Here is a 54,782-nt window from a genome sequence, read left to right as displayed (position 1 = left end):
GCCAGGCGCAGTCTCATCCGCTCTGGCACGGTATTGCCGACCAGGATTATTTTTATTTCGTCCATAGCTATTACGCAGTGCCGGCCGATGCTGCGCATACCTTCGGCGAGACTGAGTACGGCGCGGCGTTCAGCTGCGCGGTCGGCCGTGATAATATTTTTGCCACGCAGTTTCATCCGGAGAAAAGCGCTAGCGCCGGTTTGCAGCTGTACAAGAATTTCGTGCAATGGAAGCCTTGAATATATTCCGGCATTCCCCCTGGTTTATGCGGATATTTATTCAAACTGGACTGAGCAAACTTAACTGAGCAAATTAGCTGCCTGGATTTCACTGGGCAGGTTTTTAACCGACTTCACCTCATACACAATTGTAGCCATGCTGCTGATACCTGCCATCGACCTCAAAGACGGTCACTGCGTACGCCTGAAACAGGGCGATATGGACCAAGCCACCGTATTTTCCGACGATCCGGGCGAGATGGCCCGCCATTGGCTGATGCAAGGCGCGCGCCGCCTGCACCTGGTTGACCTGAATGGCGCGTTCGCCGGCAAGCCGAAGAACGAACCCGCGGTCAAGGCCATCATCAAGGCGGTGCGCGAATTCGCCGTACTCAACGGCGTCGAGGAAATCCCGGTGCAGCTGGGTGGCGGCATCCGCGACCTGGACACTATCGAACGCTACCTGGACGACGGCCTGAGCTACATCATCATCGGCACCGCCGCGGTCAAGAATCCTGGTTTCCTGCACGATGCCTGCAGCGCTTTCCCGGGCCAGATCATCGTCGGCCTCGACGCCAAGGACGGCAAGGTCGCCACCGATGGCTGGAGCAAGCTGTCCGGCCACGAAGTGATCGACCTCGCCAAGAAATTCGAAGACTATGGCTGCGCCTCGATCGTGTATACCGACATCGGCCGCGACGGCATGATGGGCGGCGTCAATATCGAAGCGACCGTCAAGCTGGCGCAAAGCATGACCATCCCGGTGATCGCTTCCGGCGGCGTGCACAACGTCAAGGATGTGGAAGCGTTGTGCGCGGTGCAGGATGAAGGCATCGAGGCGGTGATTTGCGGCCGTTCGATTTATGAAGGAACGCTTGACTTGCGTTCGGCGCAAGAGCGCGCCGACGAGCTGAGCGACGAGTTCGTCGAAGACGAAGACTTATCCGAGCAGCCCGACGCTGACCAGCCATGACGCTTGCCAAACGCATCATTCCCTGTCTCGACGTGACCAATGGCCGCGTGGTCAAGGGCGTCAATTTCCTGGAGCTGCGCGATGCCGGCGATCCGGTCGAGATTGCCCGCCGCTACGACCAGCAGGGCGCTGACGAAATCACTTTCCTCGACATCACTGCTTCCTCCGACGGCCGCGACCTGATCCTGCCGATCATCGAAGCGGTTGCGTCGCAGGTATTCATCCCGCTGACGGTCGGCGGCGGCGTGCGGGCGGTGGAAGACGTACGGCGTTTGCTGAACGCAGGTGCGGACAAGGTCGGCATCAACACTTCCGCCGTCACCAATCCTCAGCTGGTGGCGGACGCCGCCGCCAAGTACGGTTCGCAATGCATCGTGGTGGCAATCGACGCCAAGCAGGTCGCACCCGGCAAATGGGAAGTCTTCACCCATGGCGGGCGCAAGGCCACCGGCCTCGATGCGATCGCATGGGCGCAAAAGATGGAGCGGCTGGGCGCGGGAGAAATCCTGCTCACCAGCATGGATCGCGATGGCACCAAGGTTGGTTTCGACCTGGCCTTGACCAGCAGCGTCTCCAATGCCGTGACGATTCCGGTGATTGCTTCCGGCGGCGTCGGCGGTTTGCAGGACCTGGCAGACGGCATCAAGATCGGCCGCGCCGATGCGGTGCTGGCGGCGAGCATTTTCCATTATGGTCAACATACTGTGCAAGAAGCCAAGCAGTTCATGGCGGCACAGCAGATTCCGATGAGGCTAGCATGAGCAGCGTGAGTTGGTTAAACAAGGTGAGGTGGGATGAGCACGGCCTGGTGCCGGTGATTGCCCAGGAACTCGGCTCGAACGATGTCTTGATGTTCGCCTGGATGAACCGCGACGCCCTGGCGAAGACGGTGGCGCTGGGCGAAGCGGTGTACTGGAGCCGCACGCGCAAGAAACTGTGGCACAAGGGCGAAGAGTCCGGCCATGTGCAGAAAGTGCACGAAATTCGTCTCGACTGCGACGAGGACGTGGTACTGCTGAAAGTAACCCAGGCCGGCGACATTGCCTGCCATACCGGCCGCCACTCCTGTTTCTTCCAGAAACTGGAGAGCGAGAGCAAGGGCTGGGAAACGGTCGAGCCGGTGCTGAAAGAACCGGACGAGATATACAACAAGTAAGCAGATCAACAAGCAGATAAGCGGATGCAATCATGAGTGAAACCCTAAAGCGCCTGGCTGCGGTCATCGAGTCGCGCAAACCGGCCAACGGCGGCGACCCGGAGACTTCGTACGTCGCCCGGCTGTTCGCCAAGGGCGACGATGCGATCCTGAAGAAAATCGGCGAGGAAGCGACGGAAACCGTGATGGCCGCCAAGGATGCGCGGGTGGATGGCGATTCTTCGCATGTCTTGTACGAATGCGCTGACCTGTGGTTCCATTCGATGATCATGCTGGCCCAGTTCAACCTGACGCCGCAAGACGTGCTGCAGGAACTGGCGCGGCGCGAGGGCCTGTCGGGCATCGAAGAAAAAGCCAGCCGCAAGCTGAGCGACCGTGAGCAGCAGGAAACCGGCCAAGACAAGATCTGAATCGTTTGAGAATCGTTCAAGAATCCTTCAAGCCCCGGAGATAATTTGGAAAATTGTATTTTTTGCAAAATTGCAGCCAAGCAGATTCCCTCGAAAGCGATCTATGAAGACGACGACCTGATCGCTTTCCATGACATCAATCCGGCCGCGCCCATCCATTTCCTGATCGTGCCCAAGCAGCACATCGCGACTTTGGCCGATTGTACTGAGGCGCATGCCGCTTTGTTGGGTAAAATGGCGCTGCTGGCGCCGCGCCTGGCGCAAGAACAGGGCTGCGGTTACCAGCTGGACGAGCAGGGCCAGGCTAGCGGCGGCTACAAGACTGTCTTCAACGTCGGGCCTGACGGCGGCCAAGAGGTGTACCATTTGCATATGCACGTCATCGGCGGACCTAAACCGTGGCGTGGGCAGCGCTGAACCGGTCGGATTTGTGTCCGGCGGCAGCGAAAGCTGCAAGTACGCTGCAGGTGGTTTACAGGGATTTAACGGTGTGTTGATTTAGCAGGATCGGACAGCTTGTCCGACAAGGAGAAAAAAATGGGTTCGTTCAGCATTTGGCACTGGTTGATCGTGCTGGTTATCGTGATGTTGGTGTTTGGCACCAAGAAAATCGGCAATATGGGTTCCGACCTGGGCAAGGCAGTCAAGGGCTTCAAGGATGGCGTCAAGGGCGAAGAAGAAAAACAAGCCGCCGATAAAGCGACGATTGACGTTGCAACCAAAGAAAAGGACAAGTCCGGCAACTGATCCGTGGCGGCCGGCGCCTGCTTCAAGCCGGCCGTGGATGATGTTTGCTGCTCCTTCCCATGATCGATATTGGTCTTACTAAACTCGCTTTGATTGGTGTCGTTGCACTGGTTGTCGTCGGGCCGGAAAAACTGCCGACCGTGGCTCGCATGGCGGGTTCCCTGTTCGGCCGCGCGCAACGCTACATCAATGAAGTCAAATCGGAAGTCAGTCGCGAGATTGAACTGGAAGAATTGCGCAAGATGCAGCAAGACGTGCAGGAAGCGGCCAGCGATATCGAGCAAAGCATTGCCCGCAGCGTCTCGGATACCAAGGATTCGCTGCACGCTGCCTGGAACGACAGCAGCGTGGGTGGTGCGGACAGTTTTAATGTCGAGCAGCTGGCGGTCAAGGCCAAGAGTTTTCGCAAGAAAAAGCTGGCGCGCACCAGCGCCATTCCTGCCTGGTACAAACAGCAAAGCGGCCAAAAGGCGCGCGTCCTGTCCGGCGCCGCGCGTGTCGCGAAATATCGCCCGGCCGGCCAAAACAAGGCTTCCGGTTCATTTTTTTCATGATTTCATGCGTCGCCTCAAGGCAATCGGGGCCAACGCTGATATCCGCAAATCCGCTTGTTTGCAAAACACCTTGCTCCCATGACTGAAGAACAGAAAACAAGCGGTTTCGAAAAAACCGGCGGCGTCGAAGAGACGTTCATTTCGCACCTGGTGGAATTGCGCAATCGCATCATGAAGGCGTCGATCGCAGTGATCGTGGTATTCCTGTGCCTGATGCCGTGGGCTGCGCATATCTACGATTTGCTCGCCGCGCCGATGCTCGCTGCCCTGCCGGTGGGCGCCAAGATGATCGCCACCGGCGTCATCACGCCGTTCCTGATCCCGGTCAAGGTGACCCTGCTGCTGGCCTTTGTCATTGCTCTGCCATGGGTGCTGTACCAGCTGTGGGCGTTTATCGCGCCAGGCCTGTATGCGCATGAAAAGAAGCTGATTGCGCCGCTGGTGATTTCATCCTCGGTATTGTTTATCGCCGGCGTCGCTTTTTGTTATTACCTGGTGTTTGGGGTGATCTTCCACTTCATTAACAATTTTGCGCCGAAGTCGGTTTCGGTGGCGCCGGACATCGATAGCTATTTCGATTTCGTGATGACCATGTTCATCGCCTTCGGCATGACGTTTGAAGTGCCCATCGTGGTGATCGTACTGGTGCGCATGGGCCTGGTTTCACTGGAAAAGCTGAAATCCATCCGTCCTTATGTCATCGTAGGCGCTTTCGTGGTGGCGGCGGTGGTGACGCCGCCGGACATCATGAGCCAGCTGCTGCTGGCCGTGCCGCTGTGCCTGCTGTACGAGGTCGGCCTGCTGGTGGCGCCGCTGTTCGTCAAGGCGACCCAGGCGCCTGCGGAAGAATCGGAAAAAACCATCTGAATCGAGCGGGCGGCTGCCAGGCCGCCCCGCGTTACTCGGCAATCGGGGTCTTGATCTGCCGCAGCCAGCTTACCAGCGGGTAAGCATCTTTAAAACCGGACACCAGTTCTTTCTCCAGCGCGTCCGACAACATCTTCTTCACCGGCTGTTCGTTCCAGACGATAAAGTTTTTCATCTTGACATATTCGATGTGCGGCGAGTCGGCGTCAAAACCTTTGGGCGGGCGGGTCAGCTTGCCTTCGGTCTGCAGGTCGCCGTAAGTCTCCACCAGTTTCTTGTTTTTCAGCAGCTTGCCAAAACCCTTGGCGTCGGCGACCACCTGCTGGCGGATCGCCCGCAGGCGGTCGGCCGGCGGCATGTATTCGCCGCCGGCGATGAGCAGGGTGCCGCTGGCGTCGATATGGAAATAATAGGCCGGACCGCCGCCCTGGCTCGGCTTCTTCAGTCCGCTGGCCGTGATGGACGCCGAGAAATAGGATTTGTACGGACTCTTGTCGTGTGAAAAGCGCATGTCGCGGTTGATCCGGAACAGCGCTTTCTTCGGATTGCAGCCGGCGATGGCCGGATCGAATTTGCTGACCTGGGCGATCAGGCGCACCACCAGTTCCAGGAACTCTGCCCGCAAGATATCGTAGCGCGGCTTGTTCATGACAAACCAGGCCCGGTTATTGTTTTCCGACAGTTCGGCCAGGTATTGGGTCAGGTCACGTACGTGCATTACCGGTTTCCTTTATGAGATTGAGCGCGGCGGCGCGCATTTATTCTGGTTCGCGTTTCATCGGCGGCCGCTTGCCGATAACGGCTTCCACCGTGGTTTCCTTGGTCTTGCGCAACACCGTCAGCTTGGCTTTGCTGCCAGGCTGCAGCTGGGCGATCAGGTTGGTCATGTCGGTGCTGTCGGTGATCGGTTTGCCTTCGATCGCCACCAGGATATCGCCCGGCTTCAGGCCGGCCTTGTCGGCCGGTCCATTCTTGATCACGCCGGCGATGATGGCGCCGGTGCTGCGGTTCAAGCCGAAGCTCTCGGCCAGTTCCGGCGTGATGTCCTGCGGTTCGACGCCGATGTAGCCGCGCACCATGTGGCCGGTGTTGATGATCGATTCCATCACGGTCTTGGCGGTAGTCATCGGCACGGCAAAACCGATTCCGAGCGAACCGCCGGTGCGCGAATAGATTGCAGTGTTGATGCCGATCAGGTTGCCGTTGGTGTCGATCAGCGCGCCGCCGGAATTGCCGGGGTTGATCGCGGCGTCGGTCTGGATGAAGTTTTCAAACTGGTTGATGCCGAGGTGGCTGCGGCCCAGCGCCGAAATGATCCCCATGGTCACCGTCTGGCCGACCCCGAACGGATTGCCGATGGCCAGCACGACGTCGCCGACGCTGGCCTGGTCGGCGCGGCCCAGCGTCACCGCAGGCAGGTTCGGCAGCTCGATCTTGATCACGGCCAGGTCGGTTTCAGGATCGGTCCCCACCACCTTGGCGGTAGTGGTGCGGCCGTCAGCCAGCGCCACTTCGATTTCATCGGCCGCTTCGACCACATGGTTGTTGGTCAGGATATAACCCTGCGCGCTGACGATGACGCCCGAGCCAAGGCTGGACTGTTTCTCGTCTTGGTCGTCGCCGCGGTCGCCGAAGAATTTCCTGAGCAGCGGATCTTCCGGCATGTCAGGCGCGACCGGCTTGGCGTCCTTGCTGGTGAAAACATTCACCACCGACGGCATCGCGCGCTGCGCAGCCTGGCGGTAGGAGCCCGGCGTCGGCGTTCCCGGGGCAACTTCCTGCAGCGGCACCTTCGACGCGGCGATATGCGTTGGCGAACTGGTCAAGGCGCCGTTTAGCCAATCCGGCTTCAAGGTCGTTACAATGAACCAGATCGCTAAACCGATGGTGATGGTTTGCGCAAATAACAGCCAGAAACGTCGCATAGTGAAGATCTTAGAAGGAGTAAGGAATCGTGGATCAAGAATCGGTAAAAGCGGTGGATCGCATTGAACTGGAGAAATATCTTGCCGAAGCATTAAATATTACACAGTTCCGTGATTATTGCCCAAATGGCTTGCAGGTGGAAGGACGCGCCGAAATTAAGCGCCTGGTGACAGGCGTCACCGCCAGCCTCGCTTTGCTGGAAGCGGCCGTAGACAGCGGTGCGGACGCCATCCTGGTGCACCACGGTTATTTTTGGCGCGGCGAGGACGCCCGCGTTATCGGCCCCAAGCACAAGCGCCTGAAATTGCTGCTGACGCACGATATCAACCTGTTTGCCTATCACCTGCCGCTCGATGCCCATGCGGATTTTGGCAACAATGTGCAGCTGGCGCAGCAATTGGGTTTGTCGCCCAATGGCCGTTTCGGCGAAGACAGCCTGGGCTGGCTAGGCAGCCTCAGCGATCCGCAGGTAAGCACCGTGGGCGATTTGGCGAACCTGATTGAACGCCGGCTGCAGCGCGCTCCGGTCCTGATCGGCGACCCGTCCCAGCGCCTGGGGCAAGTCGCCTGGTGTACCGGCGCCGCACAAAACCTGCTGGGCGATGCAATTGCCGCCGGCGCCGGCGTCTACATCAGCGGCGAGATTTCCGAGCCGACCGTGCACCTGGCGCGTGAAACCGGGGTGGCCTACCTGGCGGCCGGCCATCACGCCACCGAGCGCTACGGCGTGCAAGCCTTGGGCCGCCACCTGGCCGAGCATTTCGGCCTGCAGCATCAATTCATCGACATCGGCAACCCGGTGTAAGCGCGCGGTGCAGACTATGGATTCACAGCATGGGTAAGACGGTCGAAGCGGTACGTATTGACAAGTGGCTCTGGGCGGCACGGTTTTTCAAGACCCGCACGCTGGCCAGCGACGCGGTCGACCACGGCAAGGTCAGGCTGAACGATGAGCGCACCAAGCCGGCGCGCAACCTGAAAGCCGGCGATATCCTGGCGATCGATAACGGCGCCAGCGTGTGGGAGGTGACGGTCGTGCTGCTGGCAGACAACCGCAGTTCGGCGGCGATTGCGCAGACGCTATACCAGGAAACCGAACAAAGCATGGCCAGGCGCGCCACGCTTGCGGAAGACCGCAAGTTCTTCCACGAACCCACACAGCAGATCAAAGGGCGGCCGACCAAGCGCGACCGCCGCTTGCTGGATAAGGCACAATCCTAGATGGCGGTTTGACATCGCCCCGGCCCGGTTTTGGCGCTAGCGTAAAGCTGCCAGGACGTTTTCTCATCAAGCGCGGCTGCCATATCCAGGGCTCAGGAAGCGCAAATAGAACTTCCGCTGGATTTCGAAGGAATTCTCGGTAGAACGGCCCCTCTAAGTCGCTGTTTGACATTTCGATTCTGGTGCATAATAGTACGAGCGTTCGCATTCTTGCAGGCAGCCGTCTTCGAGCCAGGCAACGCCGATTGTATCCAGACCTAACCAGACAGAGACAGGACTATCGTGGCACATACTGACATGCCGCCGAAATTCATGCGTAAAGGCGAAATGACGCGGGCAGCGATTCTCGACGTTGCCATCACGCTGGCGAGCCGTGACGGCCTTGAGGGTCTGACCATCGGCTTGCTGGCCGAAAAAATGAACATGAGCAAATCCGGCGTGTTTGCCCATTTCGGCTCGCGCGAAGATCTGCAGATCGAAGTGGTGAAGCTGTACCACCGCCAGTTCGAGCAGGAAGTGTTCTATCCGAGCATCAAGGAAGCACGCGGCCTGCCGCGCCTGGAATGCATGTTTGCCCGCTGGATCCGTCAGGTGACGATTGAAATCGCCTCCGGTTGCATCTATATCAGCGGCGCCGTCGAGTACGATGACCGGCCGGGAGAAATCCGCGAACAGCTGGTGACCATGGTGCGCACCTGGCAGCAGGCCCTGCATCGCTGCGCACTGCAGGCAGTCGACGCCGGCCACCTGCGCGCCGACACCGACGCCGACCAGCTGGTCTACGAGATGTACGGCTTGATCCTGGGTCTGCATCACGACGCCCGTTTCCTGAAAAAAGCCGGCAGCGTAGAACGCGCTCAAAAAGGTTTCGACCGCCTGATTGACAGTTATCGTGATACGCAGGCGCTCCAGTCCACCAAGAAATCCTCGCAAACGAATCAAAAAATCGCTGCCAAGCCGGCAGCCAGATCAATCCAGTAAATACAAACAATCATCAGGAGAGCACCATGGGTCAATACGTCGCGCCACTGCGGGATATGCAATTCGTCATGCACGAGTTGCTGCATGTAGAAGATGAACTGAAACAATTGCCGAAGCATGCCGAGATCGATGCCGACATCATCAACCAAGTGCTGGAAGAGGGCGGCAAGTTCACCTCCGAAGTACTGTTCCCGCTGAACCACTCCGGCGACCGCGAAGGCTGCCACCACGACAAGGCCAGCCACACGGTGACCACGCCCAAGGGTTTCAAGGAAGCCTACAAGCAGTACGTGGAAGCCGGCTGGCCTGCGCTGTCCTGCGATCCGGAATTCGGCGGCCAGGGCCTGCCGCTGGTGATGAACAATTCTTTCTATGAAATGCTGAATTCGTCGAACCAGGCCTGGACCATGTACCCGGGCTTGTCGCACGGCGCCTACGAGTGCCTGCACGCCCACGGCACACCGGAGCAGCAAGCAATGTACCTGCCCAAGCTGGTTTCGGGCGAATGGACCGGCACCATGTGCCTGACCGAAGCGCATTGCGGCACCGACCTCGGCCTGCTGCGCTCGAAAGCCGAACCGCAAGCCGACGGTTCCTACAGCATCACCGGCAGCAAGATTTTCATCTCGGCCGGCGAGCACGACATGTCGGCCAACATCCTGCACCTGGTGCTGGCGCGTTTGCCGGGCGCGCCGGAAGGTTCCAAGGGCATCTCCCTGTTCCTGGTGCCGAAATTCCTGCCGAACGCTGACGGTTCTCTGGGCGCGCGCAATCCGATTACCTGCGGCGCGATCGAAGAAAAAATGGGCATCCACGGCAATTCGACCTGCCAGATGAACCTGGACGGCGCCACCGGCTGGATCATCGGCGGCGCGCATAAAGGCTTGAACGCGATGTTCGTGTTCATGAACGCAGCCCGCCTCGGCGTCGGCATGCAAGGCCTGGGCCTGACGGAAGTCGCTTACCAGAACGCATTGGTGTACGCCAAGGATCGGTTGCAGATGCGCAGCCTGTCAGGCATCAAGGCCAAAGACAAGCCAGCCGATCCGATCATCGTCCATCCAGACGTGCGCCGCATGCTGTTGACGGCAAAAGCGTATGCTGAAGGCGCCCGCGCATTCTGTTCCTACGTCGCGCTGCAGCTGGACAAGGAGCTGAACCATCCCGATGAAGCAGTGCGCAAGGACGCAGCTGATGAAGTTGCGTTGCTGACTCCTGTGGTCAAGGCCTTCATTACCGATAACGCCTGGACTGCGACATCAGAGTGCATGCAGGTGTACGGCGGCCACGGTTTCATCGCCGAATGGGGCATGGAGCAATATGTGCGCGATGCCCGCATCAACATGATCTACGAAGGCACCAACACCATCCAGTCGCTGGATCTGCTGGGCCGCAAGGTATTGATGGACAACGGCGCCAAGCTGAAGAAATTCGGCGCCAAGGTGCAGGCGTTCATCGAAGAGAATGGCGCTGACGAAGCCTTGTCGGAATTCATCACGCCGCTGGCCGACCTCGGCGACAAGGTCAGCAAGCTGACCATGGAAATCGGCATGAAGGCTTTCCAGAATCCTGACGAAGCAGGCGCCGCGGCAGTGCCTTACCTGCGCGTGGTCGGTCATCTGGTTTATGCCTACTTCTTTGCGCAAATGGCAAAGATCGCTTTGGCCAAGCAGGATTCAGGCGACAAGTTCTACGTTTCCAAGCTGGCTACCGCACGTTTCTATTTCGCCCGCCTGCTGCCGGAAACCGCAATGCTGATTCGCCAGGCACGTTCCGGTTCGGCCAGCCTGATGGCGCTGGATGCGGATTTGTTCTAACGGATTTGTTCTAAATGAGCCGTAGGGTGGACCTGCGCTGAAGCCAAGCATGTCCACGCCCCCAACAGACTGACCAAGGAGATACAAGTGTCCAATTTCATCGTTAAAAAAGTCGCCGTTCTCGGCGCCGGCGTGATGGGTGCGCAAATTGCCGCCCACTGCCTGAACGCCAAGGTGCCGGTAGTGCTGTTCGACCTGCCGGCCAAGGAAGGCCCGAAAAACGGGATCGTCCTGCGCGCCATTGAAAACCTGAAGAAGCTCAGCCCGGCGCCGCTCGGCAACAAGGATGACGCATCGCTGATCGAAGTCGCCAACTACGAAGACAACCTGGATGTGCTGGCCGGTTGCGACCTGATCATCGAAGCCATCGCCGAGCGCATGGACTGGAAGCATGACCTGTACAAGAAGGTTGCGCCGCACATTGCGCCGAACGCGATTTTCGCTTCCAACACTTCGGGACTGTCGATCACGGCCTTGTCGGAAGGTTTCGACGCTGAACTGAAAGCGCGCTTCTGCGGCGTGCACTTCTTCAACCCGCCGCGCTATATGCACCTGGTGGAACTGATTCCTACCGCGACCACCAAGCCGGAAATCCTCGACCAGCTGGAAGGCTTCCTCGCCACTACGCTGGGCAAGGGCGTGGTCCGCGCCAAAGATACGCCAAACTTCATCGCCAACCGCGTGGGCGTGTTCGGCATCCTGTCGACCGTGCACCAGGCTGAAAAATTCGGCCTGTCGGTCGACGTGGTGGATGACCTGACCGGCGCCAAGCTGGGCCGCGCCAAGTCCGGTACATTCCGTACCGCCGACGTGGTCGGCCTGGACACCATGGGGCATGTGATCAAGACCATGCAGGACAACCTGAAGGACGATCCTTTCTACGGCGTGTACGCAACGCCGCCGCTGCTGGCCAAGCTGGTCGAGCAGGGCGCGCTGGGCCAGAAGGCCGGCGCCGGTTTCTACAAGAAGGTCGGCAAGGACATACTGCGCATCGATGCGGCCAAAGGCGAATACGTTGCCGGCGGCGGCAAGGCCGACGAGCTGGTGGCGCGCATCCTGAAAGACAAGGATCCGGTCAAGCGCATGAAAACCCTGCGCGAATCGACCAATCCGCAAGCGCAGTTCCTGTGGGCGATTTTCCGCGACGGTTTCCATTACATCGCCGTCCACATGGAATCGATCGCCGACAATGCGCGCGACATCGATTTCGCCATGCGCTGGGGCTTCGGCTGGAGCGTAGGTCCGTTCGAGATCTGGCAAGCCGCCGACTGGCAGCAGATCGCCGGCTGGGTCAAGGAAGATATCGACGCCGGCAAGGCGCTGTGCAATGCGCCGCTGCCAGCCTGGGTATTCGACGGCCGCACCGGCGTGCACGCTGCTGACGGTTCTTATTCGCCGGCGAAGAAAGCCAACGTCGCCCGTTCCACCTTGCCGGTCTACGAGCGCCAGGTATTCCGCGCGCCGTTGCTGGGCGAAGGCGTAGCCGACGGCAAGACTGCCGGCACTACCGTATTCGAGGACGACTCGGTGCGCGCATGGCATCAGAACGACGAAGTGCTGGTCCTGTCGTTCAAGACCAAGATGCACGTGATCGGACCTGGCGTCATCGCTGGCCTGAACAAGGCGGTGGCCGAAGCTGAAAAGAATTACAAGGGCCTGGTGCTGTGGCATGCGGATGCAGCCGAAGGCGGCGCATTCTCGGCCGGCGCCGACCTGCAATCGATGCTGCCTTTGTTCATGTCGGGTGGCGCCAAGGCGATCGAACCGATGGTCGCCGAGCTGCAGCAGGCTTTCATGGGCCTCAAGTATGCGAGCGTGCCGGTGGTCGCCGCAGTGGCCGGCCTGGCGCTGGGCGGCGGCTGCGAGCTGGCCTTGCACACAGCCAAGCGCGTGGCGTCGATCGAGTCGTATATCGGCCTGGTTGAAGTCGGCGTCGGCCTGATCCCGGCCGGCGGCGGTTTGAAGGAAGCGGCAGTACGCGCTGCCAACGATGCCAAGGGCAACGACATCCTGCAATTCCTGAAGACTTCTTTCCTCAACGCGGCAACCGCCAACGTGTCGAAATCGGCCTTGCAAGCGAAGAGCATGGGCTACCTGAAGGCCGACGATGTCATCGTGTTCAATGCCTACGAGCTGCTGCATGTGGCCAAGGTCGAAGCACGCGCTATGTTCGACGCCGGCTATCGTCCGCCGCTGAAGGCGCAGATCCCGGTCATCGGCCGTTACGGCGTTGCGACCATCCTGGCGCAGCTGGTCAACATGCGCGACGGTGGTTTCATCTCCGCCCATGACTACAAGCTGGGCAGCATGATCGCCAACATCGTCTGCGGCGGCGAAGTGGAAGAGGGCAGCGTAGTGAATGAACAATGGTTGCTGGACCTGGAACGCAAAGCGTTCGTCGAACTGCTGAACAACCCTAAGACGCAAGAGCGGATCATGGGCATGATGCAGACCGGCAAACCAGTGCGCAACTAATCAAACAGGAGCAGGAAATGACTAAACAACTTCAAGATGCGTACATCGTCGCCGCTACCCGCACGCCAATCGGCAAGGCGCCGCGCGGCATGTTCAAGAACACGCGCCCGGACGACCTGCTGGTGCGCGTAATGCAATCGGCGCTGGCGCAAGTGCCGGGCCTGGATCCGAAACTGATCGAAGACGCGATCATCGGCTGTTCGTTCCCGGAAGGCGCGCAAGGCTTGAACATGGCGCGCAACGCCGTGTTGCTGGCTGGTCTGCCGAACACCATCGGCGGCGTCACCATCAACCGTTATTGCGCTTCCGGCATCACAGCAGTCGCGATGGCGGCTGACCGCATCCGCGTCGGCCAGGCCGATGTGATGTTCGCAGGCGGCGCCGAATCGATGTCGATGGTGCCGATGATGGGTTTCCATCCGTCGGTCAACATGGACGTGTTCAAGGATGAAAACATCGGCATGGCCTACGGCATGGGGCTGACCGGCGAAAGAGTGGCGCAGCAATGGAAAGTGTCGCGCGAAGCGCAGGATGCATTCGCGCTGGAATCGCACCGCCGTGCGCTGGCGGCGCAGGCGGCCGGCGAATTCAAGGATGAAATGACTTCGGTCGAGATCATCGAGCGTTTCCCTAACCTGGCGACCGGCCAGATCGATATCAAGACCCGTACCGTCGATCGCGACGAAGGCGCGCGCGAATCCACCATGGAAGGCCTGGCCAAGCTGAAGGCAGTGTTTGCCGCCAAGGGCACGGTCACTGCGGGCAACTCCTCGCAGACTTCGGACGGCGCCGGTGCGCTGATCCTGGTCAGCGAAAAGATCCTGAAGCAGTTCAACCTGACGCCGCTGGCGCGTTTCGCCTCGTTTGCAGTGCGCGGCGTACCGCCGGAAATCATGGGCATCGGTCCTAAAGAAGCGATACCGGCAGCGTTGCGCGCCGCCGGCATCACCCAGGACCAGCTGGACTGGATCGAACTGAACGAAGCGTTTGCAGCGCAATCGCTGGCCGTGATCCAGGACCTCGGCCTCGATCCGGCCAAGGTCAACCCGATGGGCGGCGCGATCGCCCTCGGCCATCCGTTGGGTGCAACCGGTGCGATCCGTTCGGCAACCACGATCCACGCCATGCGCCGCCACAACCTGAAGTACGGCATGGTCACCATGTGCGTCGGCACCGGTATGGGCGCCGCGGGTATTTTCGAGCGCATGTAATCGTTTGAATTAGCAGATTGTCATAAGCAATCGTAAAAACGAAAAAGCCGTGCTGCTATCCCCCGCACGGCTTTTTTGTCTTCTTTAATGTAATCATGCTGCCGCGTATCGCGTGCGCTGAACTGGAGCATCAGATGGATATTTTGACTAGCAAGGAAAACGGCATCCTGACGATCGAATTCAATCGACTGGAAAAGAAAAATGCGATTACCGCCGCCATGTACCAGACCATGGTCGACGCACTAAAAGATGCGGAGAGCGACAGCGCGGTAAGGGCGATCCTGTTTACCGGCAAGCCGCAAATTTTCAGCGCCGGCAACGACCTCGAAGATTTCATGAAGAACCGGCCGACCGGTTCCGACAGCCCGGTGTTCCAGTTCCTGTGGCAGATCAGCCATGCCAGCAAGCCGCTGGTGGCGGCGGTGGCGGGGGCAGCGGTTGGCATCGGCACTACCTTGCTGATGCATTGCGACCTGGTGTATGCCGCCGACAATGCGCGTTTCTCGATGCCGTTCACGCAGCTCGGCTTGTGCCCGGAGGCGGCTTCCAGCCTGATCCTGCCGCAAATCGCAGGCTACCAGCGCGCGGCCGAAAAACTCCTGCTGGGCGAGGCTTTTACGGCAGAGGAAGCTAATGCCATGGGCTTGGTCAACAAGGTGCTGCCAGCTGAAGAATTGCTGGCGTTCGCGCGAGCACAGGCGGCCAAGCTGGTTGCTTTGCCGGCGGCTTCGATCCGCGTCACCAAGCGCCTCATGAAAGGCGGCCAGACCGCGGCAGTGGAAGCGCAGATGAAGCAGGAGGTTGAACACTTCGGTGCGATGCTGGCTGCGCCGGAGGCGGCCGAGGCGTTCATGGCTTTCTTCGAAAAACGCAAGCCTGATTTCAGCAAGTTTGCCTGATGCACCGCGATGCTTGCATGACGTGAATAAAAAACCCGACGCCAGGTCGGGTTTTTTTATCTGCAAAGCATCGCAGGAAACTACATTTTCTTTTGCACGTCCTGAGCCGCGTCTTGTACTTTTTCACCACCGGTTTGCACGTCCTTGCCGACACCGGCCATCGTGTTGCACGCTGACAGCGCGCCCAGCATGCCAAACATCGCTGCAACTACCATCATCTTCTTCAGCATCGTGTGCTCCTAATGAGTTGGTGAGGCAATAATCTTATCACTAGAATTCCGCAAAATCAGAAAAAGTGATTTAGTGCGCTTGCCACAACAATAATAATCCGCTTACCCCGTCCCACAGGATCTGCACGCCGATGCACAGCAAGATGAATGAAGTCATGCGCTGCATGACGGTGGTGCCGGTCTCGCCCAGCAAGCGTATCAGCACGCCGGCAAAACGATTGCTGAGATAGACCGCCAATGCCGCCAGCGCCAGGCCGACGACGGCGGCGACCATGGACAGCGGCAGCGGCACGTTCGGTACGCGCACGCCGGCGCCCAGGGTGATGGCGACCGAGATCGAACCGGGGCCGACCGTGAGCGGAAACGCCAGCGGATAAAAAGCCTTCTTCGAGGCCAGCTGTTCGGTCCAGAGCGATGCAGGCACTGCTTCCGCCATCGGCGTTTCGTCGGAGTTCAGCATTTTCCAGGCGGTGGCCACCACCAGCAGGCCGCCGGCGACTTTCACTACCGGCAGCGACAGGCCGAAAAAAGCCAGCACGTGGGTGCCGATGAACATGCCGCCCACCAGCAGCAGGAAGGAATTGATGGCGACCCCGCGCGCCAGCGAGTTGCGGGTGGTGTCGGAAGCGGAGATGGTCAACGCATGGAAAATCGGCGCGCCGCCGGGCGGATTCATGATCGGCAACAGCGCCGCCAGCACAAACAGCACGGTCTTCAGGAAGCTCAGCAGGTGGAATTCCATGTGTGCATGTCGTCAATAGTCATCGGTGGCCCGATTCTAGACTGACGGCATGGCGGCGGCAAGCAATCCCGCTTGCAACAGGGCTTACCAGCCGAAACGTTCGCAGGCGCGGCGGTATACCAGGCCGGACAGGGCAATGTCCTCGAGGCCGACGCCGATCGCCTTGTAGATCACCAGGTCGTCCGGCTGGCGCCGGTAGGTGCTGCTGCCGTCGACAATCTGTCCCAGTTCCCACACCTGCTCCCAGGCAAAGGTTCCGGGCTGGCACAGCAGCAGGTCGCCGGCTTCCTGTTGCGCCTGCGGTTTCCATTCGACCACCAGGGCGTTGGCGCGGGCGATCGCGCGGTCGTCGAGTTCGCGCAGGTTGCCTTTGCTGGCGCCCACTGCCGCCACGAAGGCGCCGGCTTGCAGCAAGTCGCCGGAAAACAGCGGTATGGCCGAGCGCGTTACGGTAACTACCACATCGCCGGCCTGGGCTGCTTCGTCGATGCTGACGGCGCGCGCCGGGATGCCCGTCTGCTGCGTGACCTGCTCTGCAAACTGCTGCTGGCCGCTGCGGCCGGCAATCAGGATCTCCTTGAATTTTCGCACCGCCAGCAAAGCCGGCACGTGCGAGTGCGCCTGGACCCCGGTGCCGATCACCGCCAGCGTGGCTACGTCTTGCCTGGCCAGGTGGTCGGCGGCGACTGCGGTGGCGGCAGCGGTGCGCAAGCCGGTCATGGTGTCGGATTCAATCGCCGCCAGCGGCCGCCCGTCTTCGGTGGAAAACAGCACGGTGACGAAATGAAATTTGCCGTTGATCGTGGTGTAGAGCTTGTAACCGGCAATGCCGGCGGCCGGCAGCAACGCGCCCATGCTGGACATCATGACGGGGCCTGCGCTGGTGCGCATCCTGGCCTGCTGTGCGCCTTGTCCGATGCCGGCGAAAGCTTGGCGCATGGCGTCGATGGCGTCGCCGGTGTTGATCAGTTCCGCGACTTGCTGGTTGGTGATGAGTTTCATGATGTTCCTTTGCTTGCGCTAAATGAAAAAGGACTAGCGTCGATCGCAGTGGCGCCGCCCGCGATCAGCTGTGCCAGCAGGCTTGCGCTGCCGTGCGACAGGGTCCAGCCGAGACTGCCGTGGCCGACATTCAGGTACAGGTTCTTGACCGGGGAAGCGGAAATCAGCGGCACGCCGCTCGGCGTCGCCGGCCGGAATCCGGTCCAGGGCGACAGGCCGGCGCTGTCGGAAAGATCGCCGCAGCCGGGGAACAATTCGCTGACGCCGCGCTTCAGTTCATCGATGGCGGCAGCCGGTATGCTGCGGTCCATGCCGACCAGTTCCACTCGTCCTGCAACCCGCAGCCTGTTTCCCAGTCGGGCATAAACGATTTTCCGGGAGAGGTCGGTGATCGACACCTGCGGCGCCGCGGCCTGCGTGGCGGCGTCGTTCAACGGCACGGTGATGCTGTAGCCCTTGAGCGGATAGAGCGGCAGCGAGAAGCCGGCCTGGCGTGCAAAACCGGCGCTGGCGGCGCCCAATGCCAATACGAAGGCGTCGGCGGCTATTTGTTCCTGGCCGGTGTGCACCGCGGTCAAGGCGCCGTTGCGCATTTCCAGTTTATGGATGCGTTGCGAGTGAGCGAAGCGGAAGCCTGGCTGTTGCGACATGGCTCCGACCAGTTGCCGGCAGAACAGTGCGCAGTCGCCCGCTTCTTCGCTCGGGGTATACACGCCGCCGGCCCAGTCGCGCTTGGCGTTGGCCAGCGCCGGTTCGATCTGCATGCAGCGTGCGGCGTCGATGATTTCCTGCTGGCAGCCATGCCTGGCCTGGAACTCGATTTGCTTGCGGGCGCCTTCCAGTCCTTTGGCGTCGCCGTACATCACCAGCTTGCCGGCGCGGCGGTGCTGGAAATCCAGCGGCTGCGCCTGCGTCAGTTGCTGCAATTGGCCGCGGCTGAAGAATGCCAGCCGCAGCAGGTCGACGGTGGTTTGCCTGACCCGGCTGGCATTGCAGGCCGCCAGGAACTTGAACAGCCAGCGCCATTGCGCAGGATCCATTTTCGGCCGCAGCGTCAACGGCGAACCGGCGCTGAACAGGTATTCCGGCCAGTGGGTCCAGACCGAAGGATCGGCCAGCGGCGCGACATAGGAGAAACTCAGCTGGGCGCCGTTGCCCAGGCTGGTCTGGCTGCCCGGCAGCGCTTCGGCGTCGACCAGCGTGACTTGGTGGCCGGCTTCCAGCAGCCGGTAGGCGGAAGTGACGCCGATGACGCCGGCGCCCAATACGCAGATGTGCATTTGTCTTGTCCTGTCGGGGATGTGATATCGCTTGCCGTGCTCTTGCAGTGCACAAAGCCATGAATACTATACGTACGCCTCAATATTCTGTCTCATGCTGTTTTGGCATCGTCGGCAGGGTTTGATGGCGCGAGTGCAATGAAATAGCGCGGGCTGCGGCTGCCGTTGCGGTAAAATGCCGCCTGAAGTAAGCCAGACAGCCGCTGGCCGGCGCTGCAATGCGCCGGCGGGAGGAAGGTCCGGACTCCATAGAGCAGGGTGACGGTTAACGGCCGTCCGCCGTGAGGCGAGGAATAGGGCCACAGAGACGAGCGTATTAAGTTACGGTGAAACGCGGTAACCTCCACTCGGAGCAATTCCAAATAGGCACGCGTTGATGTTGCTCGCGGAGCGTGCGGGTAGGAAGCTTGAGCGCTGGAGTAATCCAGCGCCTAGAGGAATGGTTGTCATAACGCGAGGGCGCAAGCCTGGACGTCGTAACAGAATCCGGCCTATCGGCTTACTTCATTTTCTTTCGGCAGGTGCCATATCGGCATCGCCATCTTCTTGCATGATTTTTTTTTGGATCCGGCGAATCCGGTTTGGGGGCAGTTGCGTATATGACTGTGCAGGCTCCGAAAACTGACTTTCTTTCAAAGGAATCATCATGCGCAAACTTACCTATGCTTTGACTTTGTCCGCAACCCTGATTGCCGCCGGCGCGGCTCATGCAGAAGATACCGTGATGGTTGGCGGGCAAAGCATGTATCCCAGCAAGGACATCGTCGACAACGCTGTCAATTCGGCAGACCACACCACCCTGGTAGCCGCGGTAAAAGCTGCGGGCCTGGTGGAAACGCTGAAAGGCAAAGGGCCGTTCACTGTATTTGCCCCGACCAACGCTGCCTTCGCCAAGCTGCCGGCCGGGACGGTGGAGACCTTGGTCAAGCCGGAAAACAAGGCGACCCTGACCAAAATCCTGACTTATCACGTGGTGCCAGGCCGGTATGGCTATGCCAAGCTTGAAAGCGCCATCAAGCAAGGCAATGGCAAGGCTGAGTTGCCTACCGCCAGCGGCGGCAAGCTGGCCTTCACGCAAAATGGCCCGCACAATATTGCCGTCACTGACGAAGGCGGCCATAGCGCCAATATCAGCACCTATGACGTGAGTCAGTCGAACGGCGTGATCAACGTGATCGATACCGTATTGATGCCTAAATAGTCATAAGACAGGTAGGCGGTCTCAGGCGACGGCATTCTCGCCGTCGCTTTTTTTTCGTCCAAATGGGTTGGGTGACGTTTACGTTAACGTCAATTATTGCTATTCTGCTGGGATAGAAATTGCCGTCAGCAGCAATCACCCATACCCATCCTATTTGGAGGCAGACCACCATGGATTTCGAATTATCAGAGGAGCAACGCGCGTTCCAGCAGACCGCGCGTGATTTCGCAGCAGGAGAACTGGCGCCGCATGCCGCCAAGTGGGATGCCGAAGGCATCTTCCCGACCGACGTCATCGCCAAGGCGGGCGAACTGGGTTTCTGCGGCTTGTACACGCCCGAAGAAGCCGGCGGCCTGGGTTTGTCGCGGCTGGACGCCACCGTCGTGTTCGAAGAACTGGCGCGCGGCTGCACCTCGACCACGGCCTACCTGACGATCCATAACATGGTGAGCTGGATGATCGCCAACTGGGCCACGCCGGCAGTGCGCGCAGCCTGGTGCGGCAAGCTGGCAAGCGGCCAGAAGCTGGGTTCCTACTGCCTGACCGAACCGGGCTCAGGCTCGGACGCCGCGTCGTTGAAGACCAGCGCGCAGTTGGTTAGTGGGGAGCACGGCGGCGAATATGTGATCAACGGCTCCAAGGCCTTTATTTCCGGCGCCGGCGCTACCGATGTCCTGGTCTTGATGGCGCGTACCGGCGCCGGCGGCGCCCATGGCGTGTCGGCCTTCGTGGTGCCGGCCGATACGCCGGGCATCAGCTATGGCCGCAAGGAAGAAAAGATGGGCTGGAACAGCCAGCCGACGCGTACCATCAGCTTCGATAACGTGCGGATTCCCGCCGATCACCTGCTGGGACAAGAGGGCGAAGGTTTCCGCCTGGCGATGCGCGGCCTCGATGGCGGCCGCATCAATATCGCTACCTGCTCGGTCGGCACCGCCCAGGCGGCGCTGGATGCAGCGCATGCATACATGAGCGAGCGGCGGCAATTCAACCGGCCGCTGTCGGATTTCCAGGCACTGCAGTTCAAGCTGGCCGACATGCAGACCGAGCTGGTGGCCGCGCGCCAGATGGTGCGCCTGGCCGCCTGCAAGCTGGACGCCAAGGATCCGAATGCGACGACATACTGTGCGATGGCGAAACGCTTTGCCACCGACATCGGCTTCCAGATCTGCAACGAAGCGCTGCAGATCCACGGCGGTTACGGCTACATCCGGGAATACCCGCTGGAGCGCCATTTCCGCGATGTGCGCGTGCACCAGATCCTGGAAGGCACCAACGAAATCATGCGCGTGATCATTGCCCGCCAGTTGCTGAGCAGCGCATCCAACGAGGACATCCGATGAATAGCGACAACACTACCTACACCAACCTGCGGCTGGAAATCATCGGCCACACCGCCGTCGTCACGATGGCCAATCCACCGGCCAATACCTGGACCGGCGCCGCCCTGCGCGACCTGACGCGCCTGGTCCAGGACTTGAATGCGGACAAGGGTATCTACAGCCTGGTGCTCACCGGCGAAGGCGGGAAATTCTTTTGCGCCGGCGCCGACCTGAAACTGTTCGCCGATGGCGACAAGATCATGGCGCGCGAAATGGCGCGCCGCTTCGGCGAGGCATTCGAAACCCTGTCGGGCTTCCGCGGCGTCTCGATTGCCGCCATCAACGGCTACGCCATGGGCGGCGGTTTGGAGTGCGCGCTGGCCTGCGACTTGCGCATCGCCGAGGAGCAGGCGCAGATGGCTTTGCCCGAGGCTGCGGTCGGTTTGCTGCCTTGCGCCGGCGGCACCCAGAACCTGCCGTGGCTGGTTGGCGAAGGCTGGGCCAAACGCATGATCTTGTGCGGCGAGCGGGTCAATGCCGAAACGGCATTGCGCATCGGCCTGGTCGAAGAAGTGGTCAAGCAGGGCGAAGTCAGGCAGCGCGCGCTGGCGCTGGCCGAGCAGGTTGCCAAGCAGAGTCCGTCCAGCATCAGCGCCTGCAAGAAACTGATCCAGGGCGCGCGCAGCAATCCCCTGGCGAATTTGCTGCCGGTGGAGCGCGAATTATTCCTCGACCTGTTTGATACCCAGGATCAAAAGGAGGGCGTAAATGCCTTCCTGCAAAAGCGTCCGGCTGTGTGGAGCAATCAATGATGGCAGAAGTAAAGATGACGGCGGCGCCGGCCTTGTTTGAAGAGCTGGCGGCCGAAAATGGCAAACGCATCGGCGTCGCCACGCTGAATGTCGAAAAGACGCTGAATGCGATATCGCTGGAAATGGTGGATCTGCTGGACCAGCAATTGCGGGCGTGGGCGGCCGATCCGCAACTGGTGATGGTGGTGTTGCAGGCTGCCGGCGAAAAGGCTTTTTGCGCCGGCGGCGATCTGCAGGGTTTGTACCGCACCATGCTGGACCAGCATGCCGCCGGCAAGCCGGAAGATATCCGCAGCAATACTTACGCTTGCGATTTTTTCGAGCGCGAATACCGGCTGGACTACCTGATCCATACTTTTCCGAAACCGATCCTGGCCTGGGGCCATGGCATCGTGATGGGCGGCGGCATCGGCCTGATGGCGGGCGCCAGCCACCGCGTGGTGACCGAGAAGTCGCGGCTGGCGATGCCGGAGATCACGATCGGCCTGTATCCGGATGTGGGCGGCACCTGGTTCCTGAACCGCATGCCGGGCCAGGCCGGTTTGTTCCTGGCCTTGAGCGGGGCCTCCATCGGTGCGGCCGACGCCATTTTTGCGCGGCTGGCCGACTACCAGGTCAGCCATGCGCAAAAGCAGGCGGTGCTGGCTGCCTTGCTTAACCAGCCTTGGGATGGCAGGCAGGATGATGTGTTGCTGAGCCGGGTTCTGCTGGATGCCCAAGGTCAGGGCGCTGCGGCTTTCGAGGCAGCTCCGGTTCCACTGCAGCAGCATTTCGCATTGATCAACCGGCTGTGCGGCGCACCGACCCTGGCGGAGGTGGTGGACAATATCGTCACGCTGGAAACCGAAGACCAGTGGCTGCAAAGAGGCATCGCCACGCTGGTCGCCGGCAGCCCCGGTTCGGCCTGGCTGTCGCACGCCCTGCAGAAGCGGGCGCGGCACATGTCGCTGGCGGAAGTGTTCCGCCTCGAATATGTGGTTTCTCTCCACTGTGCCGCCCGCACCGATTTTGCCGAAGGCATCCGGGCCCTGATCATCGACAAGGACCGCCAGCCGAAATGGCAGCCGGCAACCTTGGCCGCAGTCGCAGACGATTGGGGCCAAGGTTTTTTCGCCAATCCATGGACAGAAAATAATCATCCGTTGGCGGATTTGATTTAACGTCGATGCACTTATAGACCTTCGATAAATCAGCGTTATCCTATTCGTTCGTTTTCCATTCGGGGGCACATATGCAACGACGCAACATACTATGGACAATGTTCTCATCAATCGGCGCGGCAGCTGTCCTTGCCGGCACCGCGTCGCGCGCCAATGCGGTAGGCGTTGCGGGCGTGGATAAAGCCAAGGTCGCCTATCACCTGAATGAACTTGATAAAGCCGGTTTCGTACTCGGCAATATCCAGAATCATTTCGACGGCATGGGAGGGCCGGACCGGGTCAAAATCAATCTGGTCATACATGGCGCGGCGCTCAAGGCGTTTTACTCAACGCAGGCAAGCCCGGAATTGAGCGCGCAGGTGGCCGGACTGGCAAAAATGGGACTCGGGTTGAGTGCCTGCATCAATACGATGAAGGCACAGAACGTATCGCTGAAGGATCTGCTGCCAGGTTTTACCGTTGCCGATAAAGGCGCAGTTGTGCTGCTCGCCGATCTGCAGTCGCAGGGGTACGCTTATTTGAAGCCATGACGGGACTGGAAATGATTGGCCGCATCGCGCAGAAAATCCGCATCTAGCTGGATTGGCGACAATAAATCGACTCTGACCCTAATTAATTCCAAGCCTTGTCGGGGGAGGTCGGGATGCGGTGCGGGTTGTCGATATGGCGTATATCTGCTGATCGGGTTCTCGTCGGTATAATAAATTTCTTATATGAAACATATCGATGGGGCGATAATTGGATGGCTTGCCGTGGAGGAAAGCGGCGGCGCACAGGGGTGAAAGCGCGGTTTTTAGGGCGTGCGCGCAGCGGGTATCAGGATTTGATTCTCCTTGATAACATCTTCGGTTACCCCTTATACTTCGAAGGTTTTAGCTTGTGCGTACAGGCGACTTGCTCGGTGTCGATAGTGCATCATGATTAAGCGAGAATGGGACTTGAGGCGTAACTGCGCAATCGCGCCGCGCCAACTTGGTTTTTTCTATGCAATCCTCTGTGCCACCTCGTTTGCCGTGGCAATCGGCTTTACCTTGCGCGGCGCCTGGTTTGTCCTGGTATTTGCGGTCCTGGAAATGTCGGCGGTTGCCGTCGCATTCCTGGTCTATGCAAGGCATGCCACGGACCGCGAGCACATAGCGATGCTGGACGATTACCTGCTTGTGGAAGTGATACACGCACAGGAAGTTCGACGATTCAAGCTGGATCTGCATTCGATCCGGATTGCGGTGCAAGAGACAAACAAGGGCCTGATAGACATCGAGGCGCTTGGCACCAGGGTTGAAGTGGGGCAGTTTTTGACGAAATGGAAGCGGCGCGAGTTTGTTCTGGAGCTGCGGCAGGAGCTACAGCGTACAAGTGTCTAGTGCCTAGTGTTGAACATCATAATTATAATTTTGGGCTTTTGAGGAAATCATGGAATATGCGAAGCGCCTTATATCGTTGATGCTCGGTGCCTCGCTCTTGTCGGCAGCTATGCCGTCATGGGCGGTGGTCGATAGTCCGGGTGGTCCAGCGGTACTGCAGATGAACTTTCAACCACCGGTGACGCAAATTGCTCAGCAAATCTATGACCTGCATCACTTGATGCTGATCATTTGCCTGGTGATCTTCCTGGCCGTTTTCGGGGTGATGTTCTACTCCATCCTCAAGCACCGCAAATCGCTCGGCCACAAATCGGCCAGTTTCCACGAAAGCACCGGCGTCGAAATCGCCTGGACCGTGGTTCCTTTCCTGATCGTCATCGGCATGGCCCTGCCTGCCACCAAGACCGTGGTGGCGATGAAGGACACATCCAATGCCGACCTCACGATCAAGGTCACCGGCATGCAATGGAAATGGGGTTATGACTACCTCAACGGCGAAGGTTCGGGTATTTCCTTCCTGTCCAACCTGTCGACGCCGCATGAGCAAGTGGTGGATTCGACCAAGGTCAAGAACGACAACTACCTGATCGAAGTCGACAATCCGATGGTGGTCCCGGTCAACAAGAAGGTCCGCATCATCACCACCGCCAACGACGTCATCCACTCCTGGGGCATTCCGGCATTCGGCGTCAAGCAGGATGCGATTCCCGGTTTCGTGCGCGACACCTGGTTCAAGGCTGAAAAGGTCGGCACCTACCGCGGCCAGTGCGTTGAACTGTGCGGCAAGGACCACGCCTTCATGCCTATCGTGGTCAACGTCCTGAGCGAAGCAGATTACAAGGCCTGGGTCGACGGCAAGAAAAAGGAAATGGCTGCGCAGGCAGACGATCCGACCAAGACCTGGACCATCGACGAACTGAAACAGCGCGGCGAAAAAGTCTACACGGCCAATTGCGCGGTCTGCCACCAGGCTACCGGCAAGGGCGTGCCCGGCGCGTTCCCGGCGCTGGACGGCGACCCGGTCGTCAACGGCCCGCGTGCTGAACAGATCAACGTCGTGCTGAACGGTAAAGTCACCGGCAGCATGCAGATGCCAGCCTGGAAAGCCGTGTTGTCGGATACCGAAATTGCTGCGGTGATTACCTACACCCGCAACAACTGGTCCAACAAGGCTCAGGAAAATATTGTCCAACCAGCTGAAGTGCTGGCTGCGCGTAAGTAAATTAGGAGATTGAGATGAGCACTACCGCAGTCGATCACGCACACGATCATTCTCACGATCACGACCACGCGCATGACCACCCGCACGGCTGGCGCCGCTGGCTGTTCGCCACCAACCACAAGGACATCGGCACCTTGTACCTGTGGTTCTCGTTCACCATGCTGCTCTCTGGCGGCGTGCTGGCTCTGCTGATCCGCGCCGAGCTGTTCCAGCCTGGCCTGCAGTTCTTCAAGCCGGAATTCTTCAACCAGCTGACCACCATGCACGGCCTGATCATGGTGTTCGGCGCGATCATGCCGGCTTTCGTCGGTTTCGCCAACTGGATGATCCCGCTGCAGATCGGCGCGTCCGACATGGCTTTTGCGCGCATGAACAATTTCTCGTTCTGGCTGATGCCTCCTGCAGCCCTGCTGCTGGCGACTTCGTTCCTGGTGCCGGGCGGCGCAACCGCTGCCGGCTGGACCCTGTACGCACCACTGTCGACCCAGATGGGACCTGGCATGGACATGGCGATTTTCGCCATCCATATCATGGGTGCTTCGTCGATCATGGGTTCGATCAACATCATCACCACCATCCTCAACATGCGCGCGCCTGGCATGACGCTGATGAAGATGCCGATGTTCTGCTGGACCTGGCTGATCACCGCCTACCTGCTGATCGCCGTGATGCCTGTCCTGGCCGGCGCGATCACCATGACCCTGACCGACCGTCATTTCGGCACATCTTTCTTTAACGCTGCCGGCGGCGGCGATCCTGTGATGTACCAGCACATCTTCTGGTTCTTCGGACACCCGGAGGTCTACATCATGATCCTGCCGGCGTTCGGCATCGTGTCGCAGATCATCCCGGCTTTTGCCCGCAAGCAGCTGTTCGGCTATGCATCGATGGTGTACGCCACGGCTTCGATCGCGATCCTGTCGTTCATCGTCTGGGCCCACCACATGTTCACCACCGGCATGCCGGTGACTGCGCAGCTGTTCTTCATGTACGCAACCATGCTGATCGCGGTGCCTACCGGCGTCAAGATCTTCAACTGGATCGCTACCATGTGGCGCGGTTCGATGACCTTCGAAACGCCGATGCTGTTCGCCATCGGCTTCATCTTCGTGTTCACCATGGGCGGTTTCACCGGCCTGATCCTGGCGGTGACTCCGATCGATATCCAGATGCAGGATACCTACTACGTGGTGGCGCACTTCCACTACGTGCTGGTGGCCGGTTCCCTGTTCGCACTGTTCGCCGGTTATTACTACTGGGGTCCGAAGTGGACCGGTTTCATGTACAACGAAACCCGCGGCAAGATCCACTTCTGGAACTCGCTGATCTGGTTCAACGTGACTTTCTTCCCTATGCATTTCCTGGGCCTGGCCGGCATGCCGCGTCGCTACGCCGATTATCCGGCGCAGTTCACCGATTTCAACATGCTGGCTTCGATCGGCGCCCTGGGTTTCGGCCTGAGCCAGGTCTACTTCCTGTTCTTCGTGATCATTCCATCGATCAAGGGCGGCAAGAAAGCAGCCGACAAGCCATGGGACGGCGCCGAAGGACTGGAATGGACTGTGCCTAGCCCAGCGCCTTTCCATACATTCGAAACGCCACCGACCTTTAAATAACGGCAGCGGCGGGCGGCAGCAAAGCCCGCCAACCCTGTGCGACTGAGCAAAATGAGCAACCCAAAGAAGCCGAATAACGTACGTACCGGATTGTTGGTAGGCCTGCTTGCATTGAGCTTCTTCATTGCGATCTTCGTCAAGATGTTGTGGTTCAAGTAAATGGCGGATCCTGCGGATAACGGCGCAAATGAAGGCGCCAAGGCTGAATCAAGGAAGCTGAACGGGCAAATGCTGGGCAAGCTGCTGGTGATTGCGGTCTTGATGTTCGGTTTCGGTTATGGCCTGGTGCCGGTGTATAAAAAGATCTGCGAGATTACCGGCGTCAATTACCTGACGCCGAAAGACGCCACGGTGGAAGCGCCGGCCAATACCCAGGTCGACAAGAGCCGCACGATTACCGTCGAATTCGACGGCAATTCGCAAGGCCCCTGGCGTTTCAGGCCGACGGTCAGCAGCTTGCAGGTGCACCCGGGCGAAATGACGCAGGTGGTGTATGAAGTGGTGAACAAGCAGTCGCGCAAGATGGATGCACAGGCGATTCCGAGTTATGCGCCACAGCAGGCGGCGGCTTTCTTCAAGAAGGTCGAATGTTTCTGTTTCACCCAGCAGACCCTGGGCCCGAACCAGGCCAAGGAAATGCCGGTGGTGTTTTACATAGATCCTGCTATACCTAAAGATGTAAAGCTGATCACGCTGTCCTATACGTTTTTTGAAATTGCGGGGCAGCCGGACAAACCGGGCTGATCCGGGCGATCCAGCAGCATGATTGGCAGGACAACCAGGGGTATCAAATGTCGGATCTGAAGCAAGCAAGCCGCCGTAAAGCCTCATTCGGCGCCACCATGAAAGCGGTATTCTGGTCGTTCTTCGGCGTGCGCAAGAGAAAAGATTATGAAAGCGATGCCGCCGGCCTGAACCCGGTGCATGTAGTGATAGCCGGGATACTCGGCGCCCTGATTTTTATTGCGATCCTGCTCACCATCGTGAAACTGGTTGTCGCTAAGTAAAACCGCAGCAAAGTAACTGACAGAAACTAATTAAATTTGTATCGGGAGATGGAAATGAGTTCTCAACAAGGTAGTGCGCCTTACTATTTCGTCCCTGGCCCATCCAGGTGGCCGGTGCTGGGCGGCGTCTCGCTGCTGGCGACGATGGCAGGCGCCGCGGCATGGGTCAACAGCGTCGTGTGGGGGCCGGAGCTGTGCGCTATCGGCATCCTGTCGTTCCTGGTGGTGCTGTTCAAATGGTTCGGCGATTCCATCCGCGAATCCGAAGGCGGCATGTACAGCGCGCGCATCGATACCTCGTACCGCTGGAGCATGAGCTGGTTCATCTTCTCCGAAGTCATGTTTTTCGCTGCGTTTTTCGGCGCCTTGTTCTACGCCCGCAGCATTGCCATGCCATGGCTGGGCGACCTCGACAACAAGCTGCTGTGGCCAGACTTTGCCGCGCACTGGGGCAATGCGGGCCCGGCCGGCACCATCGAATCCTTCAGCACCATGGGACCGTTCCCGATCCCGACCATCAATACGGCGTTGCTGCTGGCTTCCGGCGTCACCCTGACGATTTCCCACCATGCTTTGCGCGCCGGCCACCGCGGCAAGACGGCATTCTGGCTGTTCATCACGATCGCGCTGGGCGCAACCTTCATGGGCTTCCAGGCTGCCGAATACATCGAAGCGTACAGCGACTTCAACCTGAAGCTGACTTCCGGCGTCTACGGTTCGACCTTCTTCCTGCTGACCGGTTTCCACGGCTTCCACGTCACCATCGGCGCCATCATGCTGTCGGTGGTGCTGTTCCGTGTGCTGAAAGGACATTTCACCCCGGAACACCATTTCGCGTTTGAAGGCGCGGCCTGGTACTGGCACTTTGTGGACGTCGTCTGGCTCGGCTTGTACGTCGTGGTGTACTGGCTGTAACGGCAAGATCGGATCAAGCGCCTGAATCAGGCGCATAAAAGAAAGGCCACACTTCGGTGCGGCCTTTTTTACTGTGGATCCTGGTAGCGGTATGCTGCTCAGTGCAGCCCGGTCGGCTGGATGTAGCCGAGTTTGTACAGGACCAGCAGCAGGATGAAGAGGGCGACCGAAAAGCCGACGCGCATGGTCAGGGCCTGCACCGTGCGGTTGCTTTTGCCTTTGTCGCGCATCAGGAAAATCAGCGCCGAGGCAAGGCTGCCGATAATCAGGATGAAGGCGATGGCGACGACGATTTTCATTTTTGGGCCAGGGAAGTGTTGACTAAGGCGATATTGTAATGCCAATCGGATTCCGGTTTAGATTCAGATTTCGGCTGGTTCCCTTCGTGGCGACCGTATTGCTGGTGCTGCTGGGCATAACGTTGGCACAATGGCAAACCCGTCGCGGCGACCAGAAGCAGGCGATCGAAAACAGGCTGCTGCAGCGCGAAGCCGACGCCACCGTCAAGCTTGGCGGCGCCTTGCAAGACGTCGACCAGATCGAGTTCAGGCATATGGCGCTGCGCGGTGAATTTATTGCCGGATGGCCGGTCTATCTCGACAATCGTCCCTTGAACGGCGTGGCGGGATTTTATGTGCTGATGCCGTTCAAGCTGGCGGCGTCGGACACGGGTGTGGATAGTTATGTGCTGGTGGCGCGCGGCTGGCTGCCGCGCGATCCGGCCGATCGCAGCAAGCTGCCGTCTTATCCGACGCCAGCCGGCACAGTCGAGATAGAAGGGTTGGTCAGGCGCGATTTCGGCCATGTCCTGCAACTGGGAGATGCCGGTCCCTTGCGGCCCCAGGCGATTGTGCAAAACCTGGGAATCGATGAATTCGCCGCGGCCAGCAAATTCAGGCTGCAGCCGTTCGTGATTGAGCAAACCAGCAATGCAGACGATCATTTGCTGCGCGACTGGCCCAGGCCCTCGCTCGGTATCGAAAAACACCGCGGCTACGCGTTCCAGTGGTATGCGCTGGCCGTGATGGCCTTGATTTTTTTTGTTGTGACAGGATTTAGACGTGGATCAGAAAACACCAACAAGCCAGCCCAGTCCGGCTGACGACAAACAGCGCCGGAGCGGCCGCTGGAAACTGTTCGCGGTGATTGCGGTATGCGCAGCGCCGATGATTGCCTCCTATCTCACGTACTACGTGATCAAGCCGCAAAGCCGCAATAACTACGGCGAGCTGCTCGATCCGCGCAACTATCCCGTGCCCGATCTGGGCAGCACCGCGCTCGACGGCAAGCCGCTCACGCTGGACGCCTACCAAGGCAAGTGGCTGATGCTGCAGGCCGATGGCGGCGCTTGCCAGAAGGCTTGCCAGGACAAGCTGTTCGAAATGCGCCAGCTGCGCCTGATGCAGGGCAAGGAAATGGAAAGGATCGAGCGGGTCTGGCTGATTACCGACGACCAGCCTTTGCCAACCATGGTGATGCGCGAATACGACGGCACCAGGCTGCTGCGGGTCAAGCCGGACCTGCTGAAAGCCTGGCTGCCGACCGAGGCTGGCACCAGCGCCGCCGATCACATCTACCTGATCGATCCGCGCGGCCACCTGATGATGCGTTTCCCCAAGGACGCCGATCCGGGCAAGGTCAAAAAAGACTTGTCCAAGCTGCTGCGGGCTTCGGCGATAGGATGAGTTGCCGATGACAACGTCCATGTTAATCCAGCTCGGCAGCATGGGACTGCTGGTTGCCTTGCTGGCGTTCTGCGTGGTCTGGGTTTCCAGCGACACCAATAAATACCGCAAGCTGGTGTGGGTGACGCTGTTCCTGACCTTCGACCTGATCATGTTCGGGGCTTTCACCCGCCTCACCGATTCCGGCCTCGGCTGTCCCGACTGGCCCGGCTGCTACGGCCACTCCAATCCGCTGCAGGCGCACGCCCATATCAGCGCGGCGCAGGAAGCCATGCCGACCGGTCCGGTCACGGTCATGAAAGCCTGGATCGAGATGACCCATCGCTATTTCGCGATGGGAGTCGGCGTGCTGATCATCGCCTTGATGGTGATCGCCTGGATGCGCTGGTTCAAAACGCGCAAGCCGGCAGCAACGGCCCAGCGGGAGAGCAGGTTTTCACCTTGGTTTCCAACCTGGCTGTTTTTGTTCGTCTGCCTGCAAGGCGCGTTTGGCGCCTGGACCGTGACGCAAAAACTGCAGCCGGTGATCGTCACTACCCATCTGCTGCTTGGCCTGACCCTGCTGGCGATGCTGACCTGGCTGGCGGCGCGGCAAACCCGTCATTCGCCGGTAGCGGCCGGCGCCGGCGCCTTGGCCAAACCAGCCCTGGCCGGCCTGCTGCTGCTGGTTCTGCAGATTGCCCTGGGCGGCTGGGTAAGCACCAACTATGCTGCCCTGGCATGCACGGATTTTCCTGCGTGCCATGGCGCGCTGGTGCCGCAAATGGATTTCGCCAACGGCTTCACCCTGTGGCGCCACCTGGGCATGACCGCCGATGGCGAATTCCTGTCGTTCCAGGCCCTGACGGCAATCCACTGGACCCATCGCAGCTTCGCTTTCGTGGTGATCGCCTTCGTTGTCTGGCTGGCCTGCAAAGCCTTGCGCACCGAGGGTTTGCAAAACACCGGCCGCTGGCTGCTGATCGTTGTCGGCTTGCAATTGATTACCGGCTTGTCTACCATTTTCCTGAACTGGCCGCTGGCCATCGCCGTGGCGCACAACGGTGGTGCGGCGGCGCTGCTGCTGTTGCTGGTCATGTTAAACTATAAGACTAGACTTGCTCCTGGCGTATCCCCAATTTTGGGAGCCCGCCCAGTAATTGCTGACCGCCTCAACCCGCACCCATGACTGCTTTGACCGTACCACCTAATCGAATTGCCCAGTACTGGGCGCTGACCAAGCCGCGCGTTACGCAGCTGGCGGTGTTTTGCGCGGTGATCGGCATGTTCCTGTCGACACCCGGCTTGCCGGATTGGCAACGCTTGATCGCCGCCACCATTGGCATCTGGCTGCTGGCCGGCGCTGCTTTTGCCGTCAATTGCCTGGTCGAACGTGAAATCGATTCGCGCATGGCGCGCACCGCCCGCCGTCCCATGGCGCGCGGGGAAATCACCGTGCCGCAGACCCTGGTGTTTTCCGGCGTCATAGGTGGGCTCGGCATGTGGGTGCTGTACAACTTCGTCAATCCGCTCACCATGTGGCTGACCTTCGCCACGTTCGTCGGCTACGCCATCATCTACACCATCATCCTGAAACCGGCGACGCCGCAGAACATCGTCATCGGCGGCCTGGCCGGCGCCATGCCGCCGGCGCTGGGCTGGGCCGCGATCGCCAACGACGTGCCGATGCAAGCCTGGATCCTGGTGCTGATCATCTTTGTCTGGACGCCGCCGCATTTCTGGGCGCTGGCCATGTACCGGCGCGACGACTACGCGAAATCCGGCCTGCCGATGCTGCCGATCACGCACGGCATGAAGTTCACCCAGTTCCAGATCTGGCTCTACACGATCGCCCTGGTAGCCACCACCATGCTGCCGTTCGCGGTCGGCATGAGCGGCTTGATCTACCTGGCCAGCGCCGCGGTGCTGGGCTTGATCTTCCTCTGGTACGCATGGCAGATCTACCAGCACTACACTGACCTGATCGCACGCAAGACCTTCGCTTATTCGATCGTCTACCTGTCGCTGCTGTTCGCCGCCTTGCTGGTCGATCACTATCTCAAATTCTGAAAGCAAACATGAAGCGTGTTTTTACCGTGGCTGTCGCCGGCCTGCTGACGGCTTTGTCTTTAACCGCCTGCGGCGACAAATCTGCCGGCGGCGGCCAGGAAATGACACTGTCGCCTGCCAACAGCGCTTTCATCAACACCGACGTCACCGGCCTCGGCTACGCCCGCGATTTCGCGCTGACCGACCACACCGGCAAGCCGCGCACGCTGGCTGATTTCAAGGGCAAGGCGGTAGTCGTGTTTTTCGGCTACACCCAATGCCCGGACGTCTGCCCGACCACCATGGTGGAGATGGCCAATGTGATGAAGGAACTGGGGCCGTTGGCAGGCAAGGTGCAGGTCCTGTTCGTCACCGTGGATCCGGAGCGTGATACGCAGGAGCTGCTGTCCAAGTATGTGCCGGCGTTCGACCCGAGTTTTGTCGGCCTGTACGGCGACCAGGCGGCGACCGACAAGGTAGCCAAGGAATTCCGCGTGTTCTACCAGAAAGTACCCGGCAAGACCCCAGGCAGCTACACCATGGACCATACCGCCGGCAGCTACGTGTTCGATCCGGAAGGCCATATCCGCCTGTTCGTGCGCCACGGCCAGGGGCCGGATCCGATTGCCCATGATTTGAAACTGCTGTTGAAATAATCGATGTAGGCAGGCAATAAAAAAGGCAGCCACTGGCTGCCTTTTTCTATTTGCAATCGGTTCCTCAGGCAAACGCCGCCAGCGAACCCTTCATCTTCTTCAGCGCAACCGCCTCGATCTGCCGTATCCGTTCTGCCGATACGCCAAACTCGTCCGCCAGTTCATGCAAGGTGGCGCCGGAGCCGTCGTCGTTGGCCAGCCAGCGGGCTTCGACGATACGGCGCGAGCGGTCGTCCAGCTTGCTCAGTGCCGATTCCAGTCCTTCCGACTGCATGCGGTCGTAGCGTTGCGCTTCCAGCACTTTGCTTGGCTCTTGCGCTTCGGTCGACAGGTAGGCGATCGGTGCAAACTTGTCATCGTCGTCATCGGTCGGCGCTTCCAGCGCGATGTCGCGGCCGGTCAGGCGCGTTTCCATCTCGATCACTTCTTCGCGCTTGACGTTGAGGGTCTTGGCCAGCGCATCGACCTGGGTCGGCGTCATGGCGTCCAGGCCTTCCTTATGGCTGCGCAGGTTGAAAAACAGCTTGCGCTGCGCCTTGGTGGTGGCAACTTTCACCAGGCGCCAGTTTTTCAGGATGTATTCATGCATTTCGGCCTTGATCCAGTGCATGGCGTACGACACCAGCCGTACCCCTTGGTCCGGATCGAAACGCTTGACGGCTTTCATCAGGCCGATATTGCCTTCCTGGATCAGGTCGGCATGCGGCAAGCCGTAGCCGAGATAACCGCGGGCGATGGAAACCACCAGGCGCAAATGCGACAGCACCAGCTTTTGGGCGGCGCCGAGGTCGTTCTTGTCGCGCAATTGTTGCGCTAAAGAAATTTCTTCATCATGTGTCAACATCGGCAGGCGATTCACCGCCGATATATACGCGTCAATATTTCCCAGCGTACCGGAAAAGCCGAGCGCCAGGGCACTGGTGTCGGTGGGCATTAAAGCAGTGTTGACTGATGGATTCTTCATTCTTTCTCCTTGCTGTCCGGCCAGCTTAAGCTGCCGGTAGATCAACGATCAGACGTTTGACTTGAATATATTAGCACTCTCTATAGTCGAGTGCTAATAGGATTTGTTAAAGAGTGTACATAGGCTGGTGCTATCGATATTTTTCTTTTGATTGTTCGAAGCAAATACTTAGAGACGGGAATCCAGCGAAAGTTGCGTCCATATTAAAGCAAATGCTGCATAGCCGCACGACGCCTCCGAAAACAGCCGTCAGAGGACCAGGTCCGGGGTCAGTTCGAGAAAATCGTCGTAGGGAGGATGGCACAGGAAATCGCGCAGCCGCGGCAGGTGCGTGCTGTCGGCGATGCCGATGTAGATGCGCGCCGGGGGTTTGCGCAGCAGGCGGTTGAGGGTGACGCGCAGGGTCAGGTTGCCGATGCAGCAAAAGCAGCCGGGTGCGATCCGTTTGATGTCGAGATCTTGCGCGAGCCCTGGCGGCAGCGCCGCTGTTTTGCCGTCAGGCAGGCCTTCCAGTATGAGCGCGGTGCTGAGGTGGACGCCGCTGCGTTCTGACGTCACCCCGAGTTCTTGCTCCAGGGCGGAATAGATGGCGGCTTCGCGCATGCCGGCCGAGCCGCCGCTGACCAGGGTGGTGAGGGTCATCCGCCTTTTTTCGACAACTTTCCGGGGTCAACCCCGAGCTGCTTCAGTTTGCGGTACAGGTGGGTGCGTTCCAGCCCGGTTTTTTCCGCTACCCGGGTCATGCTGCCGCTTTCGCGGATCAGGTGGTATTCAAAGTAAGCGCGCTCGAAAGCATCGCGCGCCTCGCGCAGCGGCAGGCCGAACGAGGATGAGAACAGGCTCTCGGACGAGGCCGCGACCGATGGCAGGGCCGCGATGTGCGTTGCTTCCGACGAAGCCGGATTGTTAAAGACGCCGGCAGTAACCACCGTGTCGTTCAATTCATTGGAGGAGGCTGCCGGCTGCGGATACAGGGTTGGCGCGCGGGCGGTCTTGGGACCTTGCGACAAACCTTGCTGGACTGCTTTCAGCAGCTTTTGCAGGGCAATAGGTTTTTCCAGGAAGTTCAGGGCGCCGATGCGGGTCGCTTCTACCGCGGTATCAATAGTGGCGTGGCCGGACATCATGATGACAGGCATGGTCAGCAAGCCGTCGCGCTGCCATTCCTTCAAGAGCGTGACGCCGTCGGTATCCGGCATCCAGATATCGAGCAGCACCAGATCGGGTACGCCGCCCTGACGAAATTCGCGAGCCTGTTGTGCATTTTCCGCGGCGGTTACTACATGCCCCTCGTCACCTAAAATTTCCGAGAGCAATTCCCGAATTCCCATTTCGTCGTCAACGACTAGGATGTTAGCCATGCGGTAGCCTTCCCATTTCCTGTTGCATCAAATCCCACTGTATGGACTGTTCGGACAGCCCAGTTAAGTTATCAATGTCTATTTGTTTTATTTCCGCGTCCGGATACATATGCTATATCAGCAATTCGCCAATTTGCAGCTGTTCTTGATCAAATTATGGCTGAATCATCACTCGTGGCTAACTTTAACAGCAAAATCAGGATTTTTGCGCCCTTTGTGTCGCTTCGGTTCTGCAGATCGATGCGGCCGCCGTGTTCGTCGATGATTTTTTTCACCATCGGCAAACCCAGGCCGGTGCCGCGCGGCTTCGACGTGACGTAGGGTTCGAATGCCCTGGCCAGTATCTTGGGCGAGAATCCCGAGCCGTTGTCGGTAATCGACAGCCGCACAGCGGTGCGCGACAGGCCATCCGAGCTCTGGTAGCTGACCCGCTCGGTGACCAGGTCGATGCGCGGCGGCGTGGCGTTGTCGCTGCGGTCGAGGACAGCGTCCTGGGCGTTTTGCAAAAGATTATGGATCACTTGCCGCAGCTGGGTGGCGTCGCCCATGATCAGCGGCAGGTCCGGCGCCAAGGATGCATGGATCATATCGCGTTCGTCGCCGGCCAAGTAGAGATGCAGGATTTCCGCCACCAGCACGTTCAGGTCGAGCTCGCCCAACACCGCCGGCGGCGTCTTGGCGTAGTCGCGGAAATCGTCCACCATGCGTTTCATCGCAGCCACCTGGTTAACAATGGTGTCGGTGCTTTTCTTCAGGATCGCGGCGTCCTGGGTCATCAGCTTGTCTTCCAGTTTCATCTGCAGCCGTTCGGCCGAGAGCTGGATCGGCGTTAGCGGATTCTTGATTTCATGCGCCAGGCGGCGCGCCACTTCGCCCCAGGCGATCGAGCGCTGGCCTGAGATGACGTCGGAGATATCGTCGAACACCACCACGTAGCCGGCGCGGTTTTCGACCGGCAGGCGCGAACCGCGCGCCAGCAGGGTGATGTCGTCGCTGTCGCTGTTCTCGCCGCTGTCGACCCGGCGCGGGATTTCGATCTGCTGCTGCCAGTGCAGCAGCTCGGCGCCGATCTTGCCGGTGGCGAATTGCGCGTTCTGTTCGGAAAAGGCGTTGATGATGACTTCCGCGAAATGCGCCAGGCCGTCGATGATTGTGAGCGGCTGGCCGATGTGCGGCGAAAAATCGTATTGCAGGATGCGGGCTACCGACTGGTTGCTGGTGACCAGGCGGAAATCGCCGTCCAGCACCATCACCCCGGCCGACATGTTGGCCAGCACCGATTCCAGGTAAGCCTTGGCGTTTTCCAGTTCGCTGCGGTTTTTTTCCACCGCGGCGCGGGCGTCGTAGAGCTGGCGCGTCATCAGGTTGAAAGACTGGGTCAGGACACCCAGTTCGTCTGAGGTAGCGACGATCGGCCGCGGCGACAGGTTGCCTTCAGCCACCGCCTTGGTGCCTTCCGCCAGCAGCAGCAAGGGCTTGGCCAGGTCGGTGGCGATCAGGAAGGCGCTGACGATGGCGCTGAACACCGCCAGCAGCAAGGTCAGGGTCAGGGTCATTACGTACATCTTGCGCAAGCCGGAACGGCTTATCGAGCGCTCTTGATATTCGGAGGAGGTAGAAGCCAGGATGCCGATGTTGGAGGCCAGGTAGGCCGGCACCGGCTGCACCATTTGCAGGAAATGGGTTTCGTTTTGCAACGAAGAACTTCTTAGCGGCGCCGGGATTTCGACTACCACGTGCTGGCGCAGGTTGGCGGTTTCATTGCCGGTTGCCGGCTTGCCTGGGTTGTTGCCGGGAGCATCAAAATCGCTTTCCGTTTCGGCAAAACCGCGCGGCAGGCGGGCCCGCTGCAGCATCGAGGCGGTCGGCAGGTTAGGCACCAGCGTGCCCAGGTGGCCGCCGACGGACGCGATGACCTGGCCGCTGGCGGTAACAATCGATGCCTCCAGGTTCTGGTCGCTAAGCCGGCCCAGCTGGGTCGCTTGCGCCGAGTTGGAGAGCTCGGACCATTCGGCCGCCAGCGTGTGCGCCCTGGCGCTGAGGTCGCTGAGCGATGCATCCAGCGCCGCATGGCTCAGGTTGACGCCGGCCTGCAGGGCGGTTTCGACATGCACGTCAAACCAGGATTCGATCGAACGCGACACGAATTGCAGCGACACCACGTAAATCACGGCCCCCGGCAAGATGCCGATCAGCGCAAACATGAGCACCAGCTTGGCAGTCAGGCGCGAGCCGAATTTTCCGCGTTTGTAGCGATTGTAGAGTCGTCCGAGCAGCAGGCAGACCAGCACAAACAGCGCTACCGCCACCAGCGCGTTCAAGCCCAGCAGCCAGGGATAGTGCTTGTCGAAAAAATCCGAATTGGCCGAGGCCGACGACAGCAGGAACAGCAGGATGCTGGCGACGGCGCCGCCGACCACCAGCAGATAGCGTAACGCGCGCGACACGGCTATTCCACCTTGTAGTTGAAACTCTTCCAGTCGGAAGAAAAGCGCCAGTCGCTATTGTTGAGGGCGTTAACCTGGAACGGCTTGGACAGCAGCCCGAGGTCGAGGCCCATGCGCACCGCGACCCGGTACACCTCGCCCTGCTTGAGCGCGCTCTTGTCGGCGATCAGCCAGCGGCTGGGGCGGCGGATCAGGGACAGGGCGTCGTCCAGGGTATTGAAGCTCTGCTGCAGGCTGCCGTTGATGGCGACGTTGTAGCGGCGCGTGATGACGTTGTATTGCAGGCGGATGGTCTGGGTGGCGGTAATCGCCTTTTCATCGAACCAGTACCAGCGCGGCCGCGTCAGTTCGACGTCGGTGGTGAAGTACAGGGTGACGCCGCGGTTGACCACATCCTCCAGGCCGCGGTTGAGGTCGAAGGAAAACGTTGCCGACAAGCGATAGCCGTCGTCGCCGGCTTCGATGTGGGCCTGACTCAATTCAACGCCGTCCGATGCATAGCTGGATGGCGGGCTAAAAGACAGAGCCAGCAGCAGGGCCAGCAGCCAGTATTTTATGAATTGAGGCAATGGTCGTGTCACTGGTTTCGGGTATGGTAAAAAAGTTATGGCAAAAGGGTTGCAGTACTACACATGCTTCAGCACTTCTGGAACAGCGCGTAAAACAAGCCATCGTGATCTTGTCCGGCATCGGCGGTCGGCAGCAGCTGGCCCGGCGCCGGCAGCCTGCGCGCATTGTTGCGCGCAGCAAAGGCTACTGCCTGGGCTTCCGATTCTTGTGGCCATACGGAACATGTTACGAGTAACAATTTACCATCCGGGCGTAGCATCTGCCAAAGATTGTCCAGAATCTTTGCCGAAAGTGTTGCAAGTTGCTCGGTATCGGTCTTGCGCCGCAACCAGCGTATGTCGGGATGGCGGCGCACGATGCCGGAGGCAGTGCAGGGGACATCGGCCAGGATGCGGTCGAAGAGCTGGCCGTCCCACCAGTCGTCGCCCTGGCTGCCGACGCTGGCATCGCCCAGTTGCAGTTTTGCCTCCAGTTGCAGGCGCTGCAGGTTCTGGGTAATGCGTTGCAGGCGCTTAGGATTGTTGTCGAGCGCGGTCAGGTCGACCTCGGCGGTTTCCAGGATGTGGCAGGTCTTGCCGCCAGGGGCGGCGCAAGCGTCCAGCACCCGCATGCCGTCCTGCAGGTCGAGCAGCGGTGCGGCAAGCTGGGCGGCGGCGTCTTGCACCGAGGCCAGGCCGTCTTCAAAGCCGGGGATCTGGGCCATCGGCATCGCCGTGTCCATGCGTATTGCATCCGGGCCGATTTGGCGCGCCGTTATCGCGTGGCTGGCCAGGGTTTCCAGGTAAGCGGCTACCGAAGTCTTGCGGCGGTTGACGCGCAAGGTCAGCGGCGGCGCCGTATTGCCGGCAGTGAGGATGGCTTGCCATTGCTGCGGATAGGCAGCTTTCATGCGGTCTATCCACCACACCGGATAATTCCACAAGCCGAACGGCGTCTTGACGGCAACTGCCACCAGCGCATCGCGTTCGCGCAGGAAGCGCCGCAGCACCGCATTCACCATGCCTTTGGCGTGGGCCATCTGGGGATCGGAAGAGACTGCGGTGACAGCCTGGTTGACCACCGTGAAATTCTCATATGCCGGATCGTCGACGTCAGCCAGCAAGCACAGTGCGGCGCACAGCAGGCAATGCAGCAAGGTCGGCTCCGGCGGCCGGCTGGCCAGGTTGCCGAGCAGGGTTTCGGCGCGGCCGATGCCGCGCATGGTGCGGTAGGCGATGTCCTGGATCGCGCCGCGCGTTGGCGCCGGCGCTGCCGATTGTGCAAATACCTGGGTCAGCGCCTGCGGCAGCGCCGCGCCGTCGCGCACCAGGGCGATGGCTTGGGCTGCGCCTAACAGGCTAAAGGCGAGAGAGTCTTTTTTAAGGGTCGAATAGGTCACAAGTGGTTCAGGTCTGTTCTGCGGGTAATAGTTGTCGGAAAATCGGATCTTGCTCAGTTTTTGGTTAAAGCCAGTTTGATGCCCAGCGCAATAAAGGCGGCGCCCACTGTGCGTTCCAGCCAATGCTTGATTTGCGGATTGTTGCTGGCGTGCCGTGTCAGGGTGCCGGCCAGCATGGCGGTGCCGCTGTTCCAGCACAGCGTGACGACCGAAAACACCGCGCCCAGCACCAGGAAGGCAGCGATCTTGTGCGGCGAATCGTGGCGCACGAACTGCGGGAAAAAGGAGAGGAAAAACAAGATCACCTTGGGATTGAGCACATTGGTGATCAGGGCTTGCACAAAAATCGTCTTGTGCGAACGCAGGTCCAGCTGCGGCGGCTGTTCGCTGGCTGCTGCTTTCTTGCTGAGCAGCATCCTGATGCCGAGGTAGACCAGGTAGGCGCCGCCCGCCAGCTTGACGGCCATGAAGGCGGTGGCGGAGGCTGCCAGCAGCGCCGTCAGGCCAAAAGCCGACAGGGTCGCGTGGATGCAGCAGCCGGCTGTGATGCCGAGCGCCGACAGCAGGCCGGCGCGCCGGCCCTGGGCGACGCTGCGGCCGACGATATAGGCGGTATCCGGGCCGGGAGTGGCGTTCAGCAGCAGGACAGCCATCAGGAACAGGCCAAAATCAGTAATGCCGAAGGAGATCATAACGACGCAGCTAGACAGGAAGGTAACAACGCGATTGTAGCGGGGATATGGTCGCTCACCTACAGTTAGGTCGCGATTGTGGCGGGAAAAAGTGAAATTTCAGGATTGCTTGACAGCAATAATCTTTTGCCATAACGGATTAGCCTGGCAATAGAGCAAGATGTCTGGCCGGCAACTTCTGCGGTTGACGAATAACTTCAGTCAGCCAGGGCGGGATGGACTGCCGCCGGCGGCTGCAGCATGTATTGCGCCTCAAGCCAGCGGCGCACATCTGCAAATACCCGTTCCGCGCCGACTTCGTTGAAAATCTCGTGGTACATGCCGTCATAGTCGCGGAAGGTGACGATGGCAGGCGGCAAGGCAGCAAAAAAACGGCGGCTGCCGTCGGGATCGATGATGCGGTCGTCGCCGGCGATCACCAGCAGCGTCGGGATCGCCAGGGTCTGCGCCTGGCCCAGGACGAACTCTCCCGAGCGCAGCATGCTGTTCAGCAGGCGCGCGGTGATCTTGTTATGCACCAGCGGATCGGCGCTATACGCTTTGGCGATTGCGGGATCGTGCGACAGGTGGCTGACGTCCAGGCCGTTGGGCACGGCCACGCCGGGAGCCGCCAGCGACATCAGCCTGAGCAGGCCGAGCTGCACCCGGTTCAGGCGCAAGGCCAGTCCGGGTGAGGATAAAACCAGGCCGCGCAGCGGCGCCATCGCAGCTAGCGCGAAGCGGGCCGCAAACAGGCCGCCCATGCTATGGCCGAATAAAAAGGGTGCATTGCCTGCCAGCGCCGGATAATCCAGTTGCGCCTGGCGGTTGAAGTCGTCCAGCACCAGCCGGGCGTCGCGCAGCAAGGCGGATTCGTCCGGCACATCGCCGCGCGGTCCGCCGGAACGGCCGTGGCCGCGGTGATCGTAGCTGCGCACCAGCAGGCCGCAGCGATTGAAAAAACGTATTACATGGGCATAGCGCCCGGCATGTTCGCCCAGTCCGTGCATCAGCAGGATGCTGCCCGCCGCCGGCACGCCAGCAGCTGGCGGCCAGTCGGCGACGAAGAGAGGGATGCCGTCTGCGGTCGTAAGCTGTCGCTCAAGACCTGAGGTCATCAAACGCCCCAGAGCACGTCGTTATTGTGCTTGTGCGCTTCGCGCAGCATTTCCAGCAAAGGATAGATCTTGTTGGCGAAGTTGACCGTCTGCACCGGTTCATGGCCGCTGTCGTCGCCAGCCTCGTTGTGATGGGCTGCGATGTCGTGCTGCACGCTGTCCGATGCCGGATGGGCGCGGCTTTCCGATGTTTCCGCTTCCAGCTTGGCGATCGCTGCCGCGCCTTCTTCGGCGGTGATGACGCCGATCTTCACATCTTTATTCAGCAGGTCGAGGATGCGCTTGGCATCGTAGTCGAACATGGTGACTTCGGCCGACGCCTTGGATTTGAATGTAACTAACATAAAACCTCAGAATATTGTTTTTGATGAAAAAAGACATTGTACAGAATACCCCTTTGTCGGGGGGCTTGCCACTGCTGTCACCGCTGGTTACAGAGCAGGGCGGCCGGTCGCATTATTGCATCAATGCTAATCATGTTTGAACGAAGAGATGAAAGTCTCTGCATTTTCCCGTGAGACGGCTTTTTCCGGCCCCATCACGATGACCTGGTAGATTTCCTTGTCCTTGCTGACAAAATGCCCGTACAGGATTTCCGGTTTGCCGCCCGGGGTGGTGCCGACCGCTTCGACCTCGATGCTGGCCGAGAGTCCCTGCGTACCGCTGGCAGCCGCGGTTGTTTTTTCCGCCCTGACGGTGCCGTTGATGTTCTTCACCAATGCGGTTTTCATCGCGTTCAATGCCGCTTGCGCCTTGGCGGCGTCGGGCACGGTGGCGCTGCCGACCGCGAACACCGTGTCATCCACCTTGGCGGCGGTCATGGTCATGGTGACCGGCGTGCCGTCGAGATCGATGGGGCGCGCGAAGGTCGACGGCTTGGCTGGCAGCAGGACGCTGTAAGGCGCGTCCTTGCTGCGCACTTCGCGCCAGTTGAACTTGGGGGAACAGGCCAGCAATACCAGTACGGAACAGGCAAGCAACAGGCGGGAAGGCAAGGTAAGCACAGGTTTCACGAAATGGCGCAGCGGCTGCGGAAATGGAAGCAGCCCCTATGGTATCTGATGCTGGAAGGTGCGCACACCGAAAACTATGCCTATGCATAACAGCGCCACGCCCGCCATGACCTGCAAGCCTGGCACCGCGTCGCGGAAAATGAAGGCATACAGCAGCGCCGCCAGGGTTTCGAACACGATCAGCTGCGCCAGCAGCGCGGTCGGCAGATGCTGGCTGGCCTTGTTCCAGAGCAGGGTGCCGATCCAGGAGGCGCTCAGGCCGATCACCAGCATCAGGCCGACAAACTGCAGCGGCCGCGGTCCGAACGGAAAGGCGTAGCTGCCGCCCGTCAGTTTCTGGTAGGCGCCATAGCCGAACAGCCCGGCCAGCGCCAGCGGCAAGACCGCCAGGCCCTGTGCGGTAGCCCAGGTGGAAGGGCTGATATGCGGATGGGCGCGCAGGTAGCGGGCATTGACGATCGGATACCAGGTCCAGGCCGCGACCGCGCCCAGCGCGATCAGGCAGCCCAGCACGTAGTCGCCGGTCGAGCGTGTATTGCCGGCGCCCGCCAGCCGCATATGCGCCAGCTCGGCGGCGTTGACGCACAGGATGCCGACCAGGATGATCAGCAGCGACGGCGCCAGCCGCCGCCAGGCGACGCTTTCCGCCGCATGTCCCGGCGACCAGTTGGAAAAGACGGAAATCACCACCGGCAGGGTGCCGATCAGCATGGTCGGCAGCGGCGCATCCGCCAGCTGGATCGCAGTCGCCAGCGCTGCGTAATACAGCAGGTTGCCGACCAGCGAGAGTTTCAGCGCGGCGCGCCAGTCGGCCCGGGTCAGCGCGGCTATGCGCTTGCGGTCAAGCAGGGCGGGCGCCAGCGCGATCAGGCCGAACGCCACGTAACGGCCGAACGACAGCATCAGGCCGGGGTAGTCGGGCAGTATCAGGGGCGCGATGAACACCAGGCCCCACATCATTCCTGCGCCCAGGGCGCATAACAGGCCGGTCAGCATAGGGCGGCTTCCGGCAGCGGTGCAGTTAATCGAGGCGATGCCATAAAAAGGTCGGGGACGAGTGATGAGATTTACCCATCATGCCTATCTTTAGCCCAGCGGTCTTGTACCAATTTGCTGTTGATACTGGGCCGGCGTGACGCCATAGGCGCGCTTGAACCAGCGCGTCAGGTGGCTCTGGTCGGCCAGCCCGACCGCGGCGGCGGCGTCGGTCGGGGTGCTGCGCTGGGCCAGCAAGGTCTTGGCGCGTGTGGCGCGGCGCGCTTGCAGATATTGGTGCGGGGTGGCGTGGAACGCGGCCGAGAAGGCCCGCACGAAATGAAAGACAGACATGCCGGCTTCGGTCGCCAGGGTGTCGATATGCAGGGTCTGGTCCAGGTTGGCTTCGATGCAGTCGAGGACGCGCCGCATCGCCAGCATGCGTTGCGGCTGGCCGGGCTTCAGTATGGAAACCGGGCGCAGGTTCTTGCCGTAGCGCTGTGTGACAGCGTCTATCAACACCGTGAAATGCGATATGAACGCGAGATCGTCGGGCGCCTGCCACATGCGCTTGAACAGCAGCTGGAAACTGTCGGCCAGCTGGGGATCGTGGGCAGTGGCGGCAGCGAAATAAACTTCGCTGCCGGTCAGCTCGCGCAGCAGCTGCGGTTCGATGAACAGCATCTGGTAAGTCCAGCCGGCGGCGATCTCGGCGTGGCCGTCATGCAGTTCGTCAGGATTCAACAGCACCAGCGTGCCGGCCGGGGCCACATGCTGGGAACCCTTGTGGCGGAAACGCTCGACGCCGGTTTCAATCGCGCCCAGCGAGTAGGCGTCGTGCACATGCGGCGCGAACTCGTGGTCGACCAGCCGCGCCGAATACAATTCCACGCCCGGCAAATGCGGGCTGGTCTTGAAGGTGACGAATTCGGATGGATGGTGGAACACGCTGGCCTCGGAGCCTGGTTCAGGCCAGGCGGGCCAGATGGCGCCGCACCGACAGCAACGCACCGGCCAGGCCGAGGCCGGCGCTGATCGCCAGCAGCGCCAGGCTGGCGATCCAGTTCAGCGGCAGCAGGCGGAATTCGGATGCGTACAAGCGGGCGAACTCGGCGATCGCCTGGTTCAGCGGCTGCAGGCCCAGCGCCACCGCGCCCAGCGCCAGTCCGCCGGCGCACAGGCCGAGCAGCGCGCCGGTGTAATAAAACGGCCGGTGGATGAACGCATCGGTAGCGCCGACCAGCTTGGCGACCGCGATTTCTTCGCGCTGGGTCAGCACTTGCAGGCGCACGGTATTGAACACCACGGCCACCACCACCACCGCCAGCGTGGCCGCCAGGAACATCAGCACCAGGCGCAATATTCCCAGCAGCGCCGCCAGCCGCTTGACCCATTCGGAATCGACCTGCACCGTGTCGACCCCGGGCAAGGCCTTGAGGTCAGCCGCAATGGTGTCGATGCGGGCAGCATCGGGCGCATCGTGGAAGCCGGCCAGTTTCAGCACATACGCGTCCGGCAAAGGATTCTGGCCCAGGGTGGTCAGCGCGTCGTCCATGCCGGTCTTGTTTTTCAGGCTGATCAAGGCGTCTTCGCGCGGAATGAACACGACTTTGGCCGAGCTGTGGTGCTGCTGCAGGACGGCGTCGATCGGCTTGGCCAGTGCGGCGGTCTTGTCGCGCGCGGCATCCAGCGCCATGAAGATGCTGATCTCGGGCTCTACCGCCAGCTGCTCGGAGACCGGGCGCACGTTCTCGATCAGGGTCAGGCCGCCGAACGGCAGCGCCAGCGCAATCGCCACCACCAGCACATTCAGCGCAAAGCCGCCGGGCGCCTTGAACAGGTGGGTGAAGGCGTCGCTGATGGCGAACAGGTGTTGTCGCAGCCAGCTCTTCATGCTGCACCTCCGACTGCGGAATTCTGCCAGTGGTCGACGATCTGGCCCTGGTCCAGGAACACCACGCGGTTGGCGCTGTTGAGGAATTGTTCGTCATGGGTGGAAATCAGGCAGGTCACGCCGGCCGCGTGGAACGACCTGAGCGCATCCAGCACCTTGTTGGCGTTGTCGCGGTCAAGGTTGGCGGTCGGTTCGTCGGCCAGGATGATTTGCGGCCGGTTGACGATGGCGCGGGCGATCGACACGCGCTGCTGTTCGCCGCCGGACAGGGCTTGCGGATCGGTGGCCGCCTTGTCCAGCAGGCCGACCTTGTCGAGCGCGGCCTGGGCCCGCTTCTCGGCTTCGGCGCGGGTGGCGCCGGTGACCAGCAACGGCAGCATGACATTGGCCAGCACGCTGCGGTCCTGCAGCAGCTTCTGCTGTTGCAGGATCAAGCCGAGGTTGCGCCGCAGGTAAGGCAGGCCGGAAGATTTCAGTTTGCCGACGTTGGCGCCGCTGACAGTCAGCGTGCCGCTGCTGGGACGTTCGATTGCAGCGATCAGGTTGAGCAGCGTGGTCTTGCCGGCGCCGGACGGGCCGGCCAGGAAAATCAGGTCGCCCTTGTTAACCGTCAATGTGATATCGCGCAGTGCGACCACGTCGCGCGTATATTTCTTGGAGACCTGGTTGAATTCAATCATGGAATGTTAGGGCCTGTCATCAATAATTGGCTTGAAGTTAACTCAGCAGTGCATCCACAAATTCAGCCGCGTCAAACGGCTGCAAATCTTCGATCTGTTCGCCGACGCCGATGAAGTACACCGGGATCGCGCGGGTGGTGGCGATGGCCGCCAGCACGCCGCCCTTGGCGGTGCCGTCCAGCTTGGTGATCACCAGGCCGGTCAGCCCCAGCGCATCGTCGAACGCCTTGACCTGCGCCAGCGCGTTCTGGCCGGTGTTGCCGTCGATGACCAGCAATATCTCATGCGGCGCGGTGGCCATGCCCTTGCCGATGACGCGCTTGATTTTCTTCAGCTCGTCCATCAGGTGCAGCTGGGTCGGCAGGCGGCCGGCGGTATCGACCATCACTACGTTGGTGCCGCGCGCCTGGGCCGAATGCACGGCGTCGAACGCCACCGCGGCCGGATCGCCGGATTCCTGCGCGATCACGGTGACGTTGTTGCGCTCGCCCCAGATCGTCAGCTGCTCGCGCGCCGCGGCGCGGAACGTATCGCCGGCGGCCAGCAGCACCGACTGCTTGTGCGCTTGCAGATGCTTGGCCAGCTTGCCGATGGTGGTGGTCTTGCCGGCGCCGTTGACGCCGGCGATCATCATCACCAGCGGCTGGTGCTGGTCCAGCACCAGCGGCTTTTGCAATGGGCTGAGTAAATCGATCAGCAAGGTGCGCAGCGCCGCCTTGACCTGGGCCGCCTCGGTCAGCTTGTCTTCCTTGACTTTCTTTTTCAAGGCGTTGAGCAGGAAATGGGTAGCGTCGACGCCGGCGTCGGACACCAGCAGCGCCGATTCCAGCTCCTCGTACAGGTCGTCGTCGATCTTGGCGCCGACGAACAGGATGCTCAGGTTGGACGAGGTTTTCGACAGCCCCGTTTTCAGGCGCGACAGCCAGGAGCGTTTTTGTTCCGCCGCCACCGGCGCGGAAACGATCTCGATTTCTTCCGCCGGCACGGCGTTCACGGCAGCCGGAGGCGGCGCGTCAGGGACAGCAACCGCCGCAGCCTCCGCGGCATCGGCCTGTGGCAGCGCCTCTGGCGCGGAAGATTCCGGCAAGGGCGTGACTTCGGGTTTTGGTTTTTTCTTGAAGAAGCTAAACATCTGAGGCCTGATCTGTAAGGCGGTGAAATAGGGCGCTGCAGCAGCCTTTCGGAGGCGGCTGCACAAGAGGTACAATCCCCGGCATTCTATCAGAGCGCAGGCCATCAAATCAGGGATAGCCCGGTGCGTAGAAGCTATTGACGGATTTCCGGCAAATTTTCCCATCTTTATTAAACTTAATGAAAAAACCAAGCAGCAAAAAGCCGCCGAAGACCCCGGTGCACGCCATCAAACCACCCCTGGCGCGCCAGGTCCGCATCATTGGCGGCGCCTGGAAACGCACGCCTTTGGCCGTGCTGGACAGCGAAGGCTTGCGGCCGACGCCGGACCGGGTGCGCGAGACCCTGTTCAACTGGCTGACGCACTTGCTGGACGGCAACTGGAGCACGATACGCTGCCTCGACCTGTTTGCCGGCACCGGCGCGCTGGGTTTTGAAGCCGCCAGCCGCGGAGCGCTGGAAGTGACCATGATCGAGCACAATACGCCGGCGGCGCGCCAGCTGGAAACCACCAAGGCCAAGCTGGACGCGAGCCAGGTGCGGATCCTGCGCAGCGATGCGGTCACCTGGCTAAGCAAGGCTCGCATCGAGGCCGGCGCCGCGGCCGTTGCAGATTCTGCGCGCTTCGACCTGATTTTCCTCGACCCGCCCTACCAGCAGGGCTGGCTGGAAAAAGTGCTGCCGCTATGCCAGGGTTTGCTGGCCGAGCACGGTTTGCTGTACCTTGAATCTGAATTCGCGCTGCAGGAGGACGCTCTGCCGGCCTGGCTGGGCGGCTGGCAGCTGCTGCGGGCGGACAAGGCTGGTATAGTGTTTTACCACTTGCTGAAAAGGCAAGTGCATTCTGCCTGATGCAAATTCAGGCATAATGCGCGATCTGATTGGGGGAAGAAAGATGGTCACAGCTGTTTATCCAGGTACGTTCGATCCGCTCACGCGCGGCCATGAAGATCTGGTGCGTCGTGCATCCGGGCTGTTTGACAAGCTGGTGGTAGGCGTCGCCGACAGCAAGAACAAGAAACCGTTTTTCTCTCTGGAAGAACGGCTGTCGATCGCCAACGAAGTGTTGGGCCATTACCCCAATGTGCAGGTGGAAAGCTTTTCCGGCCTGCTCAAGGATTTCGTGCGCCAGCATGATGCCAACGTCATCGTGCGCGGCTTGCGCGCGGTTTCCGACTTTGAGTTCGAGTTCCAGATGGCGGGCATGAACCGCTACCTGCTGCCGGATGTGGAAACCCTGTTCCTGACGCCGTCCGACCAGTACCAGTTCATCTCGGGCACCATCGTGCGCGAGATCGCCACGCTGGGCGGCGATGTCTCCAAATTCGTCTTCCCTTCGGTCGAAAAATGGCTGAAGGAAAAGCTGGACGCCCAGCAGCCCTGAGCAGCTCGGCAGCGGCGGATCCCCAACGGGATTAAAATGGCGGCAAGGCAGTAAGGCGGGATCACCTGGTCCCGCGGCAACTTGAGTAGAGTAGTGAAATGGCTTTATTGATCACCGACGACTGTATTAATTGCGACGTATGCGAGCCCGAGTGCCCGAACGGCGCGATTTACATGGGACCGCTGATTTACGAAATCGATCCGCATAAATGCACCGAGTGCGTCGGCCATTTCAACGAACCGCAATGCCAGCAGGTCTGCCCGGTCAGCTGCATCCCGCTGGATCCGGCCTGGCATGAATCCAAGGAACAGCTGCAAGCCAAGTACGAGCGCTTGCAGGCCGAGCTGGCGGTGCCCGCCGTCAAGCCGCAGTAACCTCTCTAGAACGCCAGTTCACCCTCGATGTCCTGCCCGATGCGCAGGATCGCGCCATTCCCCTCTCGCACTATCATGTTGACGCCGAAAGTGACGGCGCCGTCGACACGCGGGTTGGCGCGGTAGGTCAGCAGGATATCCATCGGATCGGGGCCGATTTCTCCGCTGGCCTGGTCGATGGCCGGCATCGGGCAGCGCGTGCAGGGTTTTACCGGCTGCAGGCAGACTGGCCCGGCCTGCAGCGTTTCCAGGAAATCCTCTTCAAAAGCGTCCACGCCATCGATCACGATGTTTGGCCGGAAACGGTTCATCGGCAATGGCGTCCGGCCCTGCGCCTGCAGTTTCCGGTTCAGGTCGTCCAGCGACCCCTGCGATATCAGCAGCATCGGATAGCCGTCGGCAAAGCGGGTCGGCGCATCTGCATCGAGCGTCCACTTTTTGCTGGCCAGGCGCCTGGCCGCAGGGTCGAAGCGCACCAGCCTGCAGGGCTGTCCCAAGACACGCGAGAACCAGCCGGCAGCGTCGTCGCCGCAGTCGTGGGCGCTCAGGTTGTCGTCCCAGACGGTCACCGCCAGCGATGCCGCCTGCGCGCGATCGAGCGGCGCGGTCGGAACCGGCAGCGGCGGCATGCCGGGTGCTTGCACGGTCATGGCGCCGGCTTGCAAGGCCGGCACGATCAGGGCCATGGCAGGATGGCTGCGCTGCGACAGGAACTGTCCGCCGCTGTCGACCACCATCCATTCACGGTCGTGCGCATGTTGATGGCTGAGGCCGGCGGCGGTGACGGTGGCGGCCTGCAAGGCAATGCCGGCGCAGGATTTGATCGGGTACAGCGTGAGCGAAGTAATGGTAGGCATGGATTTTTATTCTGTTGAGTCTGATAAGATTGCGCCCAGCCATTCCTGGAACTCGGCGATGGTGGCTGTCTTTTCTGTATCGAAGGGCGAAACCGAGAAGTAGTTGCCGCGGGCCGGGGCGGTGATGTCGAACAGCCGCACCAGGCGGCCATCGGCCAGATGGTTGCGCACCAGGCAGCTGCGCGCCAGCGCGATGCCCTGGTCGGCAGCGGCGGCGTCCAGCAGGTGCATGGGGTCGTCGTACACCGGACCGGTCCGCGGTTCGCCTTGCCTGATGCCGGCGGCGGCAAACCACGGCTCCCAGCCGCCATGGTGGGCAAAGCGCAGCAAGGAGTGGTGCGCCAGGTCGTGCGGCGTGATGGCGGGATGGCTGGCGGCGAAGCGCGGGCTGCATACCGGGAAAATCACTTCCTTCAGCAAGCGTTGGCAGCGGAAATTCTTGTATCCGGCGCGGCCGTACCAGATGGCGACGTCGGCGTCGCTGAAATCCAGTTCGCTGAGTTCGTGGCTGGTGCGCAAGCTGATGTCGATATGCGGATGCTGCCGGTGGAACGCGGCCAGCCGCGGCACCAGCCAGGCGCTGGCAAACGATGGCGGCACGCTGACGCGCAATGCCTGTCCCACGCGCCGGCGCTCGGCCTGGCCGATGTGCAGGGCGCGGTCCAGCGCCAGCAGCGCCTGCCGTACTTCTCCTGCCAGCAGGCGGCCGCCGTCGGTCAGCACCATCTGCCGGCCTTCGCGCTGGAACAGCTTGCGTCCGGTGCGCTGCTCAAGCGCGCGGATCTGGTGGCTGATGGCGCTGTGCGTCAGGTGCAGTTCTTCCCCGGCCCGGGTATAGTTGCCGAGCCGCGCGGCGGCTTCAAACGCACGCAAGGTCTGGGTCGGCGGCAGTCGTTCAAACATGATGGCGAGGAAGGTGTTTGCGCATTTTTCGGTCAATCGGTTAATTCCATTCACATATAAGGATAAAACACTTCGTTGGCCTTGGGGCAGTTTGCTCTTTACCATCGTCATATCCAGTTCTTGATGAGTGACCGGCCTTGAAGCTTGCTACCCGTGTTTTCCTGATATTTTCCTCGGGCTATTTCATTTCCTACCTGGCGCGCGGCATCAACCTGCCGCTGGCGCCTTTGCTCAGCAGCGAGCTGGGTTTGTCGCCGGCCCAGCTGGGGCTGCTGACCAGCCTGTATTTTTTCGCATTCGCCGCCTGCCAGCTGCCGCTCGGCATCTTGCTGGACCGCTTCGGTCCGCGCCGGGTGCTGGCCTGTTTGCTGCTGCTGGCCGCGGCCGGCGCCGTGGTGTCGGCCAATGCCCATGGCTTCAGCAGCCTGCTGGTGGGCCGCCTGCTGCTGGGGATCGGCACCTCAGCTTGCCTGATGGCCGGCCTGAAGGCGATTGTCGCCTGGTTCCCGCACGACCACTTGTCGTTGATGAACGGCGCCATCTACGCCATCGGCGGCCTGGGCGCGGTCGCCACCGGGACGCCGATTGCCTGGGCCTTGGGCCTCACCACCTGGCGCGTGCTGTTCGTGGTGGTTGCGGTGTTGATCCTGATGATCGTGCTGGCCCTGTTTACGCTGGTGCCGGAAAAGGATGAGCAGCATCCGAAAAGCAGCCTGGCGGCGCAGCTGCGCGACATCGGCGGCATTTTCCGCAGCGCGGTGTTCTGGCGCACTGCGCCTTTTGTGATGGCGAGCCAGGGCGTGTTTCTCGGCGTGCAGGGTTTGTGGGCTGGGCCATATCTGCGCGACGTCAGCCAGCTGTCGGCTGCCGCCACAGCCAATATCGTGGCGCTGGCCGGCCTGGCGATGGTGCTGGGCGCGGTCGGTTCCGGCTGGTTGGCGCGCCGTTTGCAGCAGCGCGGGATTTCCTTGCACATGACCGCCGGCGCAGGGATGTTCCTGTTCATGCTGGCGCAGCTGCTGATCGTGCTCGGCGCGCCTTTGCCGGGCTGGCTGCTGTGGGGTTTATATGGCTTGCTGGGCACTTCGGGCGTACTGTCGTATGCGGCGCTGGTGCGCGAGTTTCCAGTCCACCTGGCCGGCCGCGTCAGCACCGGGCTGACCCTGGCGATTTTCGCCGGCGCGTTCGTGGTGCAGTATGGCTTCGGTTTGCTGCTGAATGCCTGGCCGCACGATGCCGGCAGTTATGCGACGGTTGCGCACCGGGCCTCGTGGGCGCTTGCGTTGCTGGTGCAGCTGGCGGCGGGCGCCTGGTTTTGCCGGCCACTGAAGAAACCCGGCCGCGAAAACAGGCCCGGCCGCTAACGCAGCATGAAAGACATCGCCGACAGGCTGTTCAATATCCTGACGGCGTACTGCACCGACGGCGCAGTGAATTCGACGTTGACGCCGTCGATCCGCTGCAGCAAAGGCAGCTGGCAGAACAGGTCGGCCAGCGCCGGGCTCTGGATCTGCAATCTGCAGATAATCGCAGGCGGCAAGATGAAGGGGCGCGCGGCGGCAAGATTGGCCAGTGCGGCCTTGGCGCCCTCGCCCAGCAAACCCAGGGCGCGTTGCGGCGACAGCGAGGTGCCGCTGTTGCTGCCATCGGCGGTCTTGACGCTGACCAGCGTGGCTTGCGGAAACAGCGGCCGGTTTTCTTCCACAAAAACATCGTCGCCGCTGCCGAAAATCACCGGCACGCCGAATTCGCCGGCCAGCGCGCCGTAGATGCCGGCTTCGCCCAGCTCCTGCCCGTTCAGCCAGATACGCGAAAAAGCAAAGCTGTTGATGGTGTGCGCCAGGATGCCGCGGCTTTGCGAACGGCCATGGTAGCCGACCATCATCACGCCGGCGACGCCGCTGTCGACGCCGCTCATCATGCCCAGCAGGCGCGGTTTGCCGAGGATCGCGCTGGCGGCGGGATGCAGCAAGTCAGGCAGCAGGTTGCGGAAACCGCCGTGCGAGTCGTTCACCAGGATCTCGGTGGCGCCGCCGGCCAGCGCGCCCTCGATCACGGCGTTGGCTTCGGCCGTCATCAGGCGCCGTGCGCGTTCGTATTCGGGATTGCCGGCGCGCGTTTGTTCCGGATGGAATACACCGGCGACGCCTTCTATATCAACGGAAATCAGGATTTTCATTATTATGTCCTGTCAGGTGAATCAAGGCAGGCCGGCTGCCGCATCGCGCAGGGACAAGCGCCGGTGGCCGTCGCGTCCGGTCACGGTTTGCGCTGCAAACAGCGCATTGACGATGGCCTGTTCGGTGCTGTCGACCACCGCTTCAAACAGCGGGTCGAGCAAGTTGTCGTGCAAGGAAGCGCTCTGCCGTATGGCGCTGCCGGGGCGAGAGGGCACGGTCTGCGCCGTGGAAAACGCCAGCGCCAGGTCGCCGCTGCCGTGGCCGTAGATCGAGCCGGTGCGGCCCAGGCCGACGCCGCAGCGGGTTGCCAGCCGTCCCAGCTGGCGCGCGTCGAGCGGCGCATCGGTCGCAATGATCATGATGATCGACCCCATCTCGGGTGCGTCTGGCGTGGTTTGCCGCAAACGCCGCAGACCGTTTCCGATATGCTGGCCGGCCAGCGTCAGCGCCGCCAGCTTGCCGAAATTGGCCAGCACCAGCGCACCGACACAATATTGCATGCCGCCGGCGCTTGCATGGCGCGAAGCCGAACCGATGCCGCCCTTGAGGTCGAAACACGACATGCCGCGCCCGGCGCCGACCGCGCCTTGCTCAAACCCGGGCGCGGCGCTGGCCAGCGCTTGCCGATAGTGCTCGGCACTGACCGCCATGGCCTGGATATCGTTCAGGTAGCCGTCGTTGCATTCAAACACCAGCGGATTGACCGTCGGTTCGCTGCGTCCGATCTCCGGGTTGGCCTGGATAGCGGAAATGACCTGGGCCGTGGCGATGCTGCCGACCGACATGGTGTTGGTCAGCGCGACCGGGGTTTCAAGCACCCCCAGTTCCTGCACCTGCACCAGCCCTATGCTCTTGCCGAAGCCGTTGAACACGACCGCGGCGGCGGGCACCTTGTCGCGGAACGGATCGCCGCCGTGCGGGCGGATCACCGTCACGCCGGTCTGGACGGCTCCTTGCGCCAGCGTGGCGTGGCCGACCGTGACGCCGGCGACATCGCTGATGGCGTTCAGCGGGCCGGCCGGCAATCTGCCTATGTGAGGGAGGACCAGGCTCATCGTCTGTCGATTTTAGGATCGAGGGCGTCGCGCAAGCCGTCGCCCAGCAGGTTGAACGCCAGCACCGTGAAGAAAATCGCCAGGCTGGGGAAGATCGCGATATGCGGCGCGGTCATCATGTCGGAACGGG

Annotated in this window: 64 protein-coding genes and 1 other RNA gene (2 of these 65 only partly in view); 37 read left to right on the top strand and 28 right to left on the bottom strand. The window is 60.7% G+C overall.

The window, feature by feature from the left end; genetic code table 11:
- The 9 genes from hisH to tatC form a co-directional block, all read left to right on the top strand.
- On the top strand, positions 1–239 hold the 3' end of the coding sequence (gene hisH / locus V8G57_RS07180; RefSeq protein WP_092394645.1) for an imidazole glycerol phosphate synthase subunit HisH. 400 nt of this gene lie to the left of the window's left edge; the window shows 239 of its 639 coding nt (coding positions 401–639); its start codon lies off the left edge, out of view; its stop codon occupies positions 237–239.
- 136 nt (positions 240–375) lie between these two features.
- Complete coding sequence (gene hisA / locus V8G57_RS07175) at positions 376–1,191, top strand: 1-(5-phosphoribosyl)-5-[(5-phosphoribosylamino)methylideneamino]imidazole-4-carboxamide isomerase (RefSeq protein ID WP_092394648.1); 816 nt, start codon at positions 376–378, stop codon at positions 1,189–1,191.
- Complete coding sequence (gene hisF / locus V8G57_RS07170; protein ID WP_092394651.1) at positions 1,188–1,952, top strand: imidazole glycerol phosphate synthase subunit HisF; 765 nt, start codon at positions 1,188–1,190, stop codon at positions 1,950–1,952. Before hisA ends, hisF begins: the two co-directional genes overlap by 4 nt.
- A complete protein-coding gene (gene hisI / locus V8G57_RS07165; RefSeq protein WP_092394654.1) occupies positions 1,949–2,347 on the top strand; it encodes a phosphoribosyl-AMP cyclohydrolase in 399 nt (132 codons plus the stop codon). Before hisF ends, hisI begins: the two co-directional genes overlap by 4 nt.
- Positions 2,348–2,379: 32 nt before the next feature.
- A complete protein-coding gene (locus V8G57_RS07160) occupies positions 2,380–2,757 on the top strand; it encodes a phosphoribosyl-ATP diphosphatase (RefSeq protein WP_092394657.1) in 378 nt (125 codons plus the stop codon).
- Between the two features lie 45 nt (positions 2,758–2,802).
- Positions 2,803–3,174: a histidine triad nucleotide-binding protein gene (locus tag V8G57_RS07155; protein ID WP_092394660.1), complete on the top strand. Its 372-nt coding sequence runs from the start codon at positions 2,803–2,805 to the stop codon at positions 3,172–3,174.
- 120 nt (positions 3,175–3,294) lie between these two features.
- On the top strand, positions 3,295–3,504 hold the full coding sequence (tatA, locus tag V8G57_RS07150; RefSeq protein ID WP_092394664.1) for a Sec-independent protein translocase subunit TatA: 210 nt from the start codon (positions 3,295–3,297) through the stop codon (positions 3,502–3,504).
- 59 nt (positions 3,505–3,563) lie between these two features.
- Positions 3,564–4,058 carry a Sec-independent protein translocase protein TatB gene (gene tatB / locus V8G57_RS07145; protein WP_342828939.1) on the top strand — a complete coding sequence of 165 codons (495 nt, stop codon included), beginning with the start codon at positions 3,564–3,566 and terminating at the stop codon, positions 4,056–4,058.
- A 78-nt stretch (positions 4,059–4,136) separates the two neighbouring features.
- Positions 4,137–4,925, top strand: a complete 789-nt coding sequence (tatC, locus tag V8G57_RS07140; protein ID WP_342828797.1) for a twin-arginine translocase subunit TatC — start codon at positions 4,137–4,139, stop codon at positions 4,923–4,925.
- Positions 4,926–4,956: 31 nt separating this feature from the next.
- On the opposite strand, the gene V8G57_RS07135 is transcribed toward tatC, so the two are convergent.
- Positions 4,957–5,643: a TIGR02453 family protein gene (locus V8G57_RS07135; RefSeq protein WP_144739988.1), complete on the bottom strand. Its 687-nt coding sequence runs from the start codon at positions 5,641–5,643 to the stop codon at positions 4,957–4,959.
- A 40-nt stretch (positions 5,644–5,683) separates the two neighbouring features.
- Positions 5,684–6,850: a Do family serine endopeptidase gene (locus V8G57_RS07130; RefSeq protein WP_092394676.1), complete on the bottom strand. Its 1,167-nt coding sequence runs from the start codon at positions 6,848–6,850 to the stop codon at positions 5,684–5,686.
- A gap of 53 nt (positions 6,851–6,903) precedes the next feature.
- On the opposite strand from V8G57_RS07130, the gene V8G57_RS07125 reads away from it, so the two are divergent.
- The 7 genes from V8G57_RS07125 to V8G57_RS07095 all read left to right on the top strand — a co-directional run bounded on the left by V8G57_RS07125 (position 6,904) and on the right by V8G57_RS07095 (position 15,455).
- Positions 6,904–7,656: a Nif3-like dinuclear metal center hexameric protein gene (locus V8G57_RS07125; RefSeq protein WP_342828937.1), complete on the top strand. Its 753-nt coding sequence runs from the start codon at positions 6,904–6,906 to the stop codon at positions 7,654–7,656.
- Between the two features lie 29 nt (positions 7,657–7,685).
- Positions 7,686–8,072, top strand: a complete 387-nt coding sequence (locus V8G57_RS07120; protein WP_342828795.1) for an RNA-binding S4 domain-containing protein — start codon at positions 7,686–7,688, stop codon at positions 8,070–8,072.
- Positions 8,073–8,384: 312 nt separating this feature from the next.
- A complete protein-coding gene (locus V8G57_RS07115) occupies positions 8,385–9,053 on the top strand; it encodes a TetR/AcrR family transcriptional regulator (RefSeq protein ID WP_342828936.1) in 669 nt (222 codons plus the stop codon).
- Positions 9,054–9,079: 26 nt separating this feature from the next.
- Entirely contained in the window at positions 9,080–10,870 is a 1,791-nt protein-coding gene (locus V8G57_RS07110; protein ID WP_144739979.1) for an acyl-CoA dehydrogenase C-terminal domain-containing protein, read from the top strand.
- Positions 10,871–10,957: 87 nt separating this feature from the next.
- On the top strand, positions 10,958–13,345 hold the full coding sequence (locus V8G57_RS07105; RefSeq protein WP_342828793.1) for a 3-hydroxyacyl-CoA dehydrogenase/enoyl-CoA hydratase family protein: 2,388 nt from the start codon (positions 10,958–10,960) through the stop codon (positions 13,343–13,345).
- 17 nt (positions 13,346–13,362) lie between these two features.
- Positions 13,363–14,556: an acetyl-CoA C-acyltransferase gene (locus V8G57_RS07100; RefSeq protein ID WP_144739975.1), complete on the top strand. Its 1,194-nt coding sequence runs from the start codon at positions 13,363–13,365 to the stop codon at positions 14,554–14,556.
- A gap of 134 nt (positions 14,557–14,690) precedes the next feature.
- Positions 14,691–15,455, top strand: a complete 765-nt coding sequence (locus V8G57_RS07095; RefSeq protein WP_092394690.1) for an enoyl-CoA hydratase — start codon at positions 14,691–14,693, stop codon at positions 15,453–15,455.
- Between the two features lie 80 nt (positions 15,456–15,535).
- Here the strand turns inward: V8G57_RS07095 and V8G57_RS07090 are convergent, their stop codons facing one another.
- The 4 genes from V8G57_RS07090 to V8G57_RS07075 all read right to left on the bottom strand — a co-directional run bounded on the left by V8G57_RS07090 (position 15,536) and on the right by V8G57_RS07075 (position 18,709).
- Complete coding sequence (locus tag V8G57_RS07090) at positions 15,536–15,685, bottom strand: entericidin A/B family lipoprotein (RefSeq protein ID WP_342828791.1); 150 nt, start codon at positions 15,683–15,685, stop codon at positions 15,536–15,538.
- 70 nt (positions 15,686–15,755) lie between these two features.
- A complete protein-coding gene (locus V8G57_RS07085; RefSeq protein WP_092394696.1) occupies positions 15,756–16,427 on the bottom strand; it encodes a MarC family protein in 672 nt (223 codons plus the stop codon).
- Between the two features lie 84 nt (positions 16,428–16,511).
- The gene (locus tag V8G57_RS07080; protein WP_342828789.1) at positions 16,512–17,429 is read right to left on the bottom strand and encodes an ornithine cyclodeaminase family protein; all 918 of its coding nucleotides are present in this window, start codon (positions 17,427–17,429) and stop codon (positions 16,512–16,514) included.
- Positions 17,426–18,709 carry a D-amino acid dehydrogenase gene (locus V8G57_RS07075; protein WP_342828788.1) on the bottom strand — a complete coding sequence of 428 codons (1,284 nt, stop codon included), beginning with the start codon at positions 18,707–18,709 and terminating at the stop codon, positions 17,426–17,428. The genes V8G57_RS07080 and V8G57_RS07075 overlap by 4 nt, the downstream gene beginning before the upstream one ends.
- Positions 18,710–18,893: 184 nt before the next feature.
- Here V8G57_RS07075 and rnpB point away from each other — a divergent pair.
- Positions 18,894–19,219: RNase P RNA component class A (gene rnpB, locus V8G57_RS07070), an RNA gene on the top strand.
- On the opposite strand, the gene V8G57_RS07065 is transcribed toward rnpB, so the two are convergent.
- Entirely contained in the window at positions 19,214–19,357 is a 144-nt protein-coding gene (locus V8G57_RS07065; protein WP_342828787.1) for a hypothetical protein, read from the bottom strand. The two genes, rnpB and V8G57_RS07065, sit on opposite strands and share 6 nt — an antisense overlap.
- Here V8G57_RS07065 and V8G57_RS07060 point away from each other — a divergent pair.
- The 11 genes from V8G57_RS07060 (at position 19,356) to V8G57_RS07010 (ending at position 29,328) form a co-directional block, all read left to right on the top strand.
- Entirely contained in the window at positions 19,356–19,910 is a 555-nt protein-coding gene (locus tag V8G57_RS07060; protein ID WP_342828786.1) for a fasciclin domain-containing protein, read from the top strand. The two genes, V8G57_RS07065 and V8G57_RS07060, sit on opposite strands and share 2 nt — an antisense overlap.
- A 170-nt stretch (positions 19,911–20,080) precedes the next feature.
- A complete protein-coding gene (locus V8G57_RS07055) occupies positions 20,081–21,253 on the top strand; it encodes an acyl-CoA dehydrogenase family protein (protein WP_342828785.1) in 1,173 nt (390 codons plus the stop codon).
- On the top strand, positions 21,250–22,044 hold the full coding sequence (locus tag V8G57_RS07050; RefSeq protein WP_342828784.1) for an enoyl-CoA hydratase: 795 nt from the start codon (positions 21,250–21,252) through the stop codon (positions 22,042–22,044). Before V8G57_RS07055 ends, V8G57_RS07050 begins: the two co-directional genes overlap by 4 nt.
- The gene (locus tag V8G57_RS07045; protein WP_342828783.1) at positions 22,041–23,204 is read left to right on the top strand and encodes an enoyl-CoA hydratase/isomerase family protein; all 1,164 of its coding nucleotides are present in this window, start codon (positions 22,041–22,043) and stop codon (positions 23,202–23,204) included. Before V8G57_RS07050 ends, V8G57_RS07045 begins: the two co-directional genes overlap by 4 nt.
- A 71-nt stretch (positions 23,205–23,275) precedes the next feature.
- Entirely contained in the window at positions 23,276–23,734 is a 459-nt protein-coding gene (locus tag V8G57_RS07040; RefSeq protein WP_342828782.1) for a DsrE family protein, read from the top strand.
- 387 nt (positions 23,735–24,121) lie between these two features.
- A complete protein-coding gene (locus V8G57_RS07035; protein WP_342828781.1) occupies positions 24,122–24,568 on the top strand; it encodes a DUF2244 domain-containing protein in 447 nt (148 codons plus the stop codon).
- Positions 24,569–24,617: 49 nt separating this feature from the next.
- Positions 24,618–25,790: a cytochrome c oxidase subunit II gene (coxB, locus tag V8G57_RS07030; protein WP_092394719.1), complete on the top strand. Its 1,173-nt coding sequence runs from the start codon at positions 24,618–24,620 to the stop codon at positions 25,788–25,790.
- A 14-nt stretch (positions 25,791–25,804) separates the two neighbouring features.
- Positions 25,805–27,406 carry a cytochrome c oxidase subunit I gene (gene ctaD, locus V8G57_RS07025; protein WP_342828780.1) on the top strand — a complete coding sequence of 534 codons (1,602 nt, stop codon included), beginning with the start codon at positions 25,805–25,807 and terminating at the stop codon, positions 27,404–27,406.
- Between the two features lie 159 nt (positions 27,407–27,565).
- A complete protein-coding gene (locus V8G57_RS07020; protein WP_092394725.1) occupies positions 27,566–28,150 on the top strand; it encodes a cytochrome c oxidase assembly protein in 585 nt (194 codons plus the stop codon).
- Positions 28,151–28,197: 47 nt separating this feature from the next.
- Positions 28,198–28,413 (top strand): DUF2970 domain-containing protein, encoded by a 216-nt coding sequence (locus V8G57_RS07015; RefSeq protein ID WP_092394728.1) that lies wholly within the window; start codon positions 28,198–28,200, stop codon positions 28,411–28,413.
- 54 nt (positions 28,414–28,467) lie between these two features.
- The gene (locus V8G57_RS07010) at positions 28,468–29,328 is read left to right on the top strand and encodes a cytochrome c oxidase subunit 3 (protein ID WP_342828779.1); all 861 of its coding nucleotides are present in this window, start codon (positions 28,468–28,470) and stop codon (positions 29,326–29,328) included.
- Between the two features lie 98 nt (positions 29,329–29,426).
- Here the strand turns inward: V8G57_RS07010 and V8G57_RS07005 are convergent, their stop codons facing one another.
- Entirely contained in the window at positions 29,427–29,627 is a 201-nt protein-coding gene (locus V8G57_RS07005; protein WP_092394731.1) for a twin transmembrane helix small protein, read from the bottom strand.
- 86 nt (positions 29,628–29,713) lie between these two features.
- On the opposite strand from V8G57_RS07005, the gene V8G57_RS07000 reads away from it, so the two are divergent.
- Genes V8G57_RS07000 through V8G57_RS06980 form a run of 5 tightly spaced genes read left to right on the top strand, consistent with a single transcriptional unit; the run spans position 29,714 to position 33,697 of the window.
- Positions 29,714–30,430, top strand: a complete 717-nt coding sequence (locus V8G57_RS07000) for an SURF1 family protein (RefSeq protein WP_425458244.1) — start codon at positions 29,714–29,716, stop codon at positions 30,428–30,430.
- Entirely contained in the window at positions 30,390–31,013 is a 624-nt protein-coding gene (locus V8G57_RS06995) for an SCO family protein (RefSeq protein WP_092394737.1), read from the top strand. Before V8G57_RS07000 ends, V8G57_RS06995 begins: the two co-directional genes overlap by 41 nt.
- 19 nt (positions 31,014–31,032) lie before the next feature.
- Entirely contained in the window at positions 31,033–32,181 is a 1,149-nt protein-coding gene (locus V8G57_RS06990; protein WP_342828777.1) for a COX15/CtaA family protein, read from the top strand.
- Positions 32,178–33,062: a heme o synthase gene (gene cyoE, locus V8G57_RS06985; RefSeq protein WP_342828775.1), complete on the top strand. Its 885-nt coding sequence runs from the start codon at positions 32,178–32,180 to the stop codon at positions 33,060–33,062. Before V8G57_RS06990 ends, cyoE begins: the two co-directional genes overlap by 4 nt.
- An 8-nt stretch (positions 33,063–33,070) precedes the next feature.
- Entirely contained in the window at positions 33,071–33,697 is a 627-nt protein-coding gene (locus tag V8G57_RS06980; protein ID WP_425458243.1) for an SCO family protein, read from the top strand.
- Positions 33,698–33,761: 64 nt separating this feature from the next.
- On the opposite strand, the gene rpoH is transcribed toward V8G57_RS06980, so the two are convergent.
- From rpoH to ftsY, 15 genes are all read right to left on the bottom strand, one after another.
- A complete protein-coding gene (rpoH, locus tag V8G57_RS06975) occupies positions 33,762–34,661 on the bottom strand; it encodes an RNA polymerase sigma factor RpoH (RefSeq protein WP_092394749.1) in 900 nt (299 codons plus the stop codon).
- Between the two features lie 249 nt (positions 34,662–34,910).
- Positions 34,911–35,303, bottom strand: coding sequence for a GTPase (locus V8G57_RS06970; RefSeq protein WP_092394752.1), 393 nt, complete (start codon positions 35,301–35,303; stop codon positions 34,911–34,913).
- Complete coding sequence (locus tag V8G57_RS06965; protein WP_092394755.1) at positions 35,300–36,022, bottom strand: response regulator; 723 nt, start codon at positions 36,020–36,022, stop codon at positions 35,300–35,302. Before V8G57_RS06965 ends, V8G57_RS06970 begins: the two co-directional genes overlap by 4 nt.
- 149 nt (positions 36,023–36,171) lie before the next feature.
- Positions 36,172–38,469 (bottom strand): sensor histidine kinase, encoded by a 2,298-nt coding sequence (locus tag V8G57_RS06960; protein WP_342828772.1) that lies wholly within the window; start codon positions 38,467–38,469, stop codon positions 36,172–36,174.
- A 2-nt stretch (positions 38,470–38,471) separates the two neighbouring features.
- Positions 38,472–39,038 (bottom strand): DUF4390 domain-containing protein, encoded by a 567-nt coding sequence (locus V8G57_RS06955; protein WP_254784955.1) that lies wholly within the window; start codon positions 39,036–39,038, stop codon positions 38,472–38,474.
- A gap of 68 nt (positions 39,039–39,106) precedes the next feature.
- The gene (gene rsmB / locus V8G57_RS06950; protein ID WP_342828771.1) at positions 39,107–40,417 is read right to left on the bottom strand and encodes a 16S rRNA (cytosine(967)-C(5))-methyltransferase RsmB; all 1,311 of its coding nucleotides are present in this window, start codon (positions 40,415–40,417) and stop codon (positions 39,107–39,109) included.
- Positions 40,418–40,470: 53 nt separating this feature from the next.
- Entirely contained in the window at positions 40,471–41,109 is a 639-nt protein-coding gene (locus tag V8G57_RS06945) for a LysE family translocator (protein WP_092394767.1), read from the bottom strand.
- A 197-nt stretch (positions 41,110–41,306) separates the two neighbouring features.
- Complete coding sequence (locus tag V8G57_RS06940; RefSeq protein WP_342828770.1) at positions 41,307–42,206, bottom strand: alpha/beta hydrolase; 900 nt, start codon at positions 42,204–42,206, stop codon at positions 41,307–41,309.
- Positions 42,206–42,550: a DUF1840 domain-containing protein gene (locus V8G57_RS06935; RefSeq protein ID WP_092394773.1), complete on the bottom strand. Its 345-nt coding sequence runs from the start codon at positions 42,548–42,550 to the stop codon at positions 42,206–42,208. Before V8G57_RS06935 ends, V8G57_RS06940 begins: the two co-directional genes overlap by 1 nt.
- A gap of 126 nt (positions 42,551–42,676) precedes the next feature.
- Positions 42,677–43,219 carry a hypothetical protein gene (locus tag V8G57_RS06930; RefSeq protein WP_342828769.1) on the bottom strand — a complete coding sequence of 181 codons (543 nt, stop codon included), beginning with the start codon at positions 43,217–43,219 and terminating at the stop codon, positions 42,677–42,679.
- A gap of 36 nt (positions 43,220–43,255) precedes the next feature.
- Positions 43,256–44,215 (bottom strand): DMT family transporter, encoded by a 960-nt coding sequence (locus V8G57_RS06925; RefSeq protein WP_092394779.1) that lies wholly within the window; start codon positions 44,213–44,215, stop codon positions 43,256–43,258.
- A 90-nt stretch (positions 44,216–44,305) separates the two neighbouring features.
- Positions 44,306–45,142, bottom strand: a complete 837-nt coding sequence (locus V8G57_RS06920) for an AraC family transcriptional regulator (RefSeq protein ID WP_342828768.1) — start codon at positions 45,140–45,142, stop codon at positions 44,306–44,308.
- Between the two features lie 19 nt (positions 45,143–45,161).
- Positions 45,162–46,088: a permease-like cell division protein FtsX gene (gene ftsX / locus V8G57_RS06915; protein WP_092394785.1), complete on the bottom strand. Its 927-nt coding sequence runs from the start codon at positions 46,086–46,088 to the stop codon at positions 45,162–45,164.
- Positions 46,085–46,768, bottom strand: a complete 684-nt coding sequence (locus tag V8G57_RS06910; RefSeq protein WP_092394788.1) for a cell division ATP-binding protein FtsE — start codon at positions 46,766–46,768, stop codon at positions 46,085–46,087. Before V8G57_RS06910 ends, ftsX begins: the two co-directional genes overlap by 4 nt.
- A 37-nt stretch (positions 46,769–46,805) precedes the next feature.
- Positions 46,806–47,900, bottom strand: coding sequence for a signal recognition particle-docking protein FtsY (gene ftsY / locus V8G57_RS06905; protein WP_092394791.1), 1,095 nt, complete (start codon positions 47,898–47,900; stop codon positions 46,806–46,808).
- 179 nt (positions 47,901–48,079) lie between these two features.
- Here ftsY and rsmD point away from each other — a divergent pair, with 179 nt between their 5' ends.
- The 3 genes from rsmD (at position 48,080) to V8G57_RS06890 (ending at position 49,657) form a co-directional block, all read left to right on the top strand.
- Positions 48,080–48,751, top strand: a complete 672-nt coding sequence (gene rsmD / locus V8G57_RS06900) for a 16S rRNA (guanine(966)-N(2))-methyltransferase RsmD (RefSeq protein ID WP_092394794.1) — start codon at positions 48,080–48,082, stop codon at positions 48,749–48,751.
- Between the two features lie 43 nt (positions 48,752–48,794).
- Entirely contained in the window at positions 48,795–49,283 is a 489-nt protein-coding gene (gene coaD, locus V8G57_RS06895) for a pantetheine-phosphate adenylyltransferase (protein ID WP_038485166.1), read from the top strand.
- Positions 49,284–49,381: 98 nt separating this feature from the next.
- The gene (locus V8G57_RS06890) at positions 49,382–49,657 is read left to right on the top strand and encodes a YfhL family 4Fe-4S dicluster ferredoxin (protein ID WP_092394797.1); all 276 of its coding nucleotides are present in this window, start codon (positions 49,382–49,384) and stop codon (positions 49,655–49,657) included.
- Between the two features lie 5 nt (positions 49,658–49,662).
- Here the strand turns inward: V8G57_RS06890 and V8G57_RS06885 are convergent, their stop codons facing one another.
- Together V8G57_RS06885 and gcvA are read right to left on the bottom strand one after the other, a co-directional pair.
- Positions 49,663–50,514: an MOSC domain-containing protein gene (locus tag V8G57_RS06885; protein WP_342828765.1), complete on the bottom strand. Its 852-nt coding sequence runs from the start codon at positions 50,512–50,514 to the stop codon at positions 49,663–49,665.
- 6 nt (positions 50,515–50,520) lie between these two features.
- A complete protein-coding gene (gene gcvA / locus V8G57_RS06880; protein WP_342828764.1) occupies positions 50,521–51,453 on the bottom strand; it encodes a transcriptional regulator GcvA in 933 nt (310 codons plus the stop codon).
- A 101-nt stretch (positions 51,454–51,554) separates the two neighbouring features.
- On the opposite strand from gcvA, the gene V8G57_RS06875 reads away from it, so the two are divergent.
- Entirely contained in the window at positions 51,555–52,781 is a 1,227-nt protein-coding gene (locus V8G57_RS06875; protein ID WP_342828763.1) for an MFS transporter, read from the top strand.
- Here V8G57_RS06875 and V8G57_RS06870 read toward each other — a convergent pair.
- The 3 genes in view from V8G57_RS06870 to gsiD are tightly spaced (at most 21 nt apart) and all read right to left on the bottom strand, a layout consistent with a single transcriptional unit that may run on beyond the window.
- Complete coding sequence (locus V8G57_RS06870) at positions 52,778–53,596, bottom strand: M55 family metallopeptidase (RefSeq protein ID WP_342828762.1); 819 nt, start codon at positions 53,594–53,596, stop codon at positions 52,778–52,780. The two genes, V8G57_RS06875 and V8G57_RS06870, sit on opposite strands and share 4 nt — an antisense overlap.
- A gap of 21 nt (positions 53,597–53,617) precedes the next feature.
- Entirely contained in the window at positions 53,618–54,652 is a 1,035-nt protein-coding gene (locus V8G57_RS06865) for a DmpA family aminopeptidase (protein WP_342828761.1), read from the bottom strand.
- On the bottom strand, positions 54,649–54,782 hold the 3' end of the coding sequence (gsiD, locus tag V8G57_RS06860; protein WP_425458242.1) for a glutathione ABC transporter permease GsiD. 784 nt of this gene lie beyond the right edge of the window; 134 of the gene's 918 nt are visible here — the last part of the coding sequence; the start codon falls outside the window, past its right edge; it ends in the stop codon at positions 54,649–54,651. Before gsiD ends, V8G57_RS06865 begins: the two co-directional genes overlap by 4 nt.

This window comes from Collimonas rhizosphaerae (assembly GCF_038896935.1).
Lineage (GTDB): Bacteria > Pseudomonadota > Gammaproteobacteria > Burkholderiales > Burkholderiaceae_D > Collimonas > Collimonas rhizosphaerae.
This window is presented reverse-complemented; position numbering and strand designations above follow the sequence as displayed.

Coding starts and splice junctions, on each gene's coding strand:
- V8G57_RS07060 (WP_342828786.1), top strand. CDS start 19,356: ATGCGCAAACTTACCTATGCTTTGACTTTGTCCGCAACCCTGATTGCC.
- hisI (WP_092394654.1), top strand. CDS start 1,949: ATGAGCAGCGTGAGTTGGTTAAACAAGGTGAGGTGGGATGAGCACGGC.
- V8G57_RS06865 (WP_342828761.1), bottom strand. CDS start 54,652: ATGAGCCTGGTCCTCCCTCACATAGGCAGATTGCCGGCCGGCCCGCTG.
- V8G57_RS07050 (WP_342828784.1), top strand. CDS start 21,250: ATGAATAGCGACAACACTACCTACACCAACCTGCGGCTGGAAATCATC.
- V8G57_RS07090 (WP_342828791.1), bottom strand. CDS start 15,685: ATGCTGAAGAAGATGATGGTAGTTGCAGCGATGTTTGGCATGCTGGGC.
- V8G57_RS07100 (WP_144739975.1), top strand. CDS start 13,363: ATGACTAAACAACTTCAAGATGCGTACATCGTCGCCGCTACCCGCACG.
- V8G57_RS06965 (WP_092394755.1), bottom strand. CDS start 36,022: ATGGCTAACATCCTAGTCGTTGACGACGAAATGGGAATTCGGGAATTG.
- V8G57_RS07075 (WP_342828788.1), bottom strand. CDS start 18,709: ATGCACATCTGCGTATTGGGCGCCGGCGTCATCGGCGTCACTTCCGCC.
- hisF (WP_092394651.1), top strand. CDS start 1,188: ATGACGCTTGCCAAACGCATCATTCCCTGTCTCGACGTGACCAATGGC.
- V8G57_RS07010 (WP_342828779.1), top strand. CDS start 28,468: ATGAGTTCTCAACAAGGTAGTGCGCCTTACTATTTCGTCCCTGGCCCA.
- V8G57_RS07080 (WP_342828789.1), bottom strand. CDS start 17,429: ATGAAACTCATCACCAACCAGCAAGTCGCGGAACTGATCAACACCGGC.
- V8G57_RS06890 (WP_092394797.1), top strand. CDS start 49,382: ATGGCTTTATTGATCACCGACGACTGTATTAATTGCGACGTATGCGAG.
- V8G57_RS07045 (WP_342828783.1), top strand. CDS start 22,041: ATGATGGCAGAAGTAAAGATGACGGCGGCGCCGGCCTTGTTTGAAGAG.
- V8G57_RS06885 (WP_342828765.1), bottom strand. CDS start 50,514: ATGCCTACCATTACTTCGCTCACGCTGTACCCGATCAAATCCTGCGCC.
- V8G57_RS06925 (WP_092394779.1), bottom strand. CDS start 44,215: ATGCTGACCGGCCTGTTATGCGCCCTGGGCGCAGGAATGATGTGGGGC.
- V8G57_RS07055 (WP_342828785.1), top strand. CDS start 20,081: ATGGATTTCGAATTATCAGAGGAGCAACGCGCGTTCCAGCAGACCGCG.
- cyoE (WP_342828775.1), top strand. CDS start 32,178: ATGACTGCTTTGACCGTACCACCTAATCGAATTGCCCAGTACTGGGCG.
- V8G57_RS06970 (WP_092394752.1), bottom strand. CDS start 35,303: ATGACCCTCACCACCCTGGTCAGCGGCGGCTCGGCCGGCATGCGCGAA.
- coxB (WP_092394719.1), top strand. CDS start 24,618: ATGGAATATGCGAAGCGCCTTATATCGTTGATGCTCGGTGCCTCGCTC.
- V8G57_RS07120 (WP_342828795.1), top strand. CDS start 7,686: ATGGGTAAGACGGTCGAAGCGGTACGTATTGACAAGTGGCTCTGGGCG.
- V8G57_RS07065 (WP_342828787.1), bottom strand. CDS start 19,357: ATGATGATTCCTTTGAAAGAAAGTCAGTTTTCGGAGCCTGCACAGTCA.
- V8G57_RS06935 (WP_092394773.1), bottom strand. CDS start 42,550: ATGTTAGTTACATTCAAATCCAAGGCGTCGGCCGAAGTCACCATGTTC.
- V8G57_RS07160 (WP_092394657.1), top strand. CDS start 2,380: ATGAGTGAAACCCTAAAGCGCCTGGCTGCGGTCATCGAGTCGCGCAAA.
- V8G57_RS06940 (WP_342828770.1), bottom strand. CDS start 42,206: ATGACCTCAGGTCTTGAGCGACAGCTTACGACCGCAGACGGCATCCCT.
- hisA (WP_092394648.1), top strand. CDS start 376: ATGCTGCTGATACCTGCCATCGACCTCAAAGACGGTCACTGCGTACGC.
- rsmD (WP_092394794.1), top strand. CDS start 48,080: ATGAAAAAACCAAGCAGCAAAAAGCCGCCGAAGACCCCGGTGCACGCC.
- ftsX (WP_092394785.1), bottom strand. CDS start 46,088: ATGAAGAGCTGGCTGCGACAACACCTGTTCGCCATCAGCGACGCCTTC.
- ftsY (WP_092394791.1), bottom strand. CDS start 47,900: ATGTTTAGCTTCTTCAAGAAAAAACCAAAACCCGAAGTCACGCCCTTG.
- V8G57_RS07015 (WP_092394728.1), top strand. CDS start 28,198: ATGTCGGATCTGAAGCAAGCAAGCCGCCGTAAAGCCTCATTCGGCGCC.
- V8G57_RS06990 (WP_342828777.1), top strand. CDS start 31,033: ATGTTAATCCAGCTCGGCAGCATGGGACTGCTGGTTGCCTTGCTGGCG.
- V8G57_RS07040 (WP_342828782.1), top strand. CDS start 23,276: ATGCAACGACGCAACATACTATGGACAATGTTCTCATCAATCGGCGCG.
- tatB (WP_342828939.1), top strand. CDS start 3,564: ATGATCGATATTGGTCTTACTAAACTCGCTTTGATTGGTGTCGTTGCA.
- V8G57_RS06870 (WP_342828762.1), bottom strand. CDS start 53,596: ATGAAAATCCTGATTTCCGTTGATATAGAAGGCGTCGCCGGTGTATTC.
- V8G57_RS06945 (WP_092394767.1), bottom strand. CDS start 41,109: ATGATCTCCTTCGGCATTACTGATTTTGGCCTGTTCCTGATGGCTGTC.
- V8G57_RS07085 (WP_092394696.1), bottom strand. CDS start 16,427: ATGGAATTCCACCTGCTGAGCTTCCTGAAGACCGTGCTGTTTGTGCTG.
- V8G57_RS07135 (WP_144739988.1), bottom strand. CDS start 5,643: ATGCACGTACGTGACCTGACCCAATACCTGGCCGAACTGTCGGAAAAC.
- rpoH (WP_092394749.1), bottom strand. CDS start 34,661: ATGAAGAATCCATCAGTCAACACTGCTTTAATGCCCACCGACACCAGT.
- ctaD (WP_342828780.1), top strand. CDS start 25,805: ATGAGCACTACCGCAGTCGATCACGCACACGATCATTCTCACGATCAC.
- V8G57_RS07020 (WP_092394725.1), top strand. CDS start 27,566: ATGGCGGATCCTGCGGATAACGGCGCAAATGAAGGCGCCAAGGCTGAA.
- V8G57_RS07095 (WP_092394690.1), top strand. CDS start 14,691: ATGGATATTTTGACTAGCAAGGAAAACGGCATCCTGACGATCGAATTC.
- tatC (WP_342828797.1), top strand. CDS start 4,137: ATGACTGAAGAACAGAAAACAAGCGGTTTCGAAAAAACCGGCGGCGTC.
- tatA (WP_092394664.1), top strand. CDS start 3,295: ATGGGTTCGTTCAGCATTTGGCACTGGTTGATCGTGCTGGTTATCGTG.
- coaD (WP_038485166.1), top strand. CDS start 48,795: ATGGTCACAGCTGTTTATCCAGGTACGTTCGATCCGCTCACGCGCGGC.
- V8G57_RS06980 (WP_425458243.1), top strand. CDS start 33,071: ATGAAGCGTGTTTTTACCGTGGCTGTCGCCGGCCTGCTGACGGCTTTG.
- V8G57_RS07130 (WP_092394676.1), bottom strand. CDS start 6,850: ATGCGACGTTTCTGGCTGTTATTTGCGCAAACCATCACCATCGGTTTA.
- V8G57_RS07005 (WP_092394731.1), bottom strand. CDS start 29,627: ATGAAAATCGTCGTCGCCATCGCCTTCATCCTGATTATCGGCAGCCTT.
- V8G57_RS07110 (WP_144739979.1), top strand. CDS start 9,080: ATGGGTCAATACGTCGCGCCACTGCGGGATATGCAATTCGTCATGCAC.
- V8G57_RS07035 (WP_342828781.1), top strand. CDS start 24,122: ATGATTAAGCGAGAATGGGACTTGAGGCGTAACTGCGCAATCGCGCCG.
- V8G57_RS07115 (WP_342828936.1), top strand. CDS start 8,385: ATGCGTAAAGGCGAAATGACGCGGGCAGCGATTCTCGACGTTGCCATC.
- V8G57_RS06910 (WP_092394788.1), bottom strand. CDS start 46,768: ATGATTGAATTCAACCAGGTCTCCAAGAAATATACGCGCGACGTGGTC.